This window comes from Agromyces archimandritae (genome assembly GCF_018024495.1).
Lineage (GTDB): Bacteria > Actinomycetota > Actinomycetes > Actinomycetales > Microbacteriaceae > Agromyces > Agromyces archimandritae.
This window is the reverse complement of record NZ_CP071696.1, coordinates 2,277,955-2,334,164: the sequence shown is the minus strand read 5'-3', so window position 1 is coordinate 2,334,164 and position 56,210 is coordinate 2,277,955. Positions and strand designations below refer to the sequence as shown.

Genomic DNA, 56,210 nt, shown 5'->3' with positions numbered 1-56,210 from the left:
GGCACGGCTTCCCATCGTCCCGACGGAGGTGCTCCGATGACCCACGCGCTGCGCGCGCTGATCGTGGAAGACGACTTCGCCGTCGCACACGTCACCAGGCGCTTCGTCGAGCAGCATCCCCGTTTCGAGGCCGTCGCCGTCGCCGGCACCGGAGCCGACGCGCTGAAGCTGATCGGCGAGATCCACCCGGATGCGGTGCTGCTCGACATGTACCTGCCGGACATGTCGGGCACCGCCGTGCTGGCTCGCGCGCGGGCCGCCGGATCCCGCGCGGAGGTGATCGCGGTCACTGCGGCACGCGACCTGGAGACGGTCCGCTTCGCCCGCGCGCACGGGGTGCACCACTATCTGGTCAAGCCGTTCCGCATCCAGCTGCTGCACGAACGGCTGGACGACGTCTGGAAGACCCACATGCGCGACCAGCGCCTGCGCGCCGAAGGCGAACTCGATCAGACCGAGGTGGACGCCATCCTCCGCCGAGACGCGATCGCCGCCGCCGGCTCCCGGAAGGGGGTCTCGTCGGTCACGCTCGAGACGGTCGCCCAGGTACTCGCCGACGCCGCCGGGCGCGTGTCGGCCGCCGAGGTCGCCGACGCCCTCGGGATGTCACGGGTGAGCGCTCGCCGCTACCTCGAACGCCTCGTCGAGTCGGACCTCGCCGATCGCGCGCCCAGGTACGGCGGGCCGGGCAGGCCGGAACTGCTCTACTCGGCGCGCCGCTGACACCCGTGCCCGGCCGCCCGCCGTGGCCCGGCCGCTCGCGCCGCGCACGACCGAGAGGCGCCCGATCCGGACGCCCCTCGAAATCGCACGACTCAGAACGCCGGCGAGACGTCGCCGCCCGGCCAGGTCTCCTCGATGTACGCCTTCACCTCGGGCGAGGTGAGGAGTTCGTCGAGCTTCTGGATGCGCGGGTCGTCGGCGTTGTCGGTGCGTGCCGCGAGGAAGTTCGCGTAGACGTTGCCCTCGAGCGGTTCGACGATGAGGGCGTCTTCGAGGCTGTAGCCGGCGTCGAGGAAGTAGTTGCCGTTCAGGATGCCGAGGTCGACGTCGGGCAGGGCGCGGGCCTGCGAGGCGGGGTCGGCCTCGATGAAGTCGAAGCCGTGCGGGTTGTACTCGGCGCTGTTCTCGATGACGAGGGCGCTGACCTCGCCGTCTTCGGGCAGCTCGATGAGGCCCTCCTGCGCGAGCAGGTCGAGTGCGCGCTCCTGGTTCGAGGCGTCGTTGGTGACGCTGATCTTCGCCCCATCGGGGAGGTCGGCGACCGAGTCGTATTTCTCCGAGAACGCCGCGTACGGTTCGACGTGCACGTCGCTCAGGGGTTCGATCTCATAGCCGAACTCCTCGATCTGCGCGTCGAGGTAGGGGCGGTGCTGGAAGTAGTTGGCGTCGACCTCGCCCTCCGACAGCCACTGGTTGCCGAGCGGGTAGTCGGTGAACGACACGATCTCGAAGTCGATGCCGGCGTCCTCGGCGAGGTTCTCCTTGACGAAGGCGAGGATGTCGCCGTGCGGCACGTCGGTCGCGGCGACCTTGAACGGCGTCGACAGCTCGACTTCGCCGCCGCCGGCCGTGTCGTCGGTCGAGGCGCAGGCCGAGAGCCCGAGGGCGAGGGTCGCTGCGGCGCCGAGCCCGAGGATGCGCAGGCGGGTGGACGGTTTCGGTGACATGGGTGTTCCTTCTACTTCGGTTGGGCGGGGTTCGGGATGCGGAACCCGGCGAACAGGCGAGCGGGTCGACGGGATGCGCTGCCCGACGCGGTCGAACGGTGATCGAGGCTGCGCGAGACACGGTCGCCGATGGTCTGGATGAGCTGCACGATGACGATCAGCAGGATGGTCGCGACGATGAGCACGGGCAGGTCGAACCGTTTGTACCCGTATGCGTCGGCGAGGTAGCCGAGCCCGCCGCCGCCGACGAGGCCGGCCATCGCCGAGTATGCGACGAGGGTGATGGCGGTGGTCGTGAAGGCGGAGACGATGCTCGGCAGCGCCTCGGGCAGCAGGGCTTTGACGATGGTCCGGCGTTTGCCGGCGCCGCAGACGATGGATGCCTCGAGTTTGCCGGCGGGCACCTCGCGGAGGGAGGCCTCGACGAGGCGGGCGAGGAAAGGGATCGCGCCGATCGCGAGCGGCACGATGGATGCCGTCGGCCCGAGCGTCGTGCCGGCGACGAGGCGGGTGAACGGCAGCAGCAGCACCATGAGGATCACGAACGGCAGCGAGCGCACCACGTTGACGATCGCGCCGACGATGCGGTTCGGCCCGCGGTTCGGGTCGAGGCCGACGGCGCTGCTGTTCCACAGGTAGACGCCGAGCGGCACGCCGAAGACGATCGCGATGACCAGGGCGACGAGCACCATGTACAGGGTTTCGCCGGTGGCCTGCGGCACGGCGTGGGCGATGACGGGGTTCGTGACGAGGTCGTTCCAGAAGTCGTCGTCCTTCGCGGTCATGCGGCCGTCACCACCGTGAACTCGTTCTCCTGCAGCCAGGCGCCGGCGCGGTCGCGTTCCTCGCGGGTGCCGAATCCGAGGTCGGCCTTGACGACGTGGTGCTCGCCGATGGCGTGGGATCCACCCGAGATCAGGCGGACCTCGACGCCGAGCTCGGCGGTCAGCCGCGAGATGAACGGGATGGATGCCTGCCCGCTGCCGCCGATGACGCGCAGCTCGGTCTCGCCGAGCTCGCCGTCGGCGGAGAGGTCGCTGAGCAGCGTCGAGGAGAGGCGGGTGGCGACCTCGTCGACGCGGCCGATGTCGGTGATGCGGCCGGAATCGAGCACGGCGACCCGGTCGGCGATGCGCCGCACGACGCCGAGGTCGTGGGTGATGATGAGGATCGTGACGCCGAGTTCGTCGCGGAGGCGCGCGAGCAGGTCGAGCAGGCCCCGTGTGGTGGTCGGATCCAGCGCCGAGGTCGGCTCGTCGCACAGCAGCACCTCGGGGTTCGAGGCGAGCGCCCGGGCAATGCCGACGCGCTGCTGCTGCCCGCCGGAGAGCTGCGACGGATAGGTGTGCTGACGGTCGGCGAGGCCGACGAGCGCGAGCAGTTCGCTCGCCCGCGCCTCGCGCTCCTTCTTGCCCCAGCCGGCGACCTCGAGCGGGTATTCGACGTTGCGCTTCGCGGTGCGGTTGTCGAGCAGGTTGGCGTGCTGGAACACCTGGCCGATCGCACGGCGTGCCTCGCGCAGCCGCCGCTCGTCGAGTTCGGTGATCGCGTTCCCGCCGACGATCACGGTGCCGCTCGTCGGCTGCTCGAGCAGGGTCAGGCAGCGCACGAGCGTGGATTTGCCGGATCCGCTCGCCCCGACCACGGCGAGGATCTCCCCCGGCTCCACCCGCAGGCTGACGTCATCGAGCGCGCGAACCCGGTTCGGCGGCTCACCGAACACCTTGGTGAGGTTCTGTACTTCGATCACCGAACGAGTCCACCTCACGCCCCACCGAATGCCGAATCCCGGCGTCACGCAACGAAACACGCGCCGAGCGGGCGCCGATGATAAAATCCAGCGCGACGGTGGCGGCAGTCGCACGCATCGCGCATCGGCGCGAGTTCGCGCGTCAGGCGGGTTCGACCGGCATCCACAGCTCGGTCGTCGCGGTGCTGGTGGGACCCGGGCGCGAAGAACGAGCGGCGCCCGGTGGCCAGAGGAGTACCGATCTCCCGCTGGAGTGCCGACTTCCCGGCACTCCAGCGGGAAACCGGCACTCCAAGGGTGCGGCATTCGGGAAACCGGCACTCCAAGGATGCGCCGTTCGGGAAACCGACACTCCGGCGGGAAACCGGCATCGCTATCCCTCGCCCGCGGCCAGCGTCTCGGCGCGGCGGCGGAGGCCGTCCGTCATCCCGGCGAAACCGCGCCGCAGGGCGGCGCCTTGCATGGCGACGACGAGCGGGGCGAGCCACCCGTGCACCTCGAAGCGGGAGGTGTACCGGCTGCGTCCGTCGCCGAGCGGAACGATCTCGTGGGAGCGATGGCTCCGCAGTGCCCCGAACGGGATCGGCTTCATCGAGTACGCGAAGCCTGCCCCTGCGGCGTACGAGGTGATCCACTCGCGCTGCTCGCGCGGCTCTCCCGGGCCGAGTCGCACATGCATGTCGATCGGATCGCCGGGCACCAGGGTGCTGGCGCACGCGACGATGAACGGGTTCCACGACGCGTACTCGCCGAATTCGGTGAGCACCCGCCAGACGGCTTCGGGCGCCGCATCGATGTCGACGGTCTCGACAATGCGCATGCGGATCTCCTGTCAGCTCATCACGGTACCGGAGGGAGTACTCGCCGCAGCAGACGGACGAGCCCCGGATCCGCAGGGTTGCAAGGTCCGGGGCTCGTCCCGATCATCGATTCGTGCGACTCAGAAGTCCCAGTCCTCGTCTTCCGTGTTGACGGCCTTGCCGATGACGTAGGAGGATCCCGAGCCCGAGAAGAAGTCGTGGTTCTCGTCGGCGTTCGGGGAGAGCGCCGAGAGGATCGCCGGGTTCACATCGGTCACGGTCGAGGGGAACATGGCCTCGTAGCCGAGGTTCATGAGGGCCTTGTTGGCGTTGTAGTGCAGGAACTTCTTGACGTCCTCGGTGAGGCCGACGCCGTCGTAGAGGTCCTGCGTGTACTGCACCTCGTTGTCGTAGAGCTCGTAGAGCAGACTGAAGGTGTAGTCCTTGATGTCCTGCTTCTCCTGCTCGCCGAGGCGTTCGAGGCCGCGCTGGAACTTGTAGCCGATGTAGTACCCGTGCACGGCCTCGTCGCGGATGATGAGGCGGATCAGGTCGGCCGTGTTGGTGAGCTTCGCCCGGCTCGACCAGTACATCGGCAGGTAGAAGCCCGAATAGAACAGGAACGACTCGAGCAGCGTCGAGGCGACCTTGCGCTTCAGGGGTTCGTCGCCGCGGTAGTACTCCATGACGATCGCGGCCTTGCGCTGCAGGTTCTCGTTCTCGATCGACCAGCGGAATGCGTCGTCGATCTCCTTCGTCGAGCACAGCGTCGAGAAGATCGACGAGTAGCTCTTCGCGTGCACCGACTCCATGAAGGCGATGTTGGTGTACACGGCCTCTTCGTGCGGGGTCAGCGCATCGGGGATGAGCGAGACGGCGCCGACGGTGCCCTGGATCGTGTCGAGCAGGGTGAGGCCGGTGAACACGCGCATCGTGAGCGTCTGCTCATCGGGGGTGAGCGTGTTCCACGACTGCACGTCGTTCGACAGCGGCACCTTCTCCGGCAGCCAGAAGTTGTTGACGAGGCGGTTCCACACCTCGACGTCCTTGTCGTCCTGGATGCGGTTCCAGTTGATCGCCTGCACGTGGTCGATCAGCCTGAGCTTCTCGGGAGGAGTCATTCCCACTTGTTCCTGTTCTCGAAAAATGCCTGATCAGACGGTCACAGCATGCAGCTGACGCACATGTCGAGCTCCGTGCCCTCGAGCGCCATCTGCCGCAGGCGGATGTAGTAGATCGTCTTGATGCCCTTGCGCCAGGCGTAGATCTGCGCCTTGTTGATGTCTCGCGTCGTCGCCGTGTCCTTGAAGAAGAGCGTGAGCGAGAGGCCCTGGTCGACGTGCTGCGTCGCCGCAGCATAGGTGTCGATGATCTTCTCGTAGCCGATCTCGTAGGCGTCCTGGTAGTACTCCAGGTTGTCGTTCGTCATGTACGCCGCCGGGTAGTACACGCGACCGAGCTTGCCCTCCTTGCGGATCTCGATCTTCGAGGCGATCGGGTGGATCGAGGCCGTCGAGTTGTTGATGTACGAGATGGATCCGGTCGGCGGCACGGCCTGCAGGTTCTGGTTGTAGATCCCGTGCTCCTGGACGGATGCCTTCAGCTCGCGCCAGTCGTCCTGCGTCGGGATGCGGACGCCGGCGGTCGCGAAGAGCTCCGAGACACGCTCGGTAGCCGGCATCCACTCCGCGTCGGTGTACTTGTCGAAGAACTCGCCCGACGCGTACTTCGACTCGGCGAAGCCGTCGAAGACCTCGCCGCGCTCGATCGCGATGCGGTTCGAGGCGCGCAGCGCGTGGAACAGCACGGTGTAGAAGTAGAGGTTCGTGAAATCGATGCCCTCTTCGCTGCCGTAGAAGATCCGTTCGCGCGCGAGGTAGCCGTGCAGGTTCATCTGCCCGAGGCCGATGGCGTGCGACTTGTCGTTGCCGTCCTCGATCGAGCGCACCGAGGAGATGTGCGACTGGTTCGACACCGAGGTGAGGCCGCGGATGGCGGTCTCGACGGTCTTGCCGAAGTCGGGCGAGTCCATCGTGCGCGCGATGTTCAGCGAGCCGAGGTTGCAGGAGATGTCCTTGCCGATGACGTCGTACGAGAGGTCCTCGTGGTACGTCGTCGGCGTGTTCACCTGCAGGATCTCGGAGCACAGGTTCGACATGTTGATCCGGCCCTTGATCGGGTTGGCCTTGTTCACCGTGTCTTCGAACACGATGTACGGGTAGCCCGACTCGAACTGGATCTCGGCGAGGGTCTGGAAGAAGGCGCGCGCGTTGATCTTCGTCTTCTTGATGCGCGCGTCGTCGACCATCTCGCGGTAGTGCTCGCTGATCGGCACGTCGCCGAAGGGCTTGCCGTAGACGCGCTCGACGTCGTACGGGCTGAAGAGGTACATGTCCTCGTTGTTCTTGGCGAGCTCGAAGGTGATGTCGGGGATCACGACGCCGAGCGAGAGGGTCTTGATGCGGATCTTCTCGTCCGCGTTCTCGCGCTTGGTGTCGAGGAACTTCATGATGTCGGGGTGGTGCGCCGACAGGTACACGGCGCCGGCGCCCTGCCGTGCGCCGAGCTGGTTCGCGTAGCTGAACGAGTCCTCGAGCAGCTTCATGACCGGGATGATGCCGCTGGACTGGTTCTCGATCTGCTTGATCGGGGCGCCGGCCTCGCGGATGTTCGACAACAGCAGGGCGACGCCGCCGCCGCGCTTGGAGAGCTGCAGGGCGGAGTTGATGCCGCGCGAGATCGACTCCATGTTGTCTTCGATGCGCAGCAGGAAGCAGCTGACGAGCTCGCCGCGCTGCGCCTTGCCCGTGTTCAGGAACGTCGGCGTCGCCGGCTGGAACCGGCCGCCGATGATCTCCTCGACGAGGTCGATCGCGAGCTGCTCGTCACCCTGCGCGAGACCGAGGGCGGTCATCACGACGCGGTCCTCGAAGCGCTCGAGGTAGCGCTTGCCGTCGAAGGTCTTCAGCGTGTAGCTCGTGTAGTACTTGAACGCGCCGAGGAAGGTCTCGAAGCGGAACTTCTTCGAGTACGCCAGGTCGTTCAGCTTCTGGATGAACTCGAACGAGTACTGCTCGAGCACCTCGGGCTCGTAGTACTCCTTCTCGACGAGGTAGTCGAGGCGCTCCTTCAGGGAGTGGAAGAAGACCGTGTTCTGGTTGACGTGCTGCAGGAAGTACTCGCGCGCGGCCTCGCGGTCCTTGTCGAACTGGATCTCGCCGTTCGCGCCGTAGAGGTTCAGCATCGCGTTCAGCGAGTGGTAGTCCATCCCCGTGCGCGGCTTCTCCATGAGCGCTACGCCGTCGGCTGCGGATGCCGTGCTTGTCGTGACCAAAATGCGTCCAATCCTTCGTCGACGGCGCGGACGTCGTCGGGGGTTCCGAATACTTCGAAGCGGTAGAGGTGCGGCACCCCGGTCTTGGCGGCGACGATGTCGCCGGCGAGGCCGAAGGCCGTCCCGAAATTGGTGTTCCCGGCGCTGATGACGCCCCGGATGAGCGAGCGGTTCTTCTCGTCGTTCAGGAAGCGGATGACCTGCTTCGGAACCGCGCCCTTGCCGTCGCCGCCGCCGTAGGTGGGGACGACGAGCACATAGGGTTCGTCGACCCGGAGCGGTGCCTCGCTCGGGTACAGCGGGATGCGCGCGGCCGGGCGGCCGAGTTTCCGGATGAAGCGGTCGGTGTTGCCTGAGACGCTCGAGAAGTAGACCAGATCCGTCATGGTTCCTCCTCGGCGGTCGTGCTGCGGATGCGGGCGGCTGAGCCGTCGTGCCTCGGTCGGGGGCCGAGATGCGGCGGCCGGGCCGCCCGCGATCCGAGCCTTACGCGAGGCGAGCGGCGAGCTCGTCGATCTTGTCGGGCCGGAACCCGGACCAGTGGCCCTCGTCCGTGATGACGACCGGGGCCTGCAGATAGCCGAGTTCCTTGACCTGTTCGAGCGCGTGCTCGTCGGCCGAGACGTCGAGCACGTCGTACTCGATGCCCTTGCTGTCGAGCGCCCGATACGTCGCCGCGCACTGGACGCAGGATGGCTTCGTGTAGACCGTGACCGTCATGTTTTTCCCCTTGTTCCCTGGCTCCCGGAGGAGCCGCTCCCCCAGTACCTCACTGGACTTCCAATACTACATCTAGTGCCTGGCAAACAGAACGGGCACAACATGCTGTAGTTACATTCGTGTAGTTATCCACGGCTTCTCCACCGATCCATCAACAGGCCACGCGCCTCCGACCGGCGGTTTTCCGCGGGCGCCCGACGCCTTATCCACACCCCGGCGAACACGGCCGTTCGTCGCTGTGGACGATTCCCGGGCGTGTCGCGGCGTGTCGCGCAAGGCACCTCCGGGCGCGGGCGCGAGCGCCCTGTGCGGGCCGCGGTTCCGCCCTGCGCGAGTCCCGATTCCTCGAGTGGATGCCGTCATGCTTCCATGCTCGCAGCACCCACCGACACGGAGCCGAGCCGGCCTCATCTCACCGCGCGAACGGTCCCCGGTCAGCCCTTCGCTGCCTTGGCCGCCGCCTTCGCGGCGCGCTTCGTCTCGCGCACCTTCGCGAGCGATCCCGGGTCGACGATATCGGCGACCGAGCGGAACGAGCCCTCCTCGCCGTACGCGCCCGCCGCCTCGCGCCAGCCGGGCGCGGTGAGCCCGCACTGCTTGCCGAGCAGCGCGAGAAAGATCTTCGCCTTCTGCTCGCCGAAGCCGGGCAGCGCCTTCAGCCGCTTCAGCACCTCGGCGCCGCTCGGCTCGCCGTCCGTCCAGATGGCGGCGGCATCGTCGTGCCAGTCGTCGCGGACCGCGGCCGCGAGTGCCTGCACGCGCGCGGCCATCGACCCCGGGAAGCGGTGCACGGCCGGCGACTCCTTGAACACGGCGGCGAACGCCTCGGGGTCGTACGCGGCGATCTCGGCCGGGTCGATGGTGCCCGTCCGCTCCCGGATCTTCTCGGGGCCGGCGAAGGCCGTCTCCATCGCGATCTGCTGGTCGAGCAGCATCCCGACCATGAGCGCGAACGCATCGTCTCCGAGCAACCGGTCGGCGGCCTCGTCCCCCGTGATGTGCAGTGCCATGCCTCCATCCAAGCACCGGTGCGCTCGGGCATCCACCCCGGCCCGACGTGCGTCCGGCCGCAGCGGCGTTCCCGGTGTGTCGGTGGTCGGGCGCAGACTCGCAGCATGGACATCCGCATCGAACTCATCTTCGTGCCCGTCAGCGATATCGACCGGGCCAAGGCCTTCTACGTCGACCGGCTCGGCTTCAACGCCGACTTCGACCACCGCGTGAGCGACGACATCCGCTTCGTGCAGCTGACGCCGCCCGGCTCGGCGTGTTCGATCGCGATCGGCGAGGGCATCGGCAGCGATCAGGAGCCGGGCACGCTCCACGTCATCCAGGCCGTGATCGACGACGCCGACGCGTTCCTCGCCGAGCTGCGCGCGAAGGGGGTCGCGGCCGAGGGCGTCGACGAGCAGCCGTGGGGCCGCTTCGTGACGGTGGCCGACCCCGACGGCAACCGGCTCACCTTCCAGCAGCTGCCGCCGCGCGACTGAAAGCGGGGTTCGCAGGCTGCGCCGGCGAGTGGATGCCGCGCTCAGACCCTATGAGGGTGGGGTTCTGGTGGGGGTTGTGGCCCAGGGCCTCGCAGTGCAGATTCGTGGATCATTCCCGGCGGTATGGGCCGTCGGGGTGCCGACATGCATTGGAGGCCCTGGTGTTCAACGAGCGTACGGCGATCGGGTTGGACGTGCATGCCCGATCGATACGGGCGGCAGCCCTGGATACGGTCACGGGCGAGCTCGTCCAAGCGCGCTTGCCCGGCAGCACGGACGCGGCTTTGGCGTGGGTCGCCGGGATCGCCGACCGGCTCGGCCCGGTGGGCGTGGTCTACGAGGCCGGGCCGACGGGGTTCGGCCTGGCACGGTCGCTGAGTACCGCGGGCATCCCGTGCACGGTCGCGGCACCGTCGAAGATCGTCCGGCCGTCCGGGGACCGGGTCAAGACCGACGCCCGCGACGCGATCCTGCTGGCCCGGCTGCTGCGTATGGACGAACTGACCGCCGTGCGGGTGCCCACGATCGCCGAGGAAGCGGCCCGGGATCTCGTGCGTGCCCGTGATGATGTCCGCACGGACTTGATGGCGGCCCGGCACCGGTTGTCCAAGCTGCTGCTGCGACACGGGTTCGTGTACGACGGCCGGGCGTGGACGGGCGCCCACGACGCGTGGCTGCGTGCGGCCCGCCGGGAAGGGTTGGCCGCGGCCGGGCCCGGCACGCTGGCGGCCTTCGACGCCGCCTACGACACGGTCACGATGACGCTGGCGCGACGGGAGCGCCTGGACCGGGACATCACGGCGATGGCTGCCGATTCGCAGTTCACCGCGGTCACCAGACGGTTGTGCTGCTTGCGGGGCATCAACACCCTCACCGGGTTCGGGTTGGCCGTTGAACTCGGCGACTGGGATCGTTTCACCGGCCGCAGCATCGCCGCGTACCTCGGCCTCGTGCCATCGGAGCATTCATCCGGGCAGTCGCGCTCGCTCGGGGCGATCACCAAGACCGGCAACACCCACGCCCGGCGTCTGCTGATCGAAGCGGCCTGGCACCACAAGCCCCGCTACACGCCGGGCAAGACCATGACCGACCGGTGGGCCGCCGCACCCGCCGAGGCCGCCGCGCGCGGCGGTGCCGGCAACCGCCGCCTGCATCACCGGTGGCAGGTACTGGCCGGCCACCGAAAGAAGCACACCGTCGCCAACACTGCGATCGCCCGTGAACTGGCCGGCTGGTGCTGGTCGTTGGCCGTCATGGACTGAACCCACCAGACTCGTCCGCCCCGGCACACCGGTACGTGAACGCATGCAGCGTGAGGAGCAAACCAGCGGTTCGGCTGTGAGCAGCCGCAAGGCCACGCTCGACCTCAGACACGCTCGAACGCTCCCACCGAAACAGGGTCATGCGGTACCCAACCCGCGCATATCAGACTGACCACGCGTCACTAGACACGCCGCATCCACGCACCAATGCCCCAGGGACGGACGACGAAGCGCCGCCAGGCAGCCAGCCCGGCGGCGCTTCACCCTGCCCACTTGACAAACAGAACTACATATCAGTCGAGCCGGCGGGTCGACGCCCGTTCGACGAGCACCGGCACGCCCGCGGCGGGCGGTGCCGCATCGGTGTCGCCGAGCACGGCTGCCACCACGCATCCACCCCGCCGCATCCGCATAGGAGTGCCGATCTCCCGAATACGACGCCCCAGAAGTGCCGATCTCCCGCCGGAGTGTCGGGAAGTCGGAACTCCGGCGGGAGATCGGCACTCCTGACACGCGAGGAGACGGGATGCGGGTGCGCACGGCGGCTGCCGCTCGATGGAGGTCGTTCTCCCGTTGGAGGTGCGGGATACGCGACCTCCATCGCGAATGCAGCGATGAGCGGCGCGGCCGGCACGGCCCCGCCGCCCCTACAGCCCCTGGGCGAGGCGGTAGTAGGCGGCGTTCCAGCGCAGCTCGCGGGCGAAACCGCGCACGGTGGTGTCGTCGTCGATCGCGAGGAGCTCGACGCCGGCCATGTCGGCGAAGTCGCGGAAGACGTCGAGGCCGACCGCGGTCGACATGACCGTGTGGTGGGCGGCGCCGGCCTCGAGCCAGGCCGTCGTCGAGGTGCGGAAGTCGGGCGCGGGGCGCCAGACGGCCCGCCCGACGGGCAGCTTCGGCAGGGCGCGCGGCGGCGTGACGTTCTCGACGGCGTTCGCCGTGAGCCGGAACCGGTCGCGCATGTCGGAGAGGGCGACGACGACGGCCGGCCCCGGATCGGCGGTGAAGACGAGGCGGACGGGGTCTTCGCGGCCGCCGATGCCGAGCGGGTGGATCTCGAGCGAGGGCCGGGAGGTCGTCAGCGACGGCGAGACCTCGAGCATGTGCGCGCCGAGGATGAGCTCGTCGCCCGGGGTGAGGTCGTAGGTGTAGTCCTCCATGAGGGAGGCGCCGCCGGGCAGGCCCGCGCCCATGACGTTCGCGATCCGCACGAGCACGGCGGTCTTCCAGTCGCCTTCGGCGCCGAAGCCGTAGCCGTCGGCCTGCAGACGCTGCACGGCGAGCCCGGGCAGCTGCCTGAGCCCCCCGAGGTCTTCGAACGAGGTCGTGAACGCCCCGAACCCGCCCGTTTCGAGGAACGCGCGCAGCCCGAGCTCGATCGCCGCCCCGTATCGCAGCGAGGCGTGCCGTTCGCCGCCGCGCCGCAGTTCGGGCGCGACGTCGTAGAGCTCGTCGTAGAGGGCGACGAGTTCGTCGATCTCGGCGTCGGATGCGGCGTGCACGGCATCCGCGAGCTCGGTGACGCCCCACGTGTTCACCTGCACGCCGAAGCGCAACTCGGCCTCGGTCTTGTCGCCCTCGGTGACGGCGACGTAGCGCATGTTGTCGCCGAAGCGGGCGAGCTTCAGGTCCCGGGATGCGGCGAGGCCGGCCGCCGCCCGCTGCCAGGTTCCGAACTCGCGCCGCACGCGGGGGTCGGAGGCATGGCCGACGATCGTCTTCCGCGCCACGCCGAGGCGGGTCTGGATGTAGCCGAACTCCCGGTCGCCGTGCGCGGCCTGGTTGAGGTTCATGAAGTCGAAGTCGATGTCGTCGTAGGGCAGTGCGACGTTCGCCTGCGTGTGCAGGTGGGCGAGCGGCTTCCGCAGGGCGTCGAGGCCGGCGATCCACATCTTGGCGGGGCTGAAGGTGTGCATCCACGCGACGACGCCGATGACGTTCGGGGCGGCGTTCGCCTCGCGCATCACGCGTGCGATGGCGGCGGAGTCGGTGAGCACGGGCATCCACACGACCCGCACGGGCACCTCCTCGGCCTCGCCGAGCAGGGCGGCGACGGCGCGCGATTGCTCGGCGACCTGCCGGAGCGTCTCTTCCCCGTAGAGGTGCTGGCTGCCGGTGAGGAACCACACCTCGTACGCGTCGAGCGAGGTGGTGAGCGGGGTGCGGGTCATGGGCTGGTCCTTTCGCGGGTGGATGCCGGGCCGTCGATGCCGGGTGCGGATGCCGGGGCGTCGATGCCGGGTGCGGATGCCGGTCTGGATGCCGGGGTGCTGTTGCCGGGTGCGGATGCCGGAGGGCGGCCCGCCCGGCCCGGCGCCGCCGCGCCCGCCGCCGGCGGTCACAGCGCCCGGGCGGCCGCCTCCTCGGCGGCGAGGCCGGCGCGGAAGCGTTCGAGGTAGGCGGCGAACCCGGCGACGTCGGCCGGGTCGGGGTCGACGGTGTCGACGGCGGCGCCGGCGAAGACGTGCTCGGCGAGGTAGGCGGACAGCGCCTCGGCCCCGCCCACGGCGGGAGCACCGCCGGCGGCGGCGCCGCGCACATCCGCCCCGCCCGCGGCGGGAGCAACGCCGGCGGCACCACGGGCATCCGCCCCGCCCGCATCCCGAAGGTAGGCGGCGAGCACCGCGATGCCCCATGCGCCGCCCTCCGAGGCGGTCTCGCCGACGGCGACGGGCGCGGCAAGCGCCCCGGCGAGGAAGCGCTGGGCGACCCCGGCGGTGCGGAACACGCCGCCGTGGCCGAACATGCGGTCGATGCCGACGCCCTCTTCGGCGAGCACGCGCATGCCGAGCGCGAGGGCGCCGTACATGCCGTAGAGCTGGGCGCGCATGAAGTTGCCGAGGGTGAGGCGGCTGTCGGGGGTGCGGACGACCATCGGCCGGCCCTCGTCGAGGCCGGCGATCGGTTCGCCGGCGAGGGTGTTGTAGGCGAGCAGGCCGCCGCCGTCGGCGTCGCCGGTGAGGGCTTCGCGGAAGAGCGTCTCGTAGACGGCGTCGGGTTCCAGCGGCACGCCGGCGGCCTCGGCGAAGCGGCCGAAGAGCCCGGCCCAGGCGGCCAGTTCGCTCGCCCCGTTGTTGCAGTGCACCATCGCGACCGGGTCGCCGGCGGGCGTGGTGACGAGGTCGAGTTCGGGGTGCGGATGCGCGAGGGGGCGCTCGAGCACGACCATCGCGAAGATGCTCGTGCCGGCGCTGACGTTGCCGGTACGGGGGGCGACGGCGTTCGTGGCGACCATGCCGGTGCCGGCGTCGCCCTCAGGCGGGCAGCACGGGATTCCGGGGGCGAGCGCCCCGCTCGGGTCGAGGAGTGCGGCGCCGTCGGCGGTGAGCCGCCCGGCCGCCTGCCCGGCGACCCGCACCTCGGGCAGCAGCCGCCGCAGGGGCGCGGTGAGCGCCGTGCCTGCCGTGCGCCGGTCGTAGCGGGCGAGCAGTTCGGCGTCGTAGTCGGTGCCGGCCGCGTCGATGGGGAACATGCCGGAGGCGTCGCCGACGCCGAGCACCCGCTCCCCCGTGAGCCGCCGGTGCACGTAGCCGGCGAGGGTCGTGATCGAGGCGACGTCGGGCACATGGGCTTCGCCGTCGAGCACCGCCTGGTGCAGATGCGCGACCGACCAGCGCAGCGGGATGTTCACGCCGAACAGCTCCGACAGTTCCGCGGCGGCCGGCCCGGTCGAGGTGTTCCGCCAGGTGCGGAACGGGACGAGCAGCCGGTCTGCGGCGTCGAAGGCGAGGTAGCCGTGCATCATCGCCGACACCCCGATCGCGCCGAAGGTCTCGGGGGTGACGTCGTAGCGGCGCCGCACCTCGGCGACGAGGTCGGCGTAGGCGGCCCGGAGGCCGGCGTGCACGGCGTCGAGCGAATACGTCCAGCGCCGGTCGGCGTACTCGTTCTCCCATTCGCAGCCGCCGACGGCGAGCACCTCGCCCGGGTCGGCGCCGACGAGGCAGGCCTTGATGCGGGTCGAGCCGAGTTCGATGCCGAGCGCGGTGCGCCCCGCGAGGATGTCGGCGGCCGTATCGGAACGGTCGGGTTGCATCGGGGTGACTCCTTCGTCCAGGTGGATGCCGGGGGTCGCCCCGCGTCGCCCGCGCCGCCGCCCCACGGCATCCACTATGCCGTCACCGGCCGCCGTTGCGCCGCTTGTTGTACACGTCGAACGCGACCGCGAGCAGCAGCACGAGGCCCTTGACGGCCTGCTGCCATTCGATGCCGATGCCCATGATCGACATGCCGTTGTTCAACACGCCGATGATGAGACCGCCGATGATCGCCCCGCCGATGGTGCCGACGCCGCCCTGCACCGCCGCGCCGCCGATGAACGCCGCCGAGATCGCCTCGAGCTCGAAGCCATCGCCCGCCTTCGGGCCGGCGAGGTTCAGCCGGGCGGTGAAGATGAGGCCGGCGAGCGCGGCGAGCACGCCCATGTTCACGAACAGCCAGAAGTCCACCCAGCGGGTCTTGATGCCGCTCAGCTCGGCCGCGTGCCGGTTGCCGCCGATCGCGTAGATGTGGCGGCCGAAGACGGTTCGGTTCATCACGACGCCGTACACGAGCACGAGGACGGCGAGGATGATGAGGGTGACCGGGATGCCCTTGTACGAGGCGAGGGCGTAGGCGAAGAACGCGATCGCCGCCGACACCAGCACGAGCTTCGTGACGAACCACACGGCCGGCTCCACGTCCTGGCTGTACTTCTGCCGGCCGCGGCGGGTGCGGGTCTGCTGCACGACGAGTGCGACGATCGCGATCGCGCCGACGCCGAGGGTGAGCGGATCCAGCTCGAATTCGCCGAACACGTTCGACAGGAAGCCGTTGCCGAGCGCCCGGTACTCGGTCGGGAAGGAGCCGATGTTCGCGTTGCCGAGCACGACGAGCGCGAGGCCGCGGAAGATGAGCATGCCGGCCAGCGTCACGATGAACGCCGGGATGCCGACGTAGGCGATCCAGAACCCCTGCCACGCGCCGACGAGTGCGCCGATCGCGAGCGACAGGATGATCGAGAGCCACCACGGCATCCCGAGCTGGACGGCGAAGACGCCCGAGCAGGCGCCGACGAACGCGGCGACCGAACCCACCGACAGGTCGATATGGCCGGCGATGATGACCATCACCATGCCGATCGCGAGGACGAGGATGTACCCGTTCTGCACGATCAGGTTCGAGATGTTCTGGGGCCGGAGCAGGATGCCGTCGGTGAGGATCGAGAACAGCACGACGACGGCGAGCAGCGCGATGAAGATGCCGTTCTTGCCGAGGTCGCCGAGCACATGCCCGAGCCAGCGGGTGAAACGGTTGTCGGGCGGGTTGATGTTGCCGCCGACGGCCTGGGACTCGCCGGCGGGTGCGGGGGCGGGAGCCTGGGTGTTCGACATGGGGTCTCCTGTGTTCGCGCCGGTCAGCGCTGCTTTTCCATGGTCATGAGTTTGAGCATCGACTCGGGGTCGGCGTCGGCGACGGGCAGCTCGCCCGTGATGCGCCCCTCCGAGAGGGCGTAGAGGCGGTCGCAGATGCCGAGCAGCTCGGGCAGTTCCGAGGAGATGACGATGATGCCCTTCCCCTCGGCGGCGAGCCGGTTGATGATCGTGTAGATCTCGTACTTCGCGCCCACGTCGATGCCGCGGGTCGGCTCGTCGAGGATGAGCACCTCCGGGTCGGCGTAGATCCACTTGGACAGCACGACCTTCTGCTGGTTGCCGCCCGAGAGCTTGCCCGTCTTCACGAGCACGTTCGGCGCCTTGATGTTCATCGACTGCCGGAACTCGGTCGCGACCCGGTACTCCTCGTTGTCGTTGACGAGCCCGCCGGCCTCGAGCTTCCTCAGCGACGCCATCGAGATGTTCCGCTTGATGTCCTCGATGAGGTTCAGGCCGTAGGTCTTGCGGTCCTCGGTGACGTAGGCGATGCCGTTGCCGATCGCCTCCGACACGGTGCGGGTGCGGATCTCCTGCCCGCGCAGGTACACGCGGCCCGAAATCTTCGTGCCATAGGAGTGGCCGAACAGGCTCATCGCGAACTCGGTGCGGCCGGCGCCCATGAGCCCGGCGATGCCGACGATCTCGCCGGCGCGCACGTGCAGGTCCACGGCATCGACGATGACGCGCGTCGGGTCCTGCGGGTGGTGCGCCGTCCACTCCTCGACCCGGAGCAGCTCCTCGCCGAGCTTCGGCGTGTGGTCGGGATAGCGGTGCTCGAGGTCGCGGCCGACCATGTCCTTGATGATGCGGTCTTCGGTGACGTCGCCGCGCGAGATCGTCTCGATCGTCTTGCCGTCGCGGATCACGGTGACCGAATCGGCGACCTTCTTGATCTCGTTCAGCTTGTGGCTGATGATGATCGAGGTGATGCCCTGCTCCTTCAACTGCAGGATGAGCTCGAGCAGATGATCCGAATCCTCGTCGTTCAGGGCCGCCGTCGGCTCGTCGAGGATGAGCAGCTTCACCTCCTTCGAGAGGGCCTTGGCGATCTCGACGAGCTGCTGCTTGCCGACGCCGATGTCCATGATCCGCGTCGTCGGGTTCTCCCGGAGACCGACCCGGGCCAGCAGCTCCGCGGCACGCGAGTTCGTCTCGTTCCAGTCGATGAAGCCGCCCCGGCCGCGCCGCTCGTTGTTCAGGAAGATGTTCTCGGCGATCGAGAGGTAGGGGCTGAGGGCCAGCTCCTGGTGGATGATGACGATCCCCTTCGCCTCCGAGTCGGTGAGGTCCTTGAACTCCACGACCTCGTTCTCGAAGACGATGTCGCCGAGGTAGGTGCCGAACGGGTGCACCCCCGAGAGCACCTTCATGAGGGTCGACTTGCCGGCGCCGTTCTCACCGCAGATCGCGTGCACCTCGCCCCGGCGCACCTCGAGGTTCACGTTCTGCAGCGCCTTCACGCCCGGGAAGGTCTTCGTGATGCCACGCATCTCGAGAATGTTGCTGGTCATCCTTGCTCCTGCTCCGCCGCATGCGCCGGCCCCGGCGGCGCGGTCGATCGAGGGACTAGCCCGCGATCTCCTCTTCGGTCCAGTACCCCGTGTCGACGAGGGTCTCGGTGATGTTGTCCTTCACGACGATGACCGGGTCGAGCAGGTACGAGGGCACGACCTTCACGCCGTTGTCGTAGTCCTTCGTGTTGTTGACCTCGGGCTCCTCGCCGTTCAGCACGGCCGTGGCCATGTCGACGGCGACGGTGGCGAGCTCACGGGTGTCCTTGAAGATCGTCGCGAACTGCTCGCCGCGGTTGATCGCCTTCACCGAGTCGATCTCGGCGTCCTGCCCCGAGATGACCGGCCAGCCCTCGCCGACCGTGTACCCGGCGTCCGTGAGGGCCGAGATGATGCCGCGCGAGATGCCGTCGTAGGGCGAGAGCACCGCGTTGACCTTGGTGCCGTCCGAGTACTTGGCGGTGAGGATGTCCTCCATGCGGCTCTGGGCGGTCTCGCCGTCCCAGCGCAGGATGGCGGCCTGCTCGAAGCCGGTCTGCCCGCTCGCGACGACGAGCGTGCCGTCGTCCAGGTAGGGCTTCAGCGTGTCCATCGCGCCGTTCCAGAAGAACGTCGCGTTGTTGTCGTCGGGCGAACCGGCGAACAGTTCGATGTTGAACGGGCCCTTCGGCGCATCCGGCAGCGCCTCGCCGTCGAGGTCGACGAGCCCGAGGCCGTTCAGCACCGAGGTCGCCTGCTGCACGCCGACGAGGTAGTTGTCGAACGAGGCGTAGTAGTCGACGTTCTCGGAGTCGCGGATGAGCCGGTCGTAGGCGATCACGGGGATGTCGCTGTCGGCGGCCTGCTGCAGCACCTCCGAAAGCGTCGTGCCGTCGATCGAGGCGATGATGAGGGCTTCGGCGCCCTTGGTGATCATGTTCTCGATCTGCGAGACCTGCGTGGGGATGTCGTCCTCCGCGTACTGCAGGTCGACCTTGAAGCCCTGCTCCTCGAGCTGCTCCTTGACGGCCTTGCCGTCCTGGATCCAGCGCTCCGAGCTCTTCGTCGGCATCGCCACGCCGATGAGGCCGCCGTCGCCCTCTCCGCCGCCGCTGCCGCCCGCGCACGCGGCGAGCGCGAGCATCGAGCCGGCCGCGATCGTCGCGAGGAGCGCCTTCTTCGCGTTCTTCACGGTGTGTCCTTTCACTGTGTCGGTGGACGTCGTCCTCTGGTGACCGGGGCCCGGCGGCGTCCTCGCCGGCCTCGTCTTCCGCCCGCCGTGGGGCTGCGGGAAGTTCATGCGGTGGATGCCGGGTCGCGCCCGGCTTCGGGGCGCCGGGCATCCCCGGTCTGCCCGTACACGTTCTGGTAGCGCTCGTAGAGCGCGTCGATCGACGCCTGCGGGATCGGGATCGGCTCGCCCTGCGCGCGCGCGAGGTGCACGGTGCGGGCGACGTCTTCGACCATGACGGCGGCCTTCACCGCGTCCTTCGGGGTGACGCCGATCGTGAAGGGGCCGTGGTTCTGCATGAGCACGGCCCGGGAGCGGTGCCCGGCGAGGGTCTCGACGATGCCGCGGCCGATGGAGTCGTCGCCGATGATCGCGAAAGGGCCGACCGGGATCGGGCCGCCGAACTCGTCGGCCATGGCCGTGAGGACGCAGGGGATCTCCTCGCCGCGGGCCGCCCAGGCCGTCGCGTACGTCGAGTGGGTGTGCACGACGCCGCCGACCTCGGGCATGTGCCGGTACACGTGGGCGTGCGCCGCGGTGTCCGAGGAGGATGCGCGTTCGGAGCCGGGCGTGCCGGCCACGACCTCGCCGCCCAGGTCGCAGAGGATCATGTTCTCGGGGGCGAGCTCGTCGTAGGCGACGCCGCTCGGCTTGATGACGAAGAGTTCGGCGCCGGGCACGCGGCCCGAGACGTTGCCGCCGGTCCACACGACGAGGCCGGCGCGCACGAGTTCGCCGTGCAGCTTCGCGACGTCGGCCCGGACGCGTGCGATCGCGACCTCGATCTGCGGGCCGAACGTGCTCATCGGGCTGACTCCTTCGTCTGTGCGGTACTGCCGTCTGCGCGGTACTGCGTGCGTGCCGGTCGGGATGTTTCGATGTGACCGTTCACATGGCGCTGCCAATAGTACGCACACGCCGCGCATCCGTGTCAACCGGGAGCGCCCGACGGCCCGGGATGCTGCGGGCTCGGCCCGCTCAGAACGCCGCGGGGCCCGTCGAGGCGCGCAGCACGAGTTCGGGCTCGATCGTCCAGCGATGCTCGGGCGAGGCCGGATCCACCTCGCCGAGCAGGATGCCCACGCACCGCCGCCCGAGCTCGGCGAAGTCCTGCCGGATCGTCGTGAGCGGCGGCCAGAAGTGCGCCGCCTCGGGGATGTCGTCGAATCCGATGATCGACACGTCCCCCGGGATCGAGAGCCCGGCGTCGTGCACGGCGTGCATGAGCCCGAGGGCCATCTGGTCGTTCGAGGCGAAGATCGCCGTGAAGTCGCGCACCGTGAGCAGCTCGCGGCCGGCGTGGTAGCCGAAGCCGGCCGTCCAGTCGCCGAGGATCGGCGCCGTCGTGGCCACATCCTGCGCGCTCATCTCCTCGAGGAAGCCGCGCATCCGCGCCTCCGCCTCGATCCAGTCCTGCGGCCCGGCGAGATGGTAGATGTTGCGGTGGCCGAGCTCGATGAGGTGCCGGGTCGCCATGCGGGCGCCGGCGATCTGGTCGACCGAGAGGGCGTGCGCGTCGTCCCGGCCGGTGGACTGCATCGTCACCCACGGCACGTCGATCTGCAGCTCGGCGAGGGTGTCGAAGACGCGCACCTGCGGGGCGATGACGACGAGGCCCTCGATGCCCTGTGCGGCCAGATGCGCGAGGCCCTCGGCGATCGACGCGGCATCCTGCGACTCGATGTTCGCCGTCGTCACCCAGTAGCCGGCCTCGCGCGCGGCCTCCTCGATCGCGGCGATCGTCGACGCCGGCCCGTACTCGGTGCTCGACGCCGACAGGATGCCGAAGGTGCGCGAACGGCTCGTGACGAGGGCGCGCGCCGCCCGGTTCGGCTTGTACTGCAGCTCGCCCATGACGTCGAGCACGCGCTGCTTCGTCTCGGGGCGGATGCTCGGGTGATGGTTCAGGACGCGCGACACCGTCTGGTGCGAGACGCCGGCCAGGCGCGCGACGTCGCGGATGCTCGGGGCCCGGCCCCGGCGCGTCTCCTCGGTCACGTCACCCCCGTTCCGGAATGTGCACGGTCACACTGTGCCGCTCCAGTATGCCGCAGTCGCCTTGCGGCATGTGACCGTCACAAATGTGACCGTCACATCGCTGAGCGCGCACAATGGAGGCGTGCCGGACTTCATGGACGAACTGCCGCTGAGCCGGCGTGGACGCGTCGACGAGTCGGGCGTGCACTCCGATCGGCGCCTCGAATACGCCGAAGTGCTCGAGCAAACCGCCGCGCTTCGGAGCGACGCGGGCGAGCCGGACGCCGGCGAGGCCGCCCGGCTCCACACCCTCGCGGCCGACGCCCGGGGCGGCCGGCGCGTCCCGGTGCGCATCCTCGCCCGCGCCGTGCTCGAATACCTCGAGCTCGCCCGCGAGGCATCCGCACCCGCCGAACTCGCATCCGGCACGAGCGGCGCCGTCGCCCTCTTCCTCGCAGCCAAGGCGCCCACCGAGATCCGCGCCGTCATCGGCGGGCACGCGCTCCGCGCGAGCGACGCCGGCTGGGAATTCGGCCGCGGTCCCGTGCTCGAAGCCCCGGCAGCCGACCTCATCCGCTTCCTCGCCGGTCGCAGCGACACCGCGCCGAGGCCCGCCGCGCCCCGCAACGGCGGGACGCCCGGCGCCTGAGGCCGGCACCGGGCATCCTCACCCGGCTCCTACTGCGCTCCCTCCACGATCTCCAGCAGGTTCGGCACGTTCGCATAGGCCTCCGCGGCGTTCTCCTTCGTCACGATCACCGGCGGCAGCAGGTACGCGGGCACGACCTTCACGCCGTTGTCGTACTGCTCGGTGTCGTTGACCTCCGGGTCCTCCCCGGCCTGCAGCGCCTGGATCATCTTGATGGTCTGCTCGACGAGCAGCGTCGTGTCCTTGTTGATCGTCGAGTACTGCTCGCCGGCCATGATCGACTTGACCGACTCGACCTCGGAGTCCTGCCCGGTGACGGTGAACTTCGAGACGTCCTTGCCGGCCTGCTTCACCGAGGTGAGGATGGCGCGGGCGAGGGTGTCGTTCGGCGAGAGCACGCCGTCGACCTCCTGGTCGGCGTATGCCGAGGTGAGGATCGAGTCCATACGGCTCTGCGCATTCTCCGCCTCCCAGCCCTGGGTGGCGGTCTGGGCGATCTCGGTCTGGCCGCTGGCGACGACCAGGGTTCCGTCGTCGATCTTCGGCTGCAGCACCTCCATCGCCCCGCCGAAGAACACGGCGGAGTTCGCGTCGTCCGGCGAGCCCGAGAACAGCTCGATGTTCCACGGCGCACCGTGGGCCGAGCGTGCCTCGAGGCCGTCGAGCAGGGCCTGCCCCTGCAACCGGCCGACCTCGAAGTTGTCGAACGCGACGTAGTAGTCGACGTTCTCCGTGTTCTCGATGAGGCGATCGTAGGCGATGATCTTCACCCCGGCATCCGCCGCCTGCTGCAACTGATCGCCGAGCTGCTTGCCGTCCTTCGCGCCGATGACGATGACCTTGGCGCCGTTGGTGACCATCGCCGAGATCTGGTTCTGCTGCTCGGCGACGGTGTTGGATGCCGGTGCGTACTGCACATCGGCGTCGAAGCCGGCCTCGGCGAGGCCGTCCTCGAAGAGCGCGCCGGCGAGCACCCAGTTCTCGCTCGTCTTGTCGGGCAGGGCGACGCCGATCAGGGCGTCTGCGGCGAAACCGGCCGAGCCGGTCGCGTCGTCGGTGGATGCGCCGCCGCCGCGTTCGCCGGAGCAGCCCGAGAGGGCCAGGGCGGCCGCCGCGACGACGACGAGCGCGGGAAATGCGATTCTCTTCATCGATCCGTCACTTTCTGCTCGTGGAGGCGGTCGCGCGCTAGCTGTTGCGAGGCACGTCGGCCGGTTCGACCGTCTCCGGGGTTCCGCTCGTCGGTTCGACGAGCGGAGGTTCTTCGGGCGCGCCCGACAACAGGCGCGCACGTCGGCGCCGGCTCCAGATCCCGAGGATCGAGGGGCGGCCCTGCCGCTTGCTCAGCACATCCACCCCCACGGCCAGGAGCAGCACGAGGCCCTTGACCATCGACACGACGTCGGCGCCGGCACCGATGAGCTGCAGGCCGTTGTTCAGGAACGCCATCACGAGGCCGCCGACGATCGAGCCGATCACGGTGCCGATACCGCCCGAGACGGCCGCGCCGCCGATGAAGACCGAGGCGATCGCGTCGAGCTCCCAGCCGTTGCCGTCCTGCGGGCCGGATGCCCGGGCGCGCGCCACGAAGATCATGCCGGCCAGGGCCGCCAGCACCGACATGTTCATCATGACGAAGAAGTCGACCCAGCGATCCTTCACACCCGACAGGGTCGCGGCGGCGCGGTTGCCGCCGACCGCGTAGATATGCCGGCCGAGCACCGTGCGGCGGGTGATGAAGGAGTACACGATGATGAGGGCGACGAGGATGATGCCCGAGACCGGGAAACTCGTGCCGGGCCGGCCGGTCGCGAACAGCCACGCCGCCCAGAGGATGACGCCGGCGACGACGACGACCTTCACGACGCTCACCCAGACGGGTGCGCGTTCGGATCCCATCTTCTTCTGCACGCGCCGCTGATTCCACTCGTGGAAGACGATCCATCCGGCCCCGAGGATGCCGAGCACCATCGTCAGCACGTTGAAGTCCAACGGCACGTCCAGCTCGGGCAGGTAGCCCGAGCCGATCACCCAGAACTCCTCGGGCACGGCCACCGTCGTCGAGTTGCCCCAGTACTGGTTCGCGCCGCGGAAGATGAGCATGCCCGCCAGGGTCACGATGAACGCCGGCACCCCGACGACGGCGACCCAGAAGCCCTGCCAGGCGCCGATGATCGCCCCGACGACGAGGCCGAGGATGATCGCCGCCCACCACGGCAGCCCCCAGTCGGCCATCGAGGTCGCCACGACGATGCCGACGAACGCGGCGATGGATCCGACCGAGAGGTCGATGTGGCCCATGATGATGACCATCACCATGCCGATGGCGAGGATCAGGATGTAGCTGTACTGGTTGACGACGTTGATGAGGTTCGTCGGCGACAGGGTCAGCCCGTCGGTCCAGATCTGGAAGATCACGATGATGACGATCAGGCTGCCGAGGATGCCGAACTGCCTGAGCGTCGACTGGCCGCCGCCGAACATCTTGCGGATGTCGGCGAAGCCGCCGCGCTTGCCCTGCTCGCTCACGCTACGTCCTTCTTCCTCGTCCGGGTCATGCTGCGCATGAGGGCCTCCGGGCTCGCTCCGGCCGCATCGATGCAGTCGGTGATGCGCCCCTCGAAGACGGTGTAGATGCGGTCGGCGATCCCGAGCAGCTCGGGCAGCTCGCTCGAGATGAGCAGCACGCCCTTGCCGGCGGCCGCGAGGGCCTGGATGATCGTGTAGATCTCGTACTTCGCGCCGACGTCGATGCCGCGGGTGGGTTCATCGAGGATGAGCAGTTCGGGATCCGTGAACATCCACTTGGCGAGGACGACCTTCTGCTGGTTGCCGCCCGAGAGCGTACCGACGCCGTCGTCGACGCTCGGCGTCTTGATCCGGAGCTGCTGCCGGTAGTCCTCGGCGACGCGGAACTCGCGGGTGTCGTCGACGACGCCGGCACGCGCGATCTTGCCGAGCCCCGCCGAGACGATCGAACGCTTGACGGTGTCGAGCAGGTTCAGGCCGAGCTGCTTGCGGTCCTCGCTGACGTAGGCGAGCCCGTGGTCGATGGCGGACTGCACGTTGTGCAGCACGATGGGACGGCCGTCCTTGAACATCGTGCCCGACAGGTAGGTGCCGTAACTGCGTCCGAAGATGCTCATCGCCAGCTCGGTGCGGCCGGCGCCCATGAGCCCGGCGAGGCCGACGATCTCGCCGCGGCGCACGGTGAGGCTCGCGCTCTTCGCGACGAGCCGTTCGGGGATGGCCGGGTGCTGCACCGTCCAGTCGCGGATCTCGAAGAACACCTCGCCGATGTCGGGCGTGCGGTCGGGGAAGCGGCGGTCGAGGCTGCGGCCGACCATCCCGCGGATGATGCGGTCCTCGTCGACGCCGCCCGCACCGACGTCGAGGGTCTCGACGACGCGGCCGTCGCGGATGATCGTGATGGAGTCGGCGATCGCCTCGATCTCGGCGAGCTTGTGGCTGATGATGATGGAGGTCATTCCGCGGCCCTGCAGGGTGCGGATGATGTCGAGGAGGTGCCGCGAGTCGCCCTCGTTCAGGGCGGCGGTCGGTTCGTCGAGGATGAGCAGTTCGACATCGCGCGAGAGCGCCTTGGCGATCTCGACGAGCTGCTGCTTGCCGACGCCGAGGTGCTTGATCTGCGTGTCCGGGTCCTCGCGGAGGCCGACGCGTTCGAGCAGTTCGCGGGCTCGGGACGTCGCCTCGACCCAGTCGATCCGGCCGCCGGTTGCGACCTCGTTGCCGAGGAAGATGTTCTCGGTGATCGACAGCTCGGGGATGAGCGCGAGCTCCTGGTGGATGATCGCGATGCCGGCCTGTTCGGAGGCGCGGATGCCGGCGAAGCGCATCACCTCGCCGTCCACGACGATGTCGCCCGTATAGGTGCCGAAGGGGTACACGCCCGAGAGCACGTTCATGAGGGTGGACTTGCCGGCGCCGTTCTCGCCGCAGATCGCGTGGATCTCCCCGCGCCGCACGGTCAGCGTCACGTCGGCGAGCGCGCGCACGCCGGGGAACTCCTTCGTGATGCCGCGCATCTCGAGGAGCGGTGCTGCCCCATGCCTTGCGTTCACCCGGACCTCGCCGTCCTCGTGTGACCGTTCACATCGCGATTCTCATCGTGCAACCGCCCGGTGTCAAGGACCCCGAACGGGCGAGTCCGGCGCGGCCCCCGCACCGCCACCGTTCCGGAGATCGCCACCGTTCCGGATGGATCCAGCTCATTCCATCCGAAACCGGGGTTATCTCCGGAAGCGTGGTTGCGGGGCGGGCGGGGGTGCGCGGCGCGTGCCGAGGAGTGCGCGCGGAGGGGTGCGCGCCGCGCTCAGTGCGAGGCGGGGCGTGTACGGCCCGACCAGGCGAGCGCGCCGGCGGCGAGCATGATCCCCAGCGTCAGGCAGAAGCCGAGGACGATCGATGTCGTGCCGCCGTGACCGACGACGGCGGTGATCGCCGCAGTGAGGGCGAGCGCGAGCGCCGGTCCGACGGCATCCACCACCTGCACCGCCGAGCTCACGAACCCCTGCGCGGCCGGATCCGCATCGGCGAGCACGGCGACCATCGTCCGCGGGAACATGAGTCCCATGCCGGAGCCGGCGAAGATCCACCCGACGATCGCGACCCACGCCGGCCACGCGAACACCGTCGTCGCCAGCGAGCAGACGATCGCGAGCGCGAGCGAAGCCGTCCCGATGCGGAACGCGGCCTCGTTCGACAGGCGCTCGCCCGCCCGCCCCTGCAGCCACGACGCCGCAGACCAGGCGAGCCCCGACCCCGTCAGGGCGATGCCGGCGACGGCGGCGTCGAGGCGGTAGTGCCCGGTCAGCAGGTACGGCAGGTACACCTCGGTGCCGACGAACGCGCCGCCGATGAGCAGGCGCAGCAGCACCACCGACGGCATGCCCCGCCGGGCGGTGAGCACGCCGGCCGGGAGCAGCGGGCGGATCGCGGCGAGCACTGCGGCGAAGGCGAGCCCGCCGACGACGAAGGAAGCCGGCCGCGGCAGCTCGGCCGACAAGGTCAGCGCGAGGACCGTGACGGCCGCGACCGCCGACCAGGCGATCGCCCGCGCGTTCCAGGGCGCGGACGCGGCTTCGGGCCCGGCATCCCGGCCCCGAAGCGCCGGCAGCACGACGGCGAGCGCCGGCAGCACGAGCAGGATCACGCCGAGGAACACCCAGCGCCAGCCGATTGTGTCGGCGACGATGCCGGCGATCGCCGGCCCGATGAGGGCCGGAACGACCCAGGCGGCGGCGAAGCCGGCGAGGATGCGCGGGCGAACGGCCGGCGCGTAGGCGCGCGCGACGAGCACGTAGAGGGGTACCGTGATCGCACCGCCGCCGATGCCGTGCACGAGCCGGCCGACGACGAGCATCGGCATCGTGACGGCCAGGCCGGCGATGAGGAGCCCGGCGACGAAGAGACCGACGCCGACGAGCAGCGGTGCGCGCACGGCAGCGCGGTCGCACCAGTTGCCGGCGACGACGGTGCCGACGACCCCGATCGCCAGCGGCCCGGCGAAGGCGAGCGCGTAGAGCGATTCGCCGCCGAGCTCGCGGGCGACGAGCGGCATCGAGGTCGTCACCGCGAGCTGTTCGAAGGCGGCGAGGAACACGAGGGCGCACATGCCGATCGACAGCCAGCGGACCTCGGGGGCGAGCGGGCCGGGAGGGCGGGTCGCGGCCGGCGCGCCGGCGTCTTCGGTCATCACGTTTCCCGAGCGTAGAACCTCAAGTATTGTTGAGGTCAATGGACACGGTGCATCCCAGCAAAGACGACCGCCTCACCGTCGGCGAGGTCGCCGCACGCAGCGGCGTGCCGATCTCGACGCTGCACTTCTACGAGCGCGAGGGCCTTCTCGCCCCCGAGCGCGACGACGCCAACCGCCGCCGGTACCGCCGGGCCGAGCTGCGCCGCATCAGCTTCATCCGGGTCGCGCAGCGTGTCGGCATCCCCCTGGCCGAGATCCGCGACGCCCTCGACGGCCTGCCCGATCGGCGCATCCCGACCCGCCGCGACTGGATGCACCTCTCGGCGCGCTGGCACGAAGCCCTCGAACGCCGCATCGCCGACCTCGAGCACCTGCGCGACGACCTCGCGACCTGCATCGGCTGCGGCTGCCTGAGCCTCGGCGTCTGCACCCTCGAGAACCCCGCCGATCGGCTGGCCGCCGCGGGCCCCGGCCCCAGGCGGTGGACCGAGGAGGACTGACGCGGGTGGATGCCGCGGGCCACGGCATCCACCGACGTGGCCTACATCTCCTCGTGCACGTCGGGGTCGGCGCCCCAGATGCGCCCGCGTGCGAGCGCGGAGATCGCCTCGACCTCCTCGGTGCGCAGAGTGAAGCCGAAGACGTCGAGGTTCTCGCGCTGCCGAGCGGCGTGCGCGGACTTCGGGATCGGGATGACCTCGTGCTCGACGTCCCACCGGAGCACCGTCTGGGCGACGCTCACCCCGTGCTCGGCGGCGATCTCGGCGAGCACGGGCTCGGCGAGCAGATCGCTCTTGCGCCCGAGCGGGCTCCACGCCTCGGTGCGGATCTCGTGCTCGTCGTGGAAGGCGCGCAACTCCTCCTGCGGGAAGTACGGGTGCAGTTCTACCTGGTTCACGACCGGCACGACACCCGTCTCGTCGATGAGGCGCGAGAGCATCGGGGCCGTGAAGTTCGACACCCCGATGGATCGGGCCAGGCCCCGCTCGCGCAGGTTGATCATCGCCCGCCAGCTCTCGACGTACTTGTCGACGGACGGGTTCGGCCAGTGGATGAGGTACAGGTCGACCCAGTCGACGTCGAGCTTCTCGCGCGACTCCTCGAAGCTCGCGAGCGTCTCGTCGTAGCCGTGGTGGCGGCCCGGCAGCTTCGTCGTCAGGAAGAGTTCGCCCCGATCCACCCCGCTGCCGGCGATCGCCTGCCCAACCTCGGCCTCGTTGCCGTAGTTCACCGCGGTATCGACGAGGCGGTAGCCGGCCTGGATGCCCGACTCGATCGCCTCGGTGCCAGCCGGCCCGTTCAAACCGTAGGTGCCGAGCCCGATGGCCGGAATGGAGTTGCCGTCGCGGAGTGAATACGAGGGGACGCTCATCCTTCCATGCTCGCGCACCCGGCGCCCTGCGCGCGACCCCTCGCCGCGATCCGGCGCGTCGCCGTCACAGCCCGGCGGCGCCCTTCGCCTCGTCGACGAGTCCGTCCAGGACCGGGATCAGCGCGGGAATGCTGGTCGTCGCCGCCCGCCACACGATCTCGTAATCGATGTCGCGGACCAGCCGAGCCGCCTCGGCAGCGTCCCAGAGATGGGCACCGGATTCAGGCCGCATAGAGGTCCTGCGCGCTCCCGAGGACCGAAGCCCGGAAGAAGGGGTTCTTCATCGACCGCTCGACGACGAGATCCACGCCTCTGCCGACGATCCGCTCGAGTTCGGCTTTCAGCCCGAAGAAGTCGTCATACAGGTTCTGCCTCCCGGGCCGGAAAGCGACGAGGAAATCGACGTCGCTCGTCTCGGGGTCGAACCGATCGGTGAGCACCGAGCCGAAAACGCGAAGCCGTTCCACTCCGTGACGCTCGCAGGCGCGCCGGATCGCCTCGGTATCGAGGAACGCGACCGCCTCCATGCGTTCAGTCTCGCAGATCGGCAACGGCATGGCGAGGAACCGCGCCCCTCGCGCCCAGGGGGCGGCGGGGCGGGGCGCGGAGGTGCGGGCGGCGGGCCCGGTCATGCGGGGTCCTTCCGCAGCTCGGTTTCCGGGGTCGCCGCCCGGCGGCGCTTCACGGCGGCCACGACGAGCGCCGCGGCGGCGAGGGCGAGCGGCACGGCGAGATTCTGCCAGGCGAGGAGGAGCAGGGCGGCGGTGCAGGCGGCGGCGACGACGGCGAGCCACCAGCCGGCGCTGCCGCGGCGCAGCAGCAGCACGGCGGCGACCATGCCGGCGGCGTAGATGGCGACCATGTTGCTCGTGTGGATGAGGATGAAGGCGGTCAGGTCGAGCCCGTTGCCGATCATGAGAGCCGTGTAGACGAGGATCAGCACGCCGGTGACGGCGAGCGCCGGGCGCGGGATCCCGCCCTCCTCGGCGCCGCGCGCGAGGGGTCGGGGCAGGTCGCCGTCGCGGGCGAGCGCCGCGCCGAGCTTGCCGAATGCGGGCATGTAGGAGTTCAGGACGCCGAGGGTCACGACCGCCGCGATGATCGCGACGAGCACCGGCCCGACGCCGGGCGCGGCGACGGCGGCGAGGTCGAGCAGGGGAACGGCGCTGCCGCCGGCATCCACCCCCAGCACCCCGACGGTCATGAACTGCAGCGCGAGGTAGCCGGCGCCGACGACGACGATCGCGATGCCGGTGGCGATCGGGATGGTGCGGCGGGGGTTCTTGAATTCGCCGGCGATGTGGGTGCCGACCTCCCAGCCGGCGAAGGCCCACACGAAGAGGCCGATCGCGGTGCCGACGCCGCCCCAGCCGTTCGGCAGGAACGGGGTGAGGTTGCCGGGTTCGACGTGCGGGAACGCGACGGCGACCGTGCCGATGACGACGGTGAGCAGCAGCCCGGTGAGGGCGAACTGCAGCCACCCGGCCACCCGCACCCCGAACCAGTTGACGATGAACGGCGGGACGAGGATCGCCAGCCCCACGATCGGCACGGCCGCGCGATCGACGCCGAGCACGGCGACGACGTATTCGCCGCCGAGCATGCCGACGACGGGGTAGCCGACGCAGACGCCGAAGAAGAACCAGTACCCGGTCATGCGGGCGGCCGTGTCGCCGAGGGCGCGGCGCACGAAGCTCGCGACGCCCCCGGCATCCGGGAACCGCGCGGCGAGCGCGGCGAAGGTTCCGGCGAGCGGGATCGAGAGGGCGAGCACGGCGGCGACGGCGACGATGGATGCCGGGCCGGCGGCCGATGCGGCCAGCCCCGGCAGCACGAGGATGCCGGTGCCGAGCACGGCGGCGACGTAGAGGGCGGTGCCACGGCCGAGCCCGAGGGCGCCGCCGCGGGCGGGGGCCGCTTCGGTCATGCTCGCTTCGCTTTCGGTGATGGTCATGTCTCGATCATCACCACCCCGCACCAGCGGCGCCGCTGGCAGTTACGACAAGGTTCGTCGAAATCCTGCCATCGCGCGGTGGTACGCTTCCCGAGAGGAGGCATGTCATGGTGGAGAGGCTGACGACGCCGCTGTTCATCGGCGTCGTCGTCATGGTGCTCGTCGCGCTCGCCGGGCAGACGCCGTCCGGCGTTCGCGAGTGGCTGGTGCCCGTCGTATTCGCCGTGTCATGCACAGCGGCAGGGATCGTTTCACAGTTCGTGCGCGAGCGACGGCGGGCCTTCCTCCCGCGGGCGCTTCACGACGACACCCGACACACGCGGGCACGTCGCGACGACGCCTGAGGCCCGCCCGCCCGCTACGGCGGAGCCGGGCGGAGTCGAGCCGCGCCGCCCCGTCACACGGCCGCGAGCGCTCCGTCGATGTCGGCGAGCAGATCGGCGGCATCCTCGATGCCGACCGAAAGGCGCACGATCGCCTCCGGCACCTCCGCGTCGGTGCCGCGCACCGAGGCGTGCGTCATCGACCACGGGTGGTTCACGAGCGATTCGACGCCGCCGAGCGACTCGGCGAGCTGGAACAGCTGCGTGGATTCCGCGAAACGCCGGGCGGCGGCGCCGTCGGCGAGCTCGAGCGAGAGCATGCCGCCGAAGCCCGACATCTGGCGGGCGGCGAGCTCGTGCCCGGGGTGCGATTCGAGCCCCGGATAGTAGACGCGGACGACCGCGGGATGCTCATCGAGGCGGCGGGCGATCTCGAGGGCGTTCGACGAGTGCCGCTGCATCCGCACCCCGAGGGTCTTGATGCCGCGGGAGGTGAGGAACGCGTCGAACGGCCCCGACACGGCGCCGGCCGCGAACTGGGTGAAGCGCACCTTCGCGGCGAGCTCCTCGTCGTTCAGCACGACGGCGCCGCCGACGACATCGGAGTGGCCGCCGAGGTACTTCGTCGTCGAGTGCACGACGACATCGGCGCCGAGCGCGATCGGCTGCTGCAGCGCGGGGCTCGCGAAAGTGTTGTCGACGACCAGCAGGATGCCGGCCTCGCGGGCGAGGGCGGCCGCGGCGGCGATGTCGGTGACCTTCATGAGCGGGTTCGAGGGGGTTTCGACCCAGAGCACTTTCGTCTCGGGGCGGATGGCGGCGCGCACGGCATCCGCATCGCTCGTGTCGGCGGTGGTGTGCTCGATGCCCCAGGCGCCGTGGATGAGGCGGATGAGCCGGTGCGTGCCGCCGTAGACGTCGTTGCCGATGACGACGTGGTCGCCGGGGGCGAGCACGGTGCGCAGCAGTGCATCCTCGGCGGCGAGCCCCGAGGCGAAGGAGAGCCCGTGGGCTGCGCCCTCGATCGCGGCGAGCTGGGTTTCGAGGGCGGTGCGGGTGGGGTTGCCGCCGCGCGAGTACTCGTAGCCTCCGCGGAGGCCCCCGATGCCGTCCTGCACGAACGTCGAGGTCTGGTAGATCGGCGGGATGACGGCGCCCGTCGTGGGGTCGAAGTCCTGGCCGGCGTGGATGGCGGTGGTGTCGAAGCCGTGGCTCATGGGGTGGCCTTCCGTGTGGTTCTCGGGTGTGGATGCCGTGGCGCGGTGGATGCCCCGGGGCATCCACTCGGGCCGTACGGTCGGATCATGCGGTCGCGAGGTAGCCGAGCAGGTCGGCCCGGCTGATGACGCCGAGCGCCTTGCCGCCGTCGGTGACGAGCAGCGCGGGCGTCGACGCGAAGGCCTGCCGTACGGCGGCGACCGGCTCGTTCACGCCGATGAGGGGCAGGGCGTCGCCGACGACGGTCTCGATCTTGTCGGTCAGCTGCGCGCCGCCGGAGAAGACGAGCTCCATGAGCGACTCCTCGTGCACGGCGCCGACGACCTCGCCGAGCACGACCGGCGGCTCGGCCGACAGCACGAGCAGCTGCGAGACGCCCGCCCCGGTCATCCGGTCGATGGCCTCGCGGATCGTGTCGCTCGGGTGCACGTACAGGAGGGGCGCGGTGCGGTCGGCCTTCGCGCGCAGCACGTCTGCGACCGTGTGGCCGGCGGGCGCGTTCGAGAAGCCGTAGGCGCGCATCCACTTGTCGTTGAAGATCTTGCCGAGGTAGCCGCGGCCGCCGTCGGGCAGCAGCACGACGAACACGTCGTCGGGGCCCGCATCCTTCGCCGCCTCGAGCGCGGCGACGACCGCCATGCCGCTCGAACCGCCGACGAGGATGCCCTCTTCCCGCGCGAGGCGGCGGGTCATCGCGAACGAGTCGGCGTCGCTGACCGCGATGATCTCGTGCGGCACGTCCGGGTCGTAGGCGCTCGGCCAGAAGTCCTCGCCGACGCCCTCGACGAGGTACGGCCGGCCCGTGCCGCCCGAGTAGACGGAGCCCTCGGGGTCGGCGCCGATGATCCGCACCCGGTCGTCCGACACCTCGCGGAGGTACCGGCCGGTGCCGGTGATCGTGCCGCCCGTGCCGACGCCGGCGACGAAATGCGTCACCTTGCCCTCCGTGTCGCGCCAGATCTCGGGGCCGGTGGTCTCGTAGTGACTGCGCGGACCATTCGGGTTCGCATACTGGTTCGGTTTGAACGCGCCCGGGATCTCGCGGGCGAGCCGGTCGGAGACGCCGTAGTACGACTCGGGGCTGTCGGGGGCGACCGCCGTCGGCGTCACCACGACCTCGGCGCCGTAGGCGGTGAGCACGTTGCGCTTGTCCTCGCCGACCTTGTCGGGGCAGACGAACACGCAGCGGTAGCCGCGCTGCTGGGCGATGAGGGCGAGCCCGACGCCCGTGTTGCCGCTCGTCGGCTCGACGATCGTGCCGCCCGGTTTCAGCTTGCCTTCGGCCTCGGCGGCGTCGATGATGCGGGCCGCGATGCGGTCCTTCGAACTGCCGCCCGGGTTCAGGTATTCGAGCTTGACGAGCACCGTCGCCTGCGTGACGCCCTCCGTCACGCGGGTGAGCTTGACGAGCGGGGTGTCGCCGACGAGATCGACGATGGTCTCTGCGTACTTCATGCTGGCCTTCCTCGGGTCGTACCGCGCCGGCGCGATCCGGGCGCCGGGCATGGATCGGTGGTCGTCTAGGAACGACAACGACAGCCGAGGCGCACAGTCACCCGTTCAGCGTAGCGGCAGCAGCCGACACGGGCGAGCAGGCTGGCGGCGGCCCGGCATCCGCTCTCCGCCTGGGAATGCCCTGCGAGGTGTCATCCCGGGGGCGCGCACCTGTGCTCGATGCGCTCGTATAGAGGTGTCCCCCGAACGAGAGGCCCGACGTGACCCCCGAGTCCCCCGAGCGACCGCTCACCGTCAAGCAGCAGCGCGCCGCATCCCGTGCGATGAAGACCGCCGAGTTCAAGAAGCGCGAGGCCCGCCGCCGCCGCAACCGCCTCATCGGCATCTGGGGCGGCGTCACCGCAGTCGTCGCGGTCGCCGCCCTGCTCGTGGCCTCGTTCGTGCTCGCGCCGAAGCCCGCGAGCTACTCCGAGGGCGGCACCGGGGCCGAGATCGAAGGCGTCGAAACCTTCGACAACGTCTCCGACCACGTCGAGACCGAGGTCGACTACCCGCAGACCCCGCCCGCCGGCGGCCCGCACAACCCGGTCTGGCTGAACTGCGGCGTCTACGAGGAGGTCGTGCCGAGCGAGGCGGCCGTGCACTCCCTGGAGCACGGCGCCGTCTGGGTCACCTACGACGCCGACGCCCTGAGCGACGAGGAGCTCTCGACGCTGCGTGCGAAACTGCCGGGCACCTACGTCATCCTCTCGCCCTTCGAGGGGCTCGACACCCCCATCGCGCTGAGCGCCTGGAACGCGCAGCTCAAGGTCGACTCGGCCGACGACCCCCGCATCGCCGAGTTCTTCGAGGAGTACTGGAAGAGCCAGAACGTGCCCGAGGTCGGCGCCGCCTGCACCGGTGCCTACGACGGACCGGGCAAGGTGTCCTGACGGTGACGCCCGAGGCCGCGGGCGCGGGGGCCGCCGGCACGGATGCTGCGGGCGCCGGGGTCGCCGGCACGCACGCCGAGGCCGCAGTGGATGCCGCGGGCGCCCCGCATCCGGCGCCCGACCGCCGCGGGCGGGCCCTCGTCGCCGTGGTCGCGCTCGTCGCGGTCGTCGCCGCCACCCTCGTGGCCTTTTCGCTCGGCCGGCTCACCGCGACCGTCGACGCCCCGCCGTCGGGCACGAGCGCCGAGGCCGGTTTCGCCCGCGACATGCAGGTCCACCACGATCAGGGCGTCGAGATGGCGTTCATCGTCCGCGACCGCACCGACGACGAGGCAGTGCGCCTGCTCGCCTACGACATCGCCCGCACCCAATCGCAGCAGTCGGGGCAGATGTACGGCTGGCTCGCCGAATGGGGGCTGCCGCAGGCCGGCTCCGAACCGCCGATGACGTGGATGGCCGAGGGCGGTCACGAGCACGGCGGCACGCCCGCGTCGCCGGGCGGTGCCCTCATGCCCGGCATGGCGACGCCCGCCGAACTCGAAGAGTTGCGGAACGCATCCGGCATCGACGCGGAGCGTCTCTTCCTCGAGCTCATGATCGCCCACCACCGCGGCGCCCTCGAGATGGCCGAGGCCTACCTCGACATCGGCGACCGCCCCACGGTCACCGCCTTCGCCCGCGCCGTCGTCACGAGCCAGCTGGCCGAGATCGCCCTCATGGAGGACATGCTCGCCGAGCGCGGCTGAACCGAGGCCGTGTCCGAACGGACGGGCTGACCGTGGAGGATCTTCGCAGGCTTCCGCAAGCGACTGCCGGATAGGGATCGACTGACGAAGACTGCACCACACTGAACAACAGTGACATACACTGATCGCTAGTGATGTTCACTGAGCGAAGTGAGGAGCACTGATGGACACCAGTTTCAGCGAAACGATCGACCGCATACGTGCGCAGGGAACCGACGACGCACTCGTTGAGGTCAAAACCAGCGCCAGGAAGCTGAGTTCCGACATCTGGGACAGTGTGAGTGCATTCGCCAACACAGCAGGCGGGCACATCATCCTCGGCCTGTCCGAACAAGACGGATTCCGTCCGGCCCAGGGGTTCGACATCGACGGGGTACGCGATCAGTTCGTCGAAGGCATCGGCGACGGCGGTGCGACAGGAGCGAAGATCAGCAACCCTCCCGCCTATGGGATGATCCGAGAAACGGTCGACGAGCAACCCGTTCTCCTCATCACCATCGCAGCGAACGCACCGGGCAATAGACCATGCTTCGTCACCGCCAAAGGATTGCCGGGTGGCGCATACAAACGGATCGACGACAAAGACATCAAGCTCTCGGCGGCCGAGGTCTTCGAGTTGCGGAATTTGTCAAGGCGGATGAGGCCGGTGGGTGTTATGCGGCGAGTTGGAGCTCGTCCGCTGGTGGCTGGTTGATCCAGGCGGCTGGGTCGCGGTCGAGGATCTTCGGGCGGGTCTGAGCGCGGGTGCCGAAGCGTTCGGGGTGCGCGCGGCGGGCCTGATCGAGCGCGGTGTCACGGTCACGGTCGATGGCGTCCGCGTGGCCGTAGTGGACGTCGGCGGGGGTGTGCATCCCGATCCCGGTGTGCCGGTGATGGTGGTTGTACGCGTTGACGAATTCGTCCAGGAACTCGCGGGCCGCGGTGAGGGAACTGAATCGTTCGGGGAAGTCGGGCAGGTATTTCATCGTCTTGAACAGTGCCTCGGAGTACGGGTTGTCGTTGCTGACGTGCGGGCGCGACCTCGACTTCGTGACACCGAGATCGGACAGCAGCGTGGTCACGGTCTTCGAGGTCATCGACGGGCCACCATCGGAGTGCACGACCTGCGGGGTGCCGTGGATCCCGAACGCGTCCAGCATCATCTCTTTCGCGAGGATGCCGTCCTCGGTGGCATGCACGATCGCGCCGACGATGTACCGGGAAAAGATGTCGATCATCACGTACGCGTCGTAGTAGACGCCTTTCACGGGGCCGGCGAGTTTCGTGATGTCCCACGAGTACACCTGCCCGGGCCCGGTCGCGATCAGCTCCGGGATCTTCCGCGGCGGGTGTGTGGCAAGCCGTCGCCGTTCCCGCACCTGCGTGTTCTCCCGCAGTACCCGGTACATCGTCGAGACCGAGCCGATGTACTGGCCTTGTTCGAGGAGGATCGCGTAGACCTGCAACGGCGGCTTATCGACGAACTCGTCGCTGTTGAGCACCGCGAGCACGCGGGCCCGCTCGTCGCAGTCGAGCTTGTTCGCCGGCGCCGGACGCGGCAGCGGAGGCTCCCGGTCAGGGCGCCGCTCACGACCAGTCCGTCGAACCGCGCTCGCCCGTGGAACCCCGGTCAGTGCAGCCGCATCCCGGGTCGGCGTGCCAGCCAAGGCCAGCTCCCGGTACGCGTCCATCAGCGGCGTTTCGGCGTCGGGTCGGTGTCCGCGCTCTCGGAGAGCTGTTCCAAGAGCGCGTGTGCTTTTCCCATGATCTGCAACGCCATCTCGGTCGTCGCGAGTTTCTGTTCCGCTTTCGCGAGTTGCCGGCGCAGCGCCGCGATCTCGGCCTGCTCACGCGAGGGCCGCCCCACCGCCTCGCCGGGCTGCTTGCCTTCGAGAAGACCCGCGTCGCGCTGCTTGCGCCATTCCGAGATCAACGACGAGTACAGGCCCTCGCCCCGCAGGAACGCGTTCCCCCCACCGGTCTCGCACGCGGTCTCATACTCGGACAGGTACTTCAGCTTCTGCGCCGGCGTGAACGTACGGCGACGGGCGCGACCGGCAGGATTCGACGGGGCAGACACCACTCCATCATCGGTGGCCGCGGGAACCGTGGCCAGAGAACTCGAACTCATCAGATTGGGTGATCCTTCACGCCCCGCAGGCGAACTTGCTATGAACCGGTGGACTCACCCAACCCTGACACGCAGGGTTGCAGCACGAGCTGGTACCCTCGGGCGCCGACCGCCGGATCGTGCCGGATGCGGAGGAGAGCGATCTCGACAGGCAAGTGCTGGACGAACTCATTGCACGGCGGTCCGCTTCCAAGGTCCTCCACGGTGCAGTCACCCGCCGCGAGCAACTCGCACGGCTGAACGTGGTCGATAAGCGCGGAGGCGTCCGGCTCGCAGGTCTGCTTGCGACTGGGCACTACCCCCAGCAATTCTTCCCCAGGCTTCTCGTCGATGTCACGACGCACCCGGGGAGGGAGAAGTCGGCCACCGGCACAGCACTCCGCTTCCTCGACCGCGCGGAGTGCGTCGGCATGCTCGCCGACGTCGTCGAAGACGCCGTCAATGCGGTCGTCCGGAATCTGCGAACGTACTCGACCGTTGATGGAGCCACACGACACGATGTCCCCGAGATTCCTGTCGCGGTCATTCGTGAAGCGATCGCGAACGCAGTACTGCATCGCGAATACTCTCCGATCTTCCTCGGCCAGCCGGTCTCGGTCGATGTCTTCTCGGACCGGGTCGAGGTCACGAACCCCGGTGGGCTCTGGGGCGGGAAGACCACCGACAATCTCGACGACGGGACCTCCCGATGCAGGAACCAGGTGCTCCTGCCGCTCATGCAGCACGTTTCTCCGCGCGGACAATCCGGATTCACCGTAGAAGGACAGGGTGGCGGGGTGCGCTCGATGTTCACCGAGATGGAGGCGCATGCCCTCGATCGGCCGCTTTTCACGGCTTCTGCAGATCAGGTCAAGGTCACACTCAGGCGTCACGGCGCAGAGATTCCCGAGCATCGCGCATGGCTTCGTGCGTTGGCAGATCGAGAGCTCTCTCCGACGAAGACACCGCACTACTGATTTCGCGCCGTGAAGGACGAGTCTCGGTAGAGAGCCTGCGCGAAGCACTCCGGATTGACTCGGACGAGGCAAGGCAGATCCTCGCGAAACTGCGCAGCGAAGGCATCCTCCGGGGGATCGGCGGCGGAGCGTATGTCACCGCCACTGGATCACCGCTTCCCCGCGGTGCGGACGCGGAGATCATCCGTGGGTTGTCGAGTACCGAGCCGCAGAGCATCCATGAGATTTCTGAGTGGAGCGGCTATTCAGTCGGTGCGTTGAGAGTGCGCCTGCGCCGACTCGTCGACGACGGATGGGTCGAAGCGACGGCCGCTCCGCAGAGTCGACATCGACGGTATTTCGTTCCGGCCGCAACCAAACCGATCACTTGACCTGGGCGGTATTCCCGAGCCTCTCCTGCCTCAGGACGGGCCTGCGACCGCAACCGCCGTCGTCGGCCCAGGAGAGGCCGCGTTCGACCGCAGTCACGCCGAGCGCGGGTAGCGCTCAGGCGCGTTCGAGCAGCGCGATCGCCTCGAAGTGGGCGGTCTGCGGGAACATGTCGAGCATCCGCACCCGCGTCGGCACGAGCGACGGCATCGCCGCGAGGTCGCTCGCGAGCGTTTCGGCGTTGCAGCTCGAGTAGACGACGTAGCGTGCGGTGGATGCTTCGAGCCAGGCCGCCAGGCGCGGCCCGATGCCGCGACGCGGCGGGTTCACGATGACGAGTTCGGGGGCGGATGCCGCCTGCTCCGCGAACTCCGTCGCATCGCCCGCCTCGAAGCGCACCCGCTCGAGACCGGCCTCGCGGGCGGCCGCCCGGGCCGCCTCGACCGCGTCCGCGCTGACCTCGATGCCGAGGACCTCGCGGCGTCCGTCCGCGGTGGCGAGCGCGAACCCGCCGACCCCGCTGTAGAGGTCCCACACGCTCGCCGGGTCGAGCTCGCCCGCCCACTCGGCCGCCTGCCCGTACAGCGCCTCGGCGATCGCCGTGTTCGTCTGGAAGAAGCCCTGCGGCCGGAGCGCGAGGTCGAGGCCGCCGACCGGCATCCGCAGCAGACTCGACTCGGTGAGGACGATCTCGCGCTCCCCCTCGAGGATCGCGGCGGGCTTCGGCTGCAGGTTCACGGTGACGACCGCGAGCCGCGGCACCTCCGCGAGCAGCGCCGGGAGGTGCTTGCGGATGCGGGCGAGGGCTTCCTCGGAGCGCAGCACGAAGCGCAGCATGAGTTCGCCGACGGCCGACTCGGTGACGAGCACCGCCTTCAGCTCGCCGCGGCGGGCCGGCACATCGTAGGGTTCGAGGCGGGCGAGGCCGATGAAGCGCGCGAGCGCCGGGAACACGTCGACGAGGCCGGGTTCGCAGATCCCGCACTCGCGGATGTCGACGCCGCGGGCGCCCGGCCCGAGCAGGCCGATCGTCGGCGCCTCGATCGTGCCGCCGATCACCATCTTCGCCTTGTTGCGGTAGCCGGATTCGCGGCTCGCGACGGTCGGCAGCCAGTGGATGCCCTCATGCGCCGCGAGCAGCCCGCGCAGCGCCTCCTCCTTGCCCCGGAGCTGCTCCGGGTACGGCACGCCCATGAGGGTGCACGAACGGCACTCCCCCGCATCGAAATAGGCGCACTGCATGGCCCCGCCAGTGTACGCGGGCGCCCCTGACGGCGCGCCCGGGCATCCACCCCGCCGTTCAGTCGGCGGGCTGCTCGGCCTGCTGCGCGTACAGGCTCGCGTACACGCCGCCGGCCGCGAGGAGGTCCGCATGCGTGCCGCGCTCGGTGATCCGCCCCGCCACGATCACGAAGATCACGTCCGCGGCGATCACCGTCGTCAGCCGGTGGGCGATCGCGATCGTCGTCCGCCCCTTCGACGCGTCGTCGATCGCGGACTGCACGACGCGCTCCGAGATCGTGTCGAGGGCGCTCGTCGCCTCGTCGAGCACGAGCACCTCCGGGTCCTTCAGCAGCACCCGCGCGATCGCGATCCGCTGCTTCTCGCCGCCCGAGAGCCGGTACCCGCGTTCGCCGACGAGGGTGTCGTAGCCATCGGGGAACGAGGCTATCGTCTCGTGGATGTTCGCCGCCCGTGCCGCCGCCTCGAGCTCGGCATCGCTCGCGTCGGGTTTCGCGTACCGCAGATTCTCGGCGATGGATGCGTGGAAGAGGTAGGTCTCCTGGCTCACGATGCCGATGTGCTCCATGAGCGACTCGCGCCTGAGGTCCCGCACGTCCACGCCGGCGAACCGCACCGATCCGCTCGACGCCTCGTACAGCCTCGGCACGAGGTACGACACCGTCGTCTTGCCCGCCCCGCTCGGCCCCACGAACGCCGCGAACTGCCCCGGCTCCACGGTGAACGACACGTCGTCGAGGGTCGGCCGGGCATCCGCCTCGGCATCGGGATAACGGAACGAGACGTGGTCGAACTCGATGCGGCCGACCGGGGCGCCGGGCGGCACATCCACCGCATCCGACGCGTCCGTGATCGCGGGCTTCAGATCGAGGTACTCGAAGATGCGCGCGAACAGCGCCCCCGAGGTCTGCAGGTCGAGGGCGACCCGCATCAGGCCCATCAGCGGGAACAGCAGCCGGCCCTGCACGGTCGTGAACGCGACGATCGTGCCCGCCGTGACATCCGTCGCCCCGCCCGTGATCAGCCAGCCCGACAAGAGGTACACGATCGCCGGGATCGACGACAGGAAGATGTTCACCATCGCGAAGAACCACTGCCCGGTCATCTGCTGCTTGACCTGCAGACGGATCTGGTTCCGGTTCTCGTCGGCGTAGCGGTCGATCTCCGACTGCTGGCGGCTGAACGACTTCGACAGCAGGATGCCCGAGACCGACAGCGTCTCCTGCGTGATCGCCGTCATCTCCGACAAGGACTCCTGCGTCTTCGCCGCGATGCGAGCCCGCACCTGCCCCACCCTGCGCTGGGCGATCACCATGAACGGCATCAGCACGACCGCGATCAGGGTCAGCTGCCAGTTCAGGAGCACCATCGCCACGAACGCCGAGATCACCGTCACGGTGTTGCCGAGCACGCTCGACACCGTGTTCGTCAGCACGTTCGCGACCCCGCCGACGTCGTTCTGCAGCCGCGACTGGATGACGCCCGTCTTCGTGCGGGTGAAGAAGCTCAGCTCCATCGCCTGCAGATGCGTGAACAGCCGCACCCTGAGCTCGCCCATCACCCGGTTGCCGATGCGCGAGGTCAGCCACGTCTGCCACACGCCGATGAGCGCCGACACGACGAACACCACGATCATCGCCGCGACCAGGCCGCCGAGCACCGGCAGATCCGGCCCGGTCTCGGGGAAGAGCCCGTCGTCGAAGGCGCGCTGCGTGAGCAGCGGCGGCACCACGCTGAGCGCCGCACCGACGAGCACGAGCACCACGACCGTGATGAGCGGCCCCCGGTGGGCCCGGAACAGCCCGGCGATACGCCCGAGCAGGTTCGGGATCTTCGGCGCCTCGGCGTTCAGCGCACGCTGCGCGTCCTCGTCGGCCGCCCCGACACGCCCGCGCCCGCCGCCGTGCCCGCCGCCCGGCGGCACCCCTGCGGCACGCGCCGCGCGGCCCCCACCGCCGCCCATGCTCATGCCCTCACCCTACGCCGCGCACCGCATCCACCGGCGCCCGGGCATCCGCTCCGCCCCATCCACCCCCTGCGCATCCACCCCGCCGCACCCGCCCCCGCGCACCCGCTCCTGCGCATCCACCCCGCCGCACCCACCCTGCGCATCCACCCCCGCGCATCCACTCCTGCGCAATGCAGGAACGCACCCGTGTCGCGACCCCTCCCGCCGCATGGCGAGCCCGACACGCCGTGCGCGTTCCTGCATTGCGCAGAAGGCGCCCCGAGAACCGCGGACGAATCCGGGGGAACCCGGAGGAGCTCGAAGGGGTCCCCGCTGCCGACCGGCATCCGCTCCGCCGCCCCGCGACGTCTCCTCCACCGGCATCCTGAGCCGCCGCCGAATCCACAGATTCTCGCCGCAGCCGATCCGAGGCCCCCGCGGGCCCGAAGATCTCCGCATGGCCCACACCCGAATCCCGCCCCGTCACGCCCTGCGACGCCTCGACGGCGCGGCCACGACCGCGGAGCTCCGTGCGCTCGGCGTCGACCGCTCCGCCCTCGCCGCGGCGATGCACGCAGGCGACATCGAACGCATCCGCCGCGGGTGGTACGCGCTGCCCGCCCTCGACCCCGGCATCCGCGAGGCGATCCGCATCGGCGGCCGGCTCGGCTGCGTCTCCGCCGCCGCCCACCACGGATGGGCGACGCCCGAACACCACGGACTGCACGTGACCGTGCCGGCCACTGCATCCCGCCTGCGCCGCGCCGACGAACCGCCGGGCACCGTCGTGCACTGGAGCACGACGGAGCGCAGCACGCGCCTCGTCACCTCATGGTTCGAAACGCTCATGCAGATCGCCCGCTGCGCGAGCCCCGAGCACACCGCCGCCGCGTTCGATTCCTTCCTCGCTCAGGGGCGCGGGCGTGACGTCCTGCTCGAACAGTGGATGTCGAAGCTGCCGCCGCACATCCGCGCCGCCCTTCCCGAGCTCGAGGCCCTCTGCCACAGCTTCCTCGAGACGATCGGCCGCGTCCGGCTCGAACGGTGCGGCATCCGCGGCCGGCATCAGGTCGAGATCGCCGGCGTCGGCCGTGTCGACCTCGTCATCGACGGCTGGCTCGTCGTCGAATGGGACGGTTCGACGCATCGCACGGCCGAGCAGTACGCCGAGGACCGCCGACGGGATGCCATGCTCACCGCGATGGGGTACCGGGTGCTGCGCTTCGACTACCGCACGGTGATGGATTCCTGGTACCTCGTCATCGCGGCCGTGCGCGCCTCGCTCGACGGCGCCGGCCGGGCGCCGGCCTGAGACGGCCGCGGTCACCGCGATGGGCGCACCCCGGCATCCACCCCTCGGCTCTGCGCAATGCAGGAACGCGCACGGCGTGTCGCCCCCGGCCATGCGGCGGAACCGGCCGCGACACGGGTGCGTTCCTGCATTGCGCAGGGAACGGGGCGCACGGGATGCAAGGCGCACCGGGATGCGGCGAGCACCGGTGGATGCGGATGCGGCGAGCACCGGTGGATGCAGCGCGCACCGGGATGCGGCGCGCGCCGGTGGATGCAGCGCGCACCGGGATGCGGCGCGCGCCGGTGGATGCAGCGCGCGCCGGCATCCACCCGGCTCAACCCTTCGTGGAACCGGCCAGAAGGCCGCGCACGAAGTATCTCTGCAGGCTGAAGAAGACGATGAGGGGGATGATGAGGGAGACGAAGGCGGCGGCCGTGAGGCGCTCCCAGTCCTGCCCGCGGGTGCCGGTGAGCTCCGCCAATCGCTGGGTGAGCGGCGCGACGTCCTGCGTGCCGCCCGAGAAGATCAGGGCGACCAGCAGGTCGTTCCACACCCACAGGAACTGGAAGATGGCGAACGAGGCGATCGCCGGGATCGACAGCGGCAGCACGATGCGGAAGAAGATCTGCCCGTGCGTGGCGCCGTCGACGCGGGCGGCCTCGATGACGTCGGTCGGGATCTCGGAGATGAAGTTGTGCAGCAGGAAGATCGCGAGCGGCAGCGCGAAGATCGTGTGCGCGATCCACACCGGCAGGTAGTTCTGCTCGGGGATGATCGGCACGATGTCGTGCAGCCACGCCTGCATGGGCCGCAGCCACGCGGTGAAGATCTGCAGCAGCGGGATGAGCGCCATCTGCAGCGGCACGATCTGCAGCGCGAACACGAACACGAACAGGGCGCCGGCGCCCTTGAACTTGATCCACGCGAAGGCGTACGCGGCCATGCAGGCGATCACCAGCGGGAACAGGGTCGCCGGGATCGCGATGGCGAGCGAGTTCACGAAGTACGCGCCGAGCTGCGGCGACGACTGCGAGGGCGAGAACAGCACCTCGGCGTAGTTGTCGAGGGTCCAGCCCCAGTTCTGGAAGACCGTCCACCAGCCGGTCGACTGGATCTGCTCGGCGGGCCGGAACGAGGAGACGAGCAGGCCGAAGGTCGGGATCGTCCAGATCACGGCGATGACGAGGGAGACGACCGTGGCGGTGCGGGAGGTGAGACGGCGCTTGACGCGGTGCGTCTTCGAACCCTGCGCGACGATGGATGCCGTGTCGCTCCCGCCCCGGGTGCCCGGCGTCGGCAGGTCGACGATGTCGTCGCTCATCGGATCTCCCTCTGCTTGCGGAGCACTCTGACGTTGTAGACCACGATCGGCAGCACGAGCACGAAGAGGATCAGCGCGAGCGCTGCGCCCCGCCCGTATTCGCTCGCGCGGAATGCCTGCGTATACATCTCGTTCGCCACGACCGAGGTGTTGAAGTTGCCGGCGGTCATGGTGCGGACGATGTCGAAGACCTTGAGTGTGGCGATCGAGATCGTCGTGACGACGACGACGAGGGAGCCCTGGATGCCCGGCAGGGTGACGTTGCGGAAGCGCTGCCACGCGTTCGTGCCGTCGAGCTCGGCGGCCTCGAGCTGTTCGGTCGGGATGCCCTTGATCGCCGCCGAGAGCACGACCATCGCGAACCCGGTCTGGATCCAGATCATGACGATGATCAGCAGGAAGGTGTTGACGGGGTCGGTCTGGATCCACTGCACGGGCTCGCCGCCGAAGGCGACCACGATCGCGTTCAGCAGGCCGATCTGCTCACGGCCGCCCGAGCGGTACTCGTAGACGAACTTCCAGATGATGCCGGCGCCGACGAAGGAGATCGCCATCGGCATGAACACGAGCGCCTTGTAGTACTTCTCGCCGCGGGACTTGTCGATGAAGACCGAATACGCCAGGCCCACGATCGTCGAGACCGTCGGCACGAGCACGACCCAGATGATCGTGTTGATCAGGGTGCGGATCGCGGCCGGTTGCGTGAACATCCACACGAAGTGGTCGAAGGTGAACTCGCCGTCGCCGTTCTGGAACGCGAGGAGCGCGGTGCGCACGGCCGGGTAGATGAGGCCGAAGGCGAGCAGCACCATCGCCGGGGCGAGGAAGCCGACGAGCTGCCAGTAGTCGCGGCCCTTCTTCGGCGCCTTGTCGATGAAGAAGATGATGAGCCCGATGATCGCGGCGAACACCGCGAGACCCATGAGGATCTGCAGGATCTTGCCGATGAGATCGGCGGTGGTCATGCGCGCCTCCCGATTGCGACGATGGATCGGGCCCGTCGAGGGGCGGGACCGAAACCGGCCCCGCCCCTCGATCATGCCCGTTCGGGCGTGTGCGGCCTAGTCTTTCGGCCAGCTGGATTCGATCGTGTCGACCGTCTGCTGGGTCGACTCGCCGCCGAGCCAGTTGATGATGCCCTTCCAGAACGAGTCGCTGCCCACGGCGCCCGGCATGAGGTCGGAGCCGTCGAAGCGGAAGGTGGTGTTCTCGTCCTGCAGGATCTCGATCGACTGCTTCAGCACCTCGCTGGAGGCGACCTCGGGGTCCAGGCCCGAGTTCGCGCTGATGACGCCGCCGAGCTCCACCCGGTTGTTCGCCCAGGTGTCGCTGGAGAGGTAGGCGCGCACGGCTTCGACCGTCTCGGAATCGGTGAACGCGACGGGGAACTCGCCGCCGCCCGTGACAGCCTGCGGGTCGTCGGCGTTCACCGGCGGCAGCAGGAACGCATACACGTCGCCGTCCTCGGCCACCTCCGTGCCCTCGGGCCAGAAGCCCTCGTAGAAGGAGGCCTGGTGGTGCAGCGAGCATTCGCCGTCGAGGATCGGCAGACCGGCGTCGCCGAACTCGGTGGAGATGACGGTGGACACGTCGCCGAGGCCGCCGTTGACCATCTCCGGGTTCTTCAGCACGTCGCCGACGGTGTCGAAGGCGGTGACGACCTCGGGCGAGTTGAACGGCACTTCGTGCGTCACCCACTGGTCGTAGAAGTCGGCGCCCGCCTGGCGGAGCACATAGTCCTCGATCCAGTCGGTGCCGGGCCAACCGGTCGCGTCGCCGGAGCCCATGCCGGCGCACCAGGGCTGCCGGCCGCTGTCGGCGGCGATCTGGTCGGCGAGGGCGTTCAGCTCGTCGAGGGTCGTCGGAACCTCGTATCCGTTCTCCTCGAACTCGGTCGGCGAGTACCAGATGAAGCCCTTGACGCTCGCCATGAGCGGTGCGGCGTAGAAGGTGTCGTCGACCGTGCCGTAGGTCTTCCAGTCTTCGGACCAGAATTCGTCGGCGTTGGCCTCGACGGCCTCGGACGCCGGCACGAGCCAGTCGCCCGCGGCGAGGCGCTGCAGGAGGCCCGGCTGCGGGACGATGCCGATGTCGGGGGCGTTGCCGCCCTCGGCCTGCACGGCGATCTGCGCCTCGAACTCCTTCGAGCCCTGATAGTCGATGGTGATGCCGGTGCAGCTCTCGAAGTCCTTCCAGGACTCGATGAGCCGGTCGGCCTCGACGTCCTGGATCGTTCCGCCGATCGTGACGGTCTCGCCCTCGAATGTGCCGTATTCCTCGTAAGGCCCGCAGTCGACGTCGGCCGCGTCGTCGGCGGCGATGTCGCCCGTGCAGGCCGTGAGCGTGAGGCCGAGGGCCGCGACGGCGGCCGCCGGCACGATCCATCGGCGATGCCGTGTGAGTTTCATGTCATCTCCTCGTCGAGTCATGCGGATCCGCATCCGGACCCGGTCCCCGTTTTCCAACGCTACGTCGCCGAGGGAGCGCTCACAAGACACGCCGGGTCACGGGACGGGAACGATCCGCCGCGGGCCTACTCCCCCAGCACGGAGGCCGCGAAGCCGCGCACGCGCTCGGCGAGGCCCTCGATGCGCGCACCGCGCGCCGCCTCGACGTCGAAGCCGACGTAGGCGACCGAGGGGTTGCGTCGCACGTTCGCCGGGCAGCCGAAGTCGGCGCAGACGAGCGTGCCGACGGTATCGCCGCGGCGCCCGGCATCCCCGGCCCGCTTGGCTGCGTAGAAGACGACCTCGCGGGTCAGCTCGACGTCCTGGCACCAGGAGCACTGGGCGCGGGTGCGGGGTTTCGCGTCGGCGCGGCGGAGCGAGACGCCCACGAGCCGGTCGCCGAGTTCGACGACGACGGCGCCGCGCATGGGCGCCTTGCGGTCGCGCCAGCCGTAGAAGTCGCGCGAGGCCCAGTCGGTCTCGGCGAAGTCGAGCGGCAGGGCGAGGTCGGCGATCTCTTTTCGCGATGCGTTCACGAACGAGCCGCGGATGTCGGTTTCGGTGAGTGCGCGCATGGTGCTCCAGGGTAGTCGGATCATTCCGGGGGTCGTATCCCGCCATCCGAATCGCGGAAACCGCGGAAAGGTGGCGGGATACGACCCCCGGAACGGGAAGGGATCGGGATCGGGGTCAGGCGGCGTCGCCGAGGGCGATCGCCTCGCCGACCTCCTCGGTGTGCTCTTCGGCGGCGTCGGCGCGCACGAGCGCCTTGCGGCCGATCGTGACGACGAGGAATGCGACGACGACGACGGCTGCGCCGAAGACGAACGGCCAGGCGCCGCCGAACTGCGCGCCGATCCAGGTCGACAGCGGCGGGGCGATCGCGCCGCCGATGAAGCGCACGCCGGAGTAGGCGGAGGATGCGACGGGGCGGGGCAGATCCGTCGCCTCCATCGAGCATTCGGTGAGCACGGTGTTCAGGATGCCGAGGAGCAGGCCGCCGACGATGACGCAGACGATGAGCCCGACGACCGAGTTCACGAGCAGGGCGGCGCCGAGCAGGACGACGGCGAGCAGCGGCAGCACGATGCGGAGCACCGTGGTGCGCCGCATCCTGGCGGTCAGCCACGGCGCGGCCCACACCGAGGTGACGGCGAGCGCGACGCCCCAGCCGAAGAAGATGAGCCCGAGGGTGATGGCCGAGCCCATGCCGAGCGCTTCGAGGGCGAAGGGCGTGTAGGCCAGCAGCACGAAGAAGCCCATGTTGTAGAAGATCGCGGTGCCGGCCATGACGCCGAGCCCGGGGGTGGCGAGGGCTTTGAAGGGGGCGGAGAGCTTGGTGGGTTCGGGGCGCTCGGGCTCCTTCTGCAGCATCACGACGATCGCGATGAAGCCGATCGCCATGAGGCCGGCGGTGCCGAAGAACGGCGCCTTCCACGACACGGAGCCGAGGAGCCCGCCGAGCAGCGGCCCGATCGCGATGCCGAGGCCGAGGGCGGCTTCGTAGAGGATGATCGCGGATGCCGCGCCGCCGGATGCCGCGCCGACGATGGTCGCGAGCGCGGTGGAGATGAAGAGGGCGTTGCCGAGGCCCCAGCCGGCGCGGAAGCCGATGACGCCGTAGACGGAGCCGGCAAGGCCCGCGAGGGCGGCGAAGACGACGATGACGGCGAGGCCGATGAGCAGGGTGCGCTTGGCGCCGATGCGGGTCGACAGCCAGCTCGTGAAGAACATCGCGAGGCCGGTGACGGCGAGGTAGGTCGTGAACAGCAGTTGCGTCTCGACGGGGCTCGCGTGCAGGTCGCGGGCGATGGCGGGCAGGATCGGGTCGACGAGGCCGATGCCCATGAACGAGACGACGGCGGCGAAGGCGACGGCCCACACCGCCTTCGGCTGCTTGAGGATGGATCCGGTGTCGTGCGCGGTACTCATTCGGCGGGGTGCTCCTGGGGGTGTTCGGGTTCGGATACGGACGATTCGGGGGCGGATGCCGGTTCCGCGGCGGATGCCGGCGTGCGCCCCTCGCCGGAGACCTCGCCGAGGCCGGCGCGTTCGTGCACGATGGCGACGGCGCGGTCGAGGGCGTCGAGGTCGGCCTCGGCGAGCCCGGCGAAGCGGGGGGCGAGGGCCGTGGCGACGGACTCGCGCCATGCTGCGACGGCGGCGAGCCCCTTCGGGTCGGCGGCGATGAGCCAGGCGCGGGCGTCTTCCGGGTCGGGGGTGCGGCGGATCCACCCGCGTTCGTCGAGGGTGTGCACGAGCTTGGTCATGGTGGGCTGGCTGACGCGGCTGGCGCGGGCGAGGGCGCCGAGGCGCATGGGTCCGAGGTCGCGCAGCACGCCGAGGGTGCGCCAGACGGCGGGCGATTCGGTCTCCCCCACGGCCGAGACGGCCAGGCGCGTGAGTCGGTTGTTGACGGCGACGAGTTCCCCGAGCAGCCGGTGGAGCCTGGCGGCCGGCTCTTCGGCGGGCTGGGAGGAGTCGGTCCGAGGCATCCGTCGATTATATAGCCAGGCTATCTATCCGCCGAATCGACACGACCCCTCGGGCGCCCGTGCGCGTCCCTGAAAGCCCTTTCTCGTGAACGCGCGTTCACGGCGCGGCGATCTGCCCGAAGCGCTTGCGGAGCCGGGCGATCTTGCGGTAGAAACGAGGACACCGGATGGGATAGCGCTTTCCCAATCCCGGCCGAACGCTCTCCGCTCGATGCGACGACGATGTCTGGAGGACTCGTGCCATCCACGACCCCCCGCCCCGCGGGCCCCGATCGACGGGCCCGCCGATGAGCGCCCTCGGCGAGCTCCGCGCGCTCAAGGGCAAGCCGCCGGGCCGCCAGCGCAAGCAGAACCGTGCCGCCTTCCTCTTCCTCGCGCCCTGGTTCCTCGGCCTCGCACTCATCACCCTCGGCCCCATGGCGGCCTCCTTCGCGCTCTCGTTCACGCGATACAACCTGCTGAGCCCGCCGCGCTTCACCGGCATCGACAACTTCGCGCGCATGTTCGAAGACGAGCGGCTGATGAAATCCCTGGCCGTCACCTTCCAGTACGTCTTCATCTCGGTGCCGCTGCAGCTGGCCCTCGCGCTCCTGCTCGCCGTCGTGCTCGACCGGGGCCTGCGCGGGCTCTCCTTCTACCGATCCGCGTTCTACCTGCCGAGCCTGCTCGGTGCGAGCGTGGCCATCGCGATGCTCTGGCGGCAGATCTTCGGCGTCGACGGGCTCGTGAACGCCGTGCTCGGCTGGTTCGGCATCGAAGGCCAGGGGTGGATCTCGAGCCCCGACACGGCGCTCGGCACGCTCATGGTGCTGAACGTGTGGACCTTCGGCTCCCCCATGGTCATCTTCCTCGCCGGCCTCCGCCAGATCCCCGCCATGTACTACGAGGCCGCCGCCGTCGACGGTGCGAACCGGCGTCAGCAGTTCTGGCGCATCACGATGCCGATGCTCACGCCGATCATCTTCTTCAACCTCATCCTGCAGATCATCGGCGCCTTCCAGTCGTTCACGCAGGCCTACATCGTCTCGGGCGGCAGCGGCGGCCCGGTCGACTCCACCCTCTTCTACACGCTGTACCTCTACCAGCGCGGCTTCGCGAACCTCGACATGGGCTACGCCTCCGCGATGGCGTGGCTCCTGCTCGTCATCATCGCCGCGTTCACCGCCGTCAACTTCTGGGCCTCGAGATTCTGGGTGTTCTACGATGACCAAGACTGACCCCGCCGCCCCCGCGAACACCGCCCGGCCGGCATCCGCTCCGCCCGCAGGGCCCCACGACGCCGCGGTGGATGCCGTGGCGCAACGGCCCCCGCGCCGGCATCCGCTCCGCACGCCCGTGACGAGCCTCATCCGGCACGCGATCCTCATCGCCGCCGCGGTGCTCATGCTCTACCCGGTGATCTGGATGGTCGCAAGCTCCCTCCGGCCGAACGAGATCATCTTCCGCGAGCAGGGCATCATCCTCGACAGTTTCGAGATCTCGAACTACACCGAGGGGTGGGAGGCGCTCAGCTACCCGTTCAACGTGTACCTCGTGAACTCGGGCCTCGTCGTGCTCGGCTCGATCATCGGCAACCTCGTCTCATGCTCGCTGGCCGCCTACGCCTTCGCGAGGCTCGAGTTCACCGGCAAGCGCATCTGGTTCGCGATCATGCTCGTCAGCATCATGCTGCCGATCCACGTCATCATCGTGCCGCAGTACGTCATGTTCAGCCAGCTCGGCTGGGTGAACACCTTCCTGCCGCTCATCGTGCCGAAACTGCTGGCCACCGACGCCTTCTTCGTGTTCCTCATGGTGCAGTTCATCCGCGGCATCCCGCGCGAACTCGACGAGGCCGCCCGCATCGACGGAGCCGGGCATCCGCGCATCTTCCTGCAGATCATCCTGCCGCTCATGGTGCCGGCCCTGGCCACGACGACGATCTTCACCTTCATCTGGACCTGGAACGACTTCTTCAGCCAGCTCATCTACCTCACCAAACCCGGCCTGTACACGGTGCCGCTGGCCCTGAACGCCTTCCAGGACGCGCAGAGCGCCACCGACTACGGCGAGATGTTCGCGATGAGCGTCGTCTCGCTCATCCCGATCTTCCTCGTCTTCCTCTTCGGCCAGCGGTTCCTCATCAAGGGCATCGCGACGACGGGGATCAAGTGACCGGCGCCGCCGGTCGGCACCACCCCTTCGCACCACGACAGCACCAGGAAGGAACGCACATGCGAAGCAACAGCAGGCGCCGGCTCGGCATCGTCGCCGGCGTCGGGGCGGCAGCCCTCGCCCTCACGGCCTGCGCCGGCAACGGCGCCGGCGAGCAGTCGCTCGAACTCGGCGACGAGGAGGTGACGCTCTCGTTCACCTGGTGGGGCAACGACACCCGCCACGCCATGACGGAGGAGGTCATCGCCGCCTTCGAGAAGGAGCACCCGAACATCACCATCGAGCCTCAGTACACGGACTGGTCGGGCTATTGGGACAAGCTCTCGACCTCGGTGGCCGCCGGCGACATCCCCGACATCATCCAGATGGATGAGAAGCAGCTGACCACCTACGCCTCCAACGGCGTGCTCATGGATCTCACCACCCTGGCCGAAGCCCTGCCGACCGACGACATCCCCGAGGCCGTCCTCGGCACCGGCATGCTCGACGGCGCCCTCTACGGCGTGCCCGTCGGCATCAACTCGTACACGATCATGGCGAACCTCGACCTGCTCGAGCAGTACGGCGTCGAAGCGCCCGACGACGCGAGCTGGACCTGGGACGACCTGCGCGCGGCCTCCGAGCAGATCTCGAAGGCCTCCGGCGGCACCGTCGTCGGCACCCAGTCCTGGGGCTTCGAAGACGGAGGCCTCAACAACTGGCTGCGCCAGCACGGCGGCTCGCTCTACTCGACCGACGGCAAGGTCGCCGCCACCGAGGACGACCTGGCCGGCTGGTGGCGGTTCCTGCTCGAGTCGACGGAATCGGGCGCGATGCCCGACCCGGCTGCGACGGTCGAACGCGAGGCCGGCGGGCTGGCCGAGTCGTTCACGGCGACCAACGAGTCGGCATTCGGGCCCTGGTGGTCGAACCAGGTCCAGGCTCTCCGCGAAGCGAGCGGGCAGAACCTCGTCGCCCTGCACGTGCCCGCGATCGAGGGCGCCGAAGACGGCTGGCAGTACTACAAGCCGTCGATGTTCTGGTCGGCCTCGGCCAAGACCGAGCACCCCGCCGAGGTGGCGGCGTTCCTCGACTTCCTCGGCAACAGCGAGGAGGCCGCCGACATCCTGCTCGCCGAGCGCGGCGTGCCGGCCAACGAGACCATCCGCGCCTACCTGACGCCGAAGCTCGACGAGGCCAACCAGTCCGTCGTCGCCTACCTCGACGACCTCGCCCCCGAGATCGGCGACGCCCCGCCGGCGACGCCGCCGGGCGGCGGCGAGATCGAGACCATCGTCGAGCAGCACACCCAGAAGGTGCTCTTCGGCGAGCTGAGCCCCGAGGATGCGGCGAAGAGCTTCATCGCCGAGCTGCAGCAGGCCCTCGACGACGCCGCGTTCTGACCCGAGGCGGCGCGCCGCCGGTGCCCGAGGCGACCGGGCGCCGGCGGCGCGCCGCCGCATCCACCCCCGACATCCACCACCCCCGGAGGATCCGTGCCAGACGCCACCCGGCGACACGTCACCATCGCGCAGGTCGCCGCCCGAGCCGGCGTCTCGCAGGCATCCGTCTCACGCGTGCTGAACCGCAATCAGCGGGTCGATCCCGCGATCGCCGCACGCGTGCGCGCCGCGATCGACGAGCTCGGCTACGCTCCGAGTCAGACCGCCCGCAGCCTCGCACGCGGCCGCAGCAACACCGTCGCCCTCGTGGTGCCCGACCTCGAGAACCCCGTGTTCCAGGGCGTGCTCGGCGGGCTCAGCCGCGAGGCCGCACGCGACGGCACCCGCGTGCTCGTCGCCGACACCGCCGAACGCGTCGAGGACGAAGAGGCCGTCGCGACCGAGGCGAGGTTCCGCTGCGACGCCCTCGTCATCGTCTCACCGCGCATGCCAGCCGAACGCCTCGATGCGCTCATCGCCCGCACCCGTCCCGCGGTCGTCGTGAACCGTCCCGTCGCAGCCGATCCGGCCGCCGAGCTCTCCGTCGACTTCGAGCACGCGGCCCGCACGCTCGGCGAGCACCTGCTGGGGCTCGGGCACCGCCGCATCGTCTTCCTCGCCGGCCCCCCGCATGCGCACGCCGACGGCCTCCGCCGCCGGGGCTTCGCGGCGCTGACCGCGGCGCATCCGGGCGCCCACGTGCACGAGGTCGACGCCGGCTCGCAGCTGGAAGACGGCTTCCGCGCCGCCGAGGCGGTGCTCGCCTCGGGCGCGACGGCCGTCGCCTGCTTCAACGACCTCGTCGCCCTCGGCCTCATCGCACGCCTGCGGGAGCTCGGCATCGACGTGCCCGGCGAACTCTCGGTGGCCGGCTTCGACGACATCCCGCTCGCCCGCTTCGCCGCACCGTCGCTCACGACGGTGTCGGTTCCGCACGTCGAACTCGGCGTGCTGGCATGGCGGCGGCTGCGCGACGCGATCGCCGGGGAGCCGGCGGCGCATCCCCTCTCGCTCCGCACGGTGCTGCGGGCGCGTGCGAGCACGGGCCCGGCACCGGCCGGCGACGGGTGGATCGCGCCCCGGCATCCGGCCCTCCGCATCGGCGGGCGCACGCTCGCCCGCTACGCGGACGGCGCCGCGGTGCCCGACGAGTCCTCGCCGCGGCCCTACCTGCACCCGATCACCACGTCGGCGGGCACTCCGCTCACGGCGATCGCACCGGGCGACCATCCGCATCATTTCGGGCTCGGGCTCGCGATCGCCGACGTGAACGGCACCTCGACCTGGGGCGGGCGCAGCTTCGTGGCCGGCACCGGTTCGGTCATGCTCGACAACCACGGCCGGCAACGGCGCGACGGCCTCGAGCTCGACGGCGACGGGCTCTCCGAACGGCTGACGTGGGTGGATGCCGGCGGCGCACCGCTCGTCGACGAGCGGCGCACGGTGCGCGGCCGCGCTTGGCAGGGCCCAGGCGGGCCGGGTTGGATGCTCGGCTGGCGCAGCCGCCTGACGGCGGCCCACGGCCCGCTGACGTTCGGCTCGCCGGCGACGAACGGCCGGCCCGGCGCCGGGTACGGGGGCGTGTTCTGGCGCTTCCCCGCGGTGGATGCGGCGCTCGTCGTGACCGCCGACGGCACCGGCGAGGCCGTCGCGCACGGTTCCCGCTCGCCATGGCTTGCGGTGGTGGATGCCGCGCGCGGAGCGAGCGTGCTGCTCGCCCAGCCGGGCGTGCCGCGCCCCTGGTTCGTGCGCGTCGCCGAGTATCTCGGCGTGGGCCCGGCGCTCGCCTGGGACGAGACGGTGCGGGTGCCGGCAGGCGGCTCGGTCGAGCTCGGCCTCGACGCCCTGATGCTCGACGAGGCCGTCACCGACCCGGAGCGGCTGGCCGGGCTCGCCGCCGAACTGGCCGCGCGGCGCGCCGCCTCCTGGGAGCCGGCCGCATGAGCGCCGGACTCCCCCGCATCGGCGTCGCCGGCATCCACGGGCACGGCGCGAACCATGTGCGTGCCGCCCGCTCCCTCGAATCGGCCGGGCGCGCCCGGCTCGCGGCGGTCGCCGACCCGCTGGCGGGTGCGACCCCCGTACCGGGCGCGGCACGCTTCGCGGACGCCGCCGAGATGATCGAGCGCGCCGAGCTCGACATCGTGGTGCTCTCCACGCCGATCCACACCCATCTGCCGCTCGCGCTCACCGCCCTCGCCCGCGGCCGGCACGTGCTGCTCGAGAAACCGCCGACGGCGACCCTCGCCGATTTCGAACGGCTCACCGCCGCCGCCGAAGCCGCCGGGCGTTCGGTGCAGACCGGGTTCCAGAGCCTCGGTTCGCAGGCGATCGGCGCCGTCCGCGAGCTCATCGCCGGCGGGGCGATCGGCACCGTCACGCGCTACGGGGCGCTCGGCACCTGGCTTCGCACGGAGGCGTACTGGGCCCGCTCGGCCTGGGCGGGGCGCCGGAGCCTCGGCGGGGTGCCGGTCGTGGACGGCGCCGTGACGAACCCGCTCGCGCACGCGATCGCCACCGCCTTCGCGATCGCGGGCGCGCGCACCGTCGACGACGTCTCCGGAGTGCGGCTCGACCTGTACCGGGCCAATGCGATCGAGGCCGACGACACCTCGTCCCTCGTCGTCGGGCTGGCCGGCCGCGCACCGCTCACTGCCGCGCTCAGCCTCACCGCCCCTCGCCGCAGCGAGCCGTACATCGTCGTGCACGGCGAGGCCGGGCGCATCGTGCTCTGGTACACGCTGGACACGGTGCAGTTCGATGGCCCCGGTACCGCGCCCGTGACGAGCGTGCACCCGCGTACGGGGCTGCTCGACAACCTCGTCGACCATGTGTCGAACGGTGCGGCGCTCGTCGCCCCGCTCGAGGATGCGGGCGCGTTCATGCGCGTGCTCGAGGCCGTGCGGACGGGGACGGATCCGCGCCCGATCGCGGCCCCGTACGCCAG

52 protein-coding genes (2 of these 52 only partly in view) are annotated in these 56,210 nt (G+C 69.8%); 17 read left to right on the top strand and 35 right to left on the bottom strand.

Annotation, left to right across the window (positions count from 1 at the left end; all coding sequences use genetic code 11):
- Positions 1-40: the final stretch of an ATP-binding protein gene (locus G127AT_RS10625; protein ID WP_210896707.1), read on the top strand. It extends 1,556 nt beyond the left edge of the window; 40 of the gene's 1,596 nt are visible here — the last part of the coding sequence; its start codon lies beyond the left edge, outside the window; it ends in the stop codon at positions 38-40.
- Positions 37-723: a response regulator gene (locus tag G127AT_RS10620; protein WP_210896705.1), complete on the top strand. Its 687-nt coding sequence runs from the start codon at positions 37-39 to the stop codon at positions 721-723. The genes G127AT_RS10625 and G127AT_RS10620 overlap by 4 nt, the downstream gene beginning before the upstream one ends.
- A gap of 92 nt (positions 724-815) precedes the next feature.
- Here G127AT_RS10620 and G127AT_RS10615 read toward each other — a convergent pair whose 3' ends face one another.
- From G127AT_RS10615 to G127AT_RS10575, 9 genes are all read right to left on the bottom strand, one after another.
- Positions 816-1,670: a MetQ/NlpA family ABC transporter substrate-binding protein gene (locus tag G127AT_RS10615; RefSeq protein ID WP_210896703.1), complete on the bottom strand. Its 855-nt coding sequence runs from the start codon at positions 1,668-1,670 to the stop codon at positions 816-818.
- An 11-nt stretch (positions 1,671-1,681) separates the two neighbouring features.
- Positions 1,682-2,455 carry a methionine ABC transporter permease gene (locus G127AT_RS10610; RefSeq protein WP_210896700.1) on the bottom strand — a complete coding sequence of 258 codons (774 nt, stop codon included), beginning with the start codon at positions 2,453-2,455 and terminating at the stop codon, positions 1,682-1,684.
- Positions 2,452-3,420, bottom strand: coding sequence for a methionine ABC transporter ATP-binding protein (locus tag G127AT_RS10605; protein ID WP_244857531.1), 969 nt, complete (start codon positions 3,418-3,420; stop codon positions 2,452-2,454). Before G127AT_RS10605 ends, G127AT_RS10610 begins: the two co-directional genes overlap by 4 nt.
- 373 nt (positions 3,421-3,793) lie before the next feature.
- Positions 3,794-4,240, bottom strand: coding sequence for an SRPBCC domain-containing protein (locus tag G127AT_RS10600; protein WP_210896696.1), 447 nt, complete (start codon positions 4,238-4,240; stop codon positions 3,794-3,796).
- Between the two features lie 120 nt (positions 4,241-4,360).
- Entirely contained in the window at positions 4,361-5,341 is a 981-nt protein-coding gene (nrdF, locus tag G127AT_RS10595) for a class 1b ribonucleoside-diphosphate reductase subunit beta (protein ID WP_210896694.1), read from the bottom strand.
- 41 nt (positions 5,342-5,382) lie between these two features.
- A complete protein-coding gene (gene nrdE / locus G127AT_RS10590) occupies positions 5,383-7,509 on the bottom strand; it encodes a class 1b ribonucleoside-diphosphate reductase subunit alpha (RefSeq protein WP_244857981.1) in 2,127 nt (708 codons plus the stop codon).
- 5 nt (positions 7,510-7,514) lie between these two features.
- Complete coding sequence (gene nrdI, locus G127AT_RS10585; RefSeq protein WP_210896692.1) at positions 7,515-7,940, bottom strand: class Ib ribonucleoside-diphosphate reductase assembly flavoprotein NrdI; 426 nt, start codon at positions 7,938-7,940, stop codon at positions 7,515-7,517.
- A 100-nt stretch (positions 7,941-8,040) separates the two neighbouring features.
- Complete coding sequence (nrdH, locus tag G127AT_RS10580; RefSeq protein WP_210896690.1) at positions 8,041-8,274, bottom strand: glutaredoxin-like protein NrdH; 234 nt, start codon at positions 8,272-8,274, stop codon at positions 8,041-8,043.
- A gap of 434 nt (positions 8,275-8,708) precedes the next feature.
- Positions 8,709-9,284 carry an HhH-GPD-type base excision DNA repair protein gene (locus tag G127AT_RS10575; RefSeq protein WP_210896688.1) on the bottom strand — a complete coding sequence of 192 codons (576 nt, stop codon included), beginning with the start codon at positions 9,282-9,284 and terminating at the stop codon, positions 8,709-8,711.
- Positions 9,285-9,389: 105 nt separating this feature from the next.
- Here G127AT_RS10575 and G127AT_RS10570 point away from each other — a divergent pair, with 105 nt between their 5' ends.
- Both G127AT_RS10570 and G127AT_RS10565 read left to right on the top strand, forming a co-directional pair.
- Positions 9,390-9,764, top strand: coding sequence for a VOC family protein (locus G127AT_RS10570; protein WP_210896686.1), 375 nt, complete (start codon positions 9,390-9,392; stop codon positions 9,762-9,764).
- 161 nt (positions 9,765-9,925) lie between these two features.
- Positions 9,926-11,026, top strand: a complete 1,101-nt coding sequence (locus G127AT_RS10565; protein WP_210896684.1) for an IS110 family RNA-guided transposase — start codon at positions 9,926-9,928, stop codon at positions 11,024-11,026.
- Between the two features lie 647 nt (positions 11,027-11,673).
- On the opposite strand, the gene araA is transcribed toward G127AT_RS10565, so the two are convergent.
- The 7 genes from araA to G127AT_RS10530 form a co-directional block, all read right to left on the bottom strand.
- Positions 11,674-13,197 carry an L-arabinose isomerase gene (gene araA, locus G127AT_RS10560; protein ID WP_210896682.1) on the bottom strand — a complete coding sequence of 508 codons (1,524 nt, stop codon included), beginning with the start codon at positions 13,195-13,197 and terminating at the stop codon, positions 11,674-11,676.
- Between the two features lie 167 nt (positions 13,198-13,364).
- Complete coding sequence (locus tag G127AT_RS10555; protein ID WP_210896680.1) at positions 13,365-15,062, bottom strand: xylulokinase; 1,698 nt, start codon at positions 15,060-15,062, stop codon at positions 13,365-13,367.
- 82 nt (positions 15,063-15,144) lie between these two features.
- Positions 15,145-16,398 carry a multiple monosaccharide ABC transporter permease gene (gene mmsB / locus G127AT_RS10550; protein ID WP_210896678.1) on the bottom strand — a complete coding sequence of 418 codons (1,254 nt, stop codon included), beginning with the start codon at positions 16,396-16,398 and terminating at the stop codon, positions 15,145-15,147.
- A gap of 23 nt (positions 16,399-16,421) precedes the next feature.
- Positions 16,422-17,951, bottom strand: a complete 1,530-nt coding sequence (mmsA, locus tag G127AT_RS10545) for a multiple monosaccharide ABC transporter ATP-binding protein (protein WP_210896676.1) — start codon at positions 17,949-17,951, stop codon at positions 16,422-16,424.
- 55 nt (positions 17,952-18,006) lie between these two features.
- A complete protein-coding gene (gene chvE, locus G127AT_RS10540) occupies positions 18,007-19,074 on the bottom strand; it encodes a multiple monosaccharide ABC transporter substrate-binding protein (protein WP_210902057.1) in 1,068 nt (355 codons plus the stop codon).
- Positions 19,075-19,226: 152 nt separating this feature from the next.
- Positions 19,227-19,967, bottom strand: coding sequence for an L-ribulose-5-phosphate 4-epimerase (locus G127AT_RS10535; protein ID WP_210896674.1), 741 nt, complete (start codon positions 19,965-19,967; stop codon positions 19,227-19,229).
- Between the two features lie 172 nt (positions 19,968-20,139).
- Positions 20,140-21,159, bottom strand: a complete 1,020-nt coding sequence (locus G127AT_RS10530; protein WP_210896672.1) for a LacI family DNA-binding transcriptional regulator — start codon at positions 21,157-21,159, stop codon at positions 20,140-20,142.
- A 121-nt stretch (positions 21,160-21,280) separates the two neighbouring features.
- On the opposite strand from G127AT_RS10530, the gene G127AT_RS10525 reads away from it, so the two are divergent.
- Entirely contained in the window at positions 21,281-21,787 is a 507-nt protein-coding gene (locus tag G127AT_RS10525; RefSeq protein WP_210896670.1) for a hypothetical protein, read from the top strand.
- A gap of 29 nt (positions 21,788-21,816) precedes the next feature.
- Here the strand turns inward: G127AT_RS10525 and G127AT_RS10520 are convergent, their stop codons facing one another.
- The 4 genes from G127AT_RS10520 to G127AT_RS10505 form a co-directional block, all read right to left on the bottom strand.
- Complete coding sequence (locus tag G127AT_RS10520; RefSeq protein ID WP_210896668.1) at positions 21,817-22,938, bottom strand: substrate-binding domain-containing protein; 1,122 nt, start codon at positions 22,936-22,938, stop codon at positions 21,817-21,819.
- A 37-nt stretch (positions 22,939-22,975) separates the two neighbouring features.
- A complete protein-coding gene (gene mmsB, locus G127AT_RS10515) occupies positions 22,976-24,271 on the bottom strand; it encodes a multiple monosaccharide ABC transporter permease (RefSeq protein ID WP_210902056.1) in 1,296 nt (431 codons plus the stop codon).
- 41 nt (positions 24,272-24,312) lie between these two features.
- On the bottom strand, positions 24,313-25,833 hold the full coding sequence (gene mmsA / locus G127AT_RS10510) for a multiple monosaccharide ABC transporter ATP-binding protein (RefSeq protein ID WP_210896666.1): 1,521 nt from the start codon (positions 25,831-25,833) through the stop codon (positions 24,313-24,315).
- Between the two features lie 287 nt (positions 25,834-26,120).
- The gene (locus tag G127AT_RS10505) at positions 26,121-27,503 is read right to left on the bottom strand and encodes an MFS transporter (RefSeq protein ID WP_244857979.1); all 1,383 of its coding nucleotides are present in this window, start codon (positions 27,501-27,503) and stop codon (positions 26,121-26,123) included.
- A 41-nt stretch (positions 27,504-27,544) separates the two neighbouring features.
- On the opposite strand from G127AT_RS10505, the gene soxR reads away from it, so the two are divergent.
- Complete coding sequence (soxR, locus tag G127AT_RS10500) at positions 27,545-28,006, top strand: redox-sensitive transcriptional activator SoxR (protein ID WP_210896662.1); 462 nt, start codon at positions 27,545-27,547, stop codon at positions 28,004-28,006.
- Positions 28,007-28,047: 41 nt separating this feature from the next.
- On the opposite strand, the gene G127AT_RS10495 is transcribed toward soxR, so the two are convergent.
- The 4 genes from G127AT_RS10495 to G127AT_RS10480 all read right to left on the bottom strand — a co-directional run bounded on the left by G127AT_RS10495 (position 28,048) and on the right by G127AT_RS10480 (position 30,832).
- Complete coding sequence (locus G127AT_RS10495; RefSeq protein WP_210896660.1) at positions 28,048-28,878, bottom strand: aldo/keto reductase; 831 nt, start codon at positions 28,876-28,878, stop codon at positions 28,048-28,050.
- Between the two features lie 64 nt (positions 28,879-28,942).
- Positions 28,943-29,110: a ribonuclease HepT family protein gene (locus tag G127AT_RS10490; RefSeq protein ID WP_210896658.1), complete on the bottom strand. Its 168-nt coding sequence runs from the start codon at positions 29,108-29,110 to the stop codon at positions 28,943-28,945.
- The gene (locus G127AT_RS10485) at positions 29,100-29,510 is read right to left on the bottom strand and encodes a nucleotidyltransferase family protein (protein WP_244857530.1); all 411 of its coding nucleotides are present in this window, start codon (positions 29,508-29,510) and stop codon (positions 29,100-29,102) included. Before G127AT_RS10485 ends, G127AT_RS10490 begins: the two co-directional genes overlap by 11 nt.
- Positions 29,507-30,832 carry an APC family permease gene (locus G127AT_RS10480; RefSeq protein ID WP_244857529.1) on the bottom strand — a complete coding sequence of 442 codons (1,326 nt, stop codon included), beginning with the start codon at positions 30,830-30,832 and terminating at the stop codon, positions 29,507-29,509. Before G127AT_RS10480 ends, G127AT_RS10485 begins: the two co-directional genes overlap by 4 nt.
- Before the next feature lie 107 nt (positions 30,833-30,939).
- On the opposite strand from G127AT_RS10480, the gene G127AT_RS10475 reads away from it, so the two are divergent.
- Complete coding sequence (locus G127AT_RS10475) at positions 30,940-31,176, top strand: hypothetical protein (protein WP_210896656.1); 237 nt, start codon at positions 30,940-30,942, stop codon at positions 31,174-31,176.
- Positions 31,177-31,229: 53 nt separating this feature from the next.
- Here G127AT_RS10475 and G127AT_RS10470 read toward each other — a convergent pair whose 3' ends face one another.
- Complete coding sequence (locus G127AT_RS10470) at positions 31,230-32,372, bottom strand: cystathionine gamma-synthase (protein ID WP_210902049.1); 1,143 nt, start codon at positions 32,370-32,372, stop codon at positions 31,230-31,232.
- 85 nt (positions 32,373-32,457) lie between these two features.
- Entirely contained in the window at positions 32,458-33,828 is a 1,371-nt protein-coding gene (locus G127AT_RS10465; RefSeq protein ID WP_210896654.1) for a cystathionine beta-synthase, read from the bottom strand.
- 260 nt (positions 33,829-34,088) lie between these two features.
- On the opposite strand from G127AT_RS10465, the gene G127AT_RS10460 reads away from it, so the two are divergent.
- The 3 genes from G127AT_RS10460 to G127AT_RS10450 all read left to right on the top strand — a co-directional run bounded on the left by G127AT_RS10460 (position 34,089) and on the right by G127AT_RS10450 (position 36,200).
- The gene (locus G127AT_RS10460) at positions 34,089-34,760 is read left to right on the top strand and encodes a thioredoxin-like domain-containing protein (protein ID WP_244857528.1); all 672 of its coding nucleotides are present in this window, start codon (positions 34,089-34,091) and stop codon (positions 34,758-34,760) included.
- A 2-nt stretch (positions 34,761-34,762) separates the two neighbouring features.
- A complete protein-coding gene (locus G127AT_RS10455) occupies positions 34,763-35,506 on the top strand; it encodes a DUF305 domain-containing protein (RefSeq protein ID WP_244857527.1) in 744 nt (247 codons plus the stop codon).
- Positions 35,507-35,669: 163 nt separating this feature from the next.
- Positions 35,670-36,200, top strand: a complete 531-nt coding sequence (locus tag G127AT_RS10450; RefSeq protein ID WP_210896651.1) for an AlbA family DNA-binding domain-containing protein — start codon at positions 35,670-35,672, stop codon at positions 36,198-36,200.
- Here the strand turns inward: G127AT_RS10450 and G127AT_RS10445 are convergent.
- Positions 36,160-37,565 (bottom strand): IS3 family transposase gene (locus G127AT_RS10445; protein ID WP_425305894.1). Its coding sequence is split into 2 segments (ribosomal slippage): positions 36,160-37,208 and positions 37,208-37,565, totalling 1,407 coding nucleotides; the frame shifts between segments, so codons are not numbered across the junction. The two genes, G127AT_RS10450 and G127AT_RS10445, sit on opposite strands and share 41 nt — an antisense overlap.
- Before the next feature lie 128 nt (positions 37,566-37,693).
- Between G127AT_RS10445 and G127AT_RS10440 the strand changes: the two genes are divergently transcribed.
- The gene (locus G127AT_RS10440; RefSeq protein ID WP_210896649.1) at positions 37,694-38,572 is read left to right on the top strand and encodes an ATP-binding protein; all 879 of its coding nucleotides are present in this window, start codon (positions 37,694-37,696) and stop codon (positions 38,570-38,572) included.
- A gap of 486 nt (positions 38,573-39,058) precedes the next feature.
- Here the strand turns inward: G127AT_RS10440 and rlmC are convergent, their stop codons facing one another.
- Together rlmC and G127AT_RS10430 are read right to left on the bottom strand one after the other, a co-directional pair.
- Positions 39,059-40,183, bottom strand: a complete 1,125-nt coding sequence (gene rlmC / locus G127AT_RS10435; RefSeq protein ID WP_210896647.1) for a 23S rRNA (uracil(747)-C(5))-methyltransferase RlmC — start codon at positions 40,181-40,183, stop codon at positions 39,059-39,061.
- A gap of 58 nt (positions 40,184-40,241) precedes the next feature.
- On the bottom strand, positions 40,242-42,152 hold the full coding sequence (locus G127AT_RS10430; protein ID WP_244857526.1) for an ABC transporter ATP-binding protein: 1,911 nt from the start codon (positions 42,150-42,152) through the stop codon (positions 40,242-40,244).
- Positions 42,153-42,588: 436 nt separating this feature from the next.
- Between G127AT_RS10430 and G127AT_RS10425 the strand changes: the two genes are divergently transcribed.
- The gene (locus G127AT_RS10425; RefSeq protein ID WP_210896645.1) at positions 42,589-43,443 is read left to right on the top strand and encodes a type IV toxin-antitoxin system AbiEi family antitoxin domain-containing protein; all 855 of its coding nucleotides are present in this window, start codon (positions 42,589-42,591) and stop codon (positions 43,441-43,443) included.
- A gap of 316 nt (positions 43,444-43,759) precedes the next feature.
- On the opposite strand, the gene G127AT_RS10420 is transcribed toward G127AT_RS10425, so the two are convergent.
- The 6 genes from G127AT_RS10420 to G127AT_RS10395 all read right to left on the bottom strand — a co-directional run bounded on the left by G127AT_RS10420 (position 43,760) and on the right by G127AT_RS10395 (position 49,688).
- Positions 43,760-44,746: a carbohydrate ABC transporter permease gene (locus tag G127AT_RS10420; protein WP_210896643.1), complete on the bottom strand. Its 987-nt coding sequence runs from the start codon at positions 44,744-44,746 to the stop codon at positions 43,760-43,762.
- Positions 44,743-45,711: a carbohydrate ABC transporter permease gene (locus G127AT_RS10415; protein WP_210896641.1), complete on the bottom strand. Its 969-nt coding sequence runs from the start codon at positions 45,709-45,711 to the stop codon at positions 44,743-44,745. The genes G127AT_RS10420 and G127AT_RS10415 overlap by 4 nt, the downstream gene beginning before the upstream one ends.
- Positions 45,712-45,807: 96 nt before the next feature.
- Positions 45,808-47,154, bottom strand: a complete 1,347-nt coding sequence (locus G127AT_RS10410; RefSeq protein ID WP_210896639.1) for an ABC transporter substrate-binding protein — start codon at positions 47,152-47,154, stop codon at positions 45,808-45,810.
- 125 nt (positions 47,155-47,279) lie between these two features.
- Positions 47,280-47,768: an FBP domain-containing protein gene (locus tag G127AT_RS10405; protein ID WP_210896637.1), complete on the bottom strand. Its 489-nt coding sequence runs from the start codon at positions 47,766-47,768 to the stop codon at positions 47,280-47,282.
- Positions 47,769-47,883: 115 nt separating this feature from the next.
- Positions 47,884-49,125, bottom strand: coding sequence for an MFS transporter (locus tag G127AT_RS10400; RefSeq protein WP_210896635.1), 1,242 nt, complete (start codon positions 49,123-49,125; stop codon positions 47,884-47,886).
- Positions 49,122-49,688, bottom strand: coding sequence for a MarR family winged helix-turn-helix transcriptional regulator (locus G127AT_RS10395; RefSeq protein WP_210896633.1), 567 nt, complete (start codon positions 49,686-49,688; stop codon positions 49,122-49,124). Before G127AT_RS10395 ends, G127AT_RS10400 begins: the two co-directional genes overlap by 4 nt.
- 287 nt (positions 49,689-49,975) lie before the next feature.
- Between G127AT_RS10395 and G127AT_RS10390 the strand changes: the two genes are divergently transcribed.
- The 5 genes from G127AT_RS10390 to G127AT_RS10370 all read left to right on the top strand — a co-directional run.
- The gene (locus tag G127AT_RS10390; protein ID WP_210896631.1) at positions 49,976-50,905 is read left to right on the top strand and encodes a carbohydrate ABC transporter permease; all 930 of its coding nucleotides are present in this window, start codon (positions 49,976-49,978) and stop codon (positions 50,903-50,905) included.
- Positions 50,892-51,842: a carbohydrate ABC transporter permease gene (locus tag G127AT_RS10385; RefSeq protein WP_210896629.1), complete on the top strand. Its 951-nt coding sequence runs from the start codon at positions 50,892-50,894 to the stop codon at positions 51,840-51,842. Before G127AT_RS10390 ends, G127AT_RS10385 begins: the two co-directional genes overlap by 14 nt.
- A 59-nt stretch (positions 51,843-51,901) precedes the next feature.
- Positions 51,902-53,224, top strand: a complete 1,323-nt coding sequence (locus G127AT_RS10380) for an ABC transporter substrate-binding protein (RefSeq protein WP_210896627.1) — start codon at positions 51,902-51,904, stop codon at positions 53,222-53,224.
- A 93-nt stretch (positions 53,225-53,317) separates the two neighbouring features.
- Positions 53,318-55,207 carry a DUF6807 family protein gene (locus G127AT_RS10375; protein ID WP_210896625.1) on the top strand — a complete coding sequence of 630 codons (1,890 nt, stop codon included), beginning with the start codon at positions 53,318-53,320 and terminating at the stop codon, positions 55,205-55,207.
- Positions 55,204-56,210 carry the 5' portion of a Gfo/Idh/MocA family protein gene (locus tag G127AT_RS10370; protein ID WP_210896623.1) on the top strand. 130 nt of this gene lie beyond the right edge of the window, so the window shows 1,007 of its 1,137 coding nt (coding positions 1-1,007); it begins with the start codon at positions 55,204-55,206; its stop codon lies off the right edge, out of view. The genes G127AT_RS10375 and G127AT_RS10370 overlap by 4 nt, the downstream gene beginning before the upstream one ends.

Excerpts from the sequence above, each read along its gene's own strand:
- G127AT_RS10575 (WP_210896688.1), bottom strand. The coding sequence starts at position 9,284 with ATGGCACTGCACATCACGGGGGACGAGGCCGCCGACCGGTTGCTCGGA.
- G127AT_RS10470 (WP_210902049.1), bottom strand. The coding sequence starts at position 32,372 with ATGAGCCACGGCTTCGACACCACCGCCATCCACGCCGGCCAGGACTTC.
- mmsA (WP_210896676.1), bottom strand. The coding sequence starts at position 17,951 with ATGACCAGCAACATTCTCGAGATGCGTGGCATCACGAAGACCTTCCCG.
- G127AT_RS10390 (WP_210896631.1), top strand. The coding sequence starts at position 49,976 with ATGAGCGCCCTCGGCGAGCTCCGCGCGCTCAAGGGCAAGCCGCCGGGC.
- araA (WP_210896682.1), bottom strand. The coding sequence starts at position 13,197 with ATGACCCGCACCCCGCTCACCACCTCGCTCGACGCGTACGAGGTGTGG.
- nrdH (WP_210896690.1), bottom strand. The coding sequence starts at position 8,274 with ATGACGGTCACGGTCTACACGAAGCCATCCTGCGTCCAGTGCGCGGCG.
- G127AT_RS10620 (WP_210896705.1), top strand. The coding sequence starts at position 37 with ATGACCCACGCGCTGCGCGCGCTGATCGTGGAAGACGACTTCGCCGTC.
- G127AT_RS10520 (WP_210896668.1), bottom strand. The coding sequence starts at position 22,938 with ATGAAGAGAATCGCATTTCCCGCGCTCGTCGTCGTCGCGGCGGCCGCC.
- G127AT_RS10400 (WP_210896635.1), bottom strand. The coding sequence starts at position 49,125 with ATGAGTACCGCGCACGACACCGGATCCATCCTCAAGCAGCCGAAGGCG.
- G127AT_RS10385 (WP_210896629.1), top strand. The coding sequence starts at position 50,892 with ATGACCAAGACTGACCCCGCCGCCCCCGCGAACACCGCCCGGCCGGCA.
- G127AT_RS10480 (WP_244857529.1), bottom strand. The coding sequence starts at position 30,832 with ATGACCATCACCGAAAGCGAAGCGAGCATGACCGAAGCGGCCCCCGCC.
- G127AT_RS10425 (WP_210896645.1), top strand. The coding sequence starts at position 42,589 with ATGGCCCACACCCGAATCCCGCCCCGTCACGCCCTGCGACGCCTCGAC.
- G127AT_RS10490 (WP_210896658.1), bottom strand. The coding sequence starts at position 29,110 with ATGCGGCCTGAATCCGGTGCCCATCTCTGGGACGCTGCCGAGGCGGCT.
- G127AT_RS10485 (WP_244857530.1), bottom strand. The coding sequence starts at position 29,510 with ATGACCGGGCCCGCCGCCCGCACCTCCGCGCCCCGCCCCGCCGCCCCC.
- rlmC (WP_210896647.1), bottom strand. The coding sequence starts at position 40,183 with ATGCAGTGCGCCTATTTCGATGCGGGGGAGTGCCGTTCGTGCACCCTC.
- G127AT_RS10450 (WP_210896651.1), top strand. The coding sequence starts at position 35,670 with ATGGACACCAGTTTCAGCGAAACGATCGACCGCATACGTGCGCAGGGA.
- G127AT_RS10495 (WP_210896660.1), bottom strand. The coding sequence starts at position 28,878 with ATGAGCGTCCCCTCGTATTCACTCCGCGACGGCAACTCCATTCCGGCC.
- G127AT_RS10405 (WP_210896637.1), bottom strand. The coding sequence starts at position 47,768 with ATGCGCGCACTCACCGAAACCGACATCCGCGGCTCGTTCGTGAACGCA.
- G127AT_RS10430 (WP_244857526.1), bottom strand. The coding sequence starts at position 42,152 with ATGAGCATGGGCGGCGGTGGGGGCCGCGCGGCGCGTGCCGCAGGGGTG.
- G127AT_RS10410 (WP_210896639.1), bottom strand. The coding sequence starts at position 47,154 with ATGAAACTCACACGGCATCGCCGATGGATCGTGCCGGCGGCCGCCGTC.
- chvE (WP_210902057.1), bottom strand. The coding sequence starts at position 19,074 with ATGCTCGCGCTCGCCGCGTGCGCGGGCGGCAGCGGCGGCGGAGAGGGC.
- nrdI (WP_210896692.1), bottom strand. The coding sequence starts at position 7,940 with ATGACGGATCTGGTCTACTTCTCGAGCGTCTCAGGCAACACCGACCGC.
- G127AT_RS10475 (WP_210896656.1), top strand. The coding sequence starts at position 30,940 with ATGGTGGAGAGGCTGACGACGCCGCTGTTCATCGGCGTCGTCGTCATG.
- nrdF (WP_210896694.1), bottom strand. The coding sequence starts at position 5,341 with ATGACTCCTCCCGAGAAGCTCAGGCTGATCGACCACGTGCAGGCGATC.
- mmsA (WP_210896666.1), bottom strand. The coding sequence starts at position 25,833 with ATGCGCGGCATCACGAAGGAGTTCCCCGGCGTGCGCGCGCTCGCCGAC.
- soxR (WP_210896662.1), top strand. The coding sequence starts at position 27,545 with ATGGACACGGTGCATCCCAGCAAAGACGACCGCCTCACCGTCGGCGAG.
- mmsB (WP_210902056.1), bottom strand. The coding sequence starts at position 24,271 with ATGTTCGGCGGCGGCCAGTCGACGCTCAGGCAGTTCGGCATCCTCGGC.
- G127AT_RS10505 (WP_244857979.1), bottom strand. The coding sequence starts at position 27,503 with ATGACCGAAGACGCCGGCGCGCCGGCCGCGACCCGCCCTCCCGGCCCG.
- G127AT_RS10415 (WP_210896641.1), bottom strand. The coding sequence starts at position 45,711 with ATGACCACCGCCGATCTCATCGGCAAGATCCTGCAGATCCTCATGGGT.
- G127AT_RS10420 (WP_210896643.1), bottom strand. The coding sequence starts at position 44,746 with ATGAGCGACGACATCGTCGACCTGCCGACGCCGGGCACCCGGGGCGGG.
- G127AT_RS10380 (WP_210896627.1), top strand. The coding sequence starts at position 51,902 with ATGCGAAGCAACAGCAGGCGCCGGCTCGGCATCGTCGCCGGCGTCGGG.
- G127AT_RS10465 (WP_210896654.1), bottom strand. The coding sequence starts at position 33,828 with ATGAAGTACGCAGAGACCATCGTCGATCTCGTCGGCGACACCCCGCTC.
- G127AT_RS10555 (WP_210896680.1), bottom strand. The coding sequence starts at position 15,062 with ATGCAACCCGACCGTTCCGATACGGCCGCCGACATCCTCGCGGGGCGC.
- nrdE (WP_244857981.1), bottom strand. The coding sequence starts at position 7,509 with ATGGAGAAGCCGCGCACGGGGATGGACTACCACTCGCTGAACGCGATG.
- mmsB (WP_210896678.1), bottom strand. The coding sequence starts at position 16,398 with ATGTCGAACACCCAGGCTCCCGCCCCCGCACCCGCCGGCGAGTCCCAG.
- G127AT_RS10610 (WP_210896700.1), bottom strand. The coding sequence starts at position 2,455 with ATGACCGCGAAGGACGACGACTTCTGGAACGACCTCGTCACGAACCCC.
- G127AT_RS10395 (WP_210896633.1), bottom strand. The coding sequence starts at position 49,688 with ATGCCTCGGACCGACTCCTCCCAGCCCGCCGAAGAGCCGGCCGCCAGG.
- G127AT_RS10535 (WP_210896674.1), bottom strand. The coding sequence starts at position 19,967 with ATGAGCACGTTCGGCCCGCAGATCGAGGTCGCGATCGCACGCGTCCGG.
- G127AT_RS10615 (WP_210896703.1), bottom strand. The coding sequence starts at position 1,670 with ATGTCACCGAAACCGTCCACCCGCCTGCGCATCCTCGGGCTCGGCGCC.
- G127AT_RS10570 (WP_210896686.1), top strand. The coding sequence starts at position 9,390 with ATGGACATCCGCATCGAACTCATCTTCGTGCCCGTCAGCGATATCGAC.
- G127AT_RS10600 (WP_210896696.1), bottom strand. The coding sequence starts at position 4,240 with ATGCGCATTGTCGAGACCGTCGACATCGATGCGGCGCCCGAAGCCGTC.